Here is a 57,333-nt window from a genome sequence, read left to right on the forward strand (position 1 = left end):
CGTCCCGCCGACCTGGCCTACTGGCTGGGCGGCGACCTGGAAAAGCGCGTGGTGCGCCACGGCGTCGAAGTGACTGTGTAGGAGAAGGCTTGTGGAAAAGGTTCTGAGCTTCAAACAAGGTCGGGTGCCACTGTTGATCAGCATGCCCCATGCCGGTACGCGCCTGACCCCGGCGGTGGCCGCCGGGCTGGTACCCCAGGCGCAGAGCCTGCCGGACACCGACTGGCATATCCCGCGGTTGTACGAGTTCGCCCAGGAGTTGGGGGCCAGCGTCCTGGCGGCCGAGTACTCGCGTTTTGTCATCGACCTGAACCGGCCGTCCGACGACAAGCCGCTGTATGTCGGCGCCACCACGGGCCTGTACCCGGCGACCCTGTTCGACGGCGAGCCGCTGTTCGTCGAAGGCCAGGCTCCATCGAGGGCGGAGCGCGATGAGTACCTGGAGCAGATCTGGGGGTCATACCATCGGACCCTGCAAGACGAGCTGGCGCGGCTCAAGGCCGAATTCGGCTATGCCATGCTGTTCGATGCCCACTCGATCCGGTCGCTGATCCCGCACCTGTTCGAGGGCAAGCTGCCGGACTTCAACCTCGGGACCTTCAACGGCGCCAGCTGCGATCCGCAACTGGCCGGGCGCCTGGAGGGCATCTGCGCTGGCCATGGCGACTACACCCATGTGCTCAACGGGCGCTTCAAAGGCGGGCACATCACCCGTCACTACGGCGATCCGGCGGAGCATGTGCATGCGGTACAGCTGGAGCTGGCGCAAAGCACCTATATGGAAGAGTTCGAACCCTTCCGTTACCGCGAGGACCTGGCGGCGCCGGCCCAGGTGGTGCTCAAGGAACTGCTGCAAGGCCTGCTGGCCTGGGGCCGCGAGCGCTACGGTCGCTGAGCTGCCAGGGCAGAAGCGAGCCCGGCCAAGCGCCGGGCTCGAGCTGTGGATGAGGCCAACAACCCCATTTTTCTCAAGGACATGCTCATTGCGTAATTCGGGTTTATGATGCCGGACGGCAGCATGAATGAAGTCCCTTCAGGGATGACCCCGACCTCCACGGAGCGCGTAATGAAGACTTTGTACCCACAGATCAAACCCTATGCCCGGCACGATCTGGCCGTCGACGAACCCCATGTGCTGTATGTCGACGAAAGCGGTTCGCCGGAAGGCTTGCCGGTGGTGTTCCTTCATGGTGGCCCGGGGGCCGGCTGCGACGGCGCGAGCCGCTGCTACTTCGATCCGACCCTGTATCGCATCGTCACCTTCGACCAGCGCGGCTGCGGACGCTCCAGTCCCCATGCCAGCCTGGAGAACAACACCACCTGGGACCTGGTGGCCGACCTGGAGCGCATCCGCGAGCACCTGGGCATCGACAAGTGGGTACTGTTCGGTGGCTCATGGGGCTCGACCCTGGCCCTGGCCTATGCCCAGACCCATCCCGATCGGGTGCTTGGCCTGGTCGTGCGGGGGATCTTCCTGGCTCGTCCCCAGGAGATCCAGTGGTACTACCAGTGCGGTGCCAGCCGCCTGTTCCCCGACTACTGGCAAGACTACGTGGCGCCAATTCCCCTGGAGGAGCGGCACGACCTGGTCAGCGCCTTCCACAAGCGCCTGACCGGCAACGACCAGATCGCCCAGATGCACGCGGCCAAGGCCTGGTCCGGCTGGGAAGGGCGCACCGCGACCCTGCGTCCCAACCCGCTGGTGGTGGATCGCTTCTCCGAACCGCAGCGCGCCTTGTCGATTGCCCGGATCGAGTGCCACTACTTCATCAACAACGCCTTCCTCGAACCTGACCAGCTGATCCGCGACATGGGCAAGATCGCCCATCTGCCGGGGATCATCATCCATGGGCGCTACGATGTGATCTGCCCGCTGGACAACGCCTGGGAACTGCACCAGGCCTGGCCCAACAGCGAGCTGCAGGTGATTCGCGATGCCGGCCATGCCGCTTCCGAGCCGGGTATCACCGACGCCCTGGTGCGGGCCACCGACCAGCTGGCCCGGCGCCTGCTCGACCTGCCGCCCGAAGAAGCATGAAGGGGCTGTTGCAGCGCGTGGCCGGCGCGCGCGTGGAAGTGGCCGGTGAAATCGTCGGTGCGGTAGACCAGGGCCTGCTGGTGCTGGTGGCGGTAGAGCCTGGGGATACCCGGGCCAACGCCGACAAACTCCTGCATAAGCTGCTTAACTATCGGGTGTTCAGTGATGCCGAGGGCAAGATGAACCTGTCCTTGGCCGATGTGCAGGGCGGCCTGCTGCTGGTCTCGCAGTTCACCCTGGCGGCGGACACCAAGAGTGGGTTGCGCCCGAGCTTTTCCACGGCGGCGCCTCCGGCCCTTGGCGAGGAGCTTTTCGACTACTTGTTAGTGAAGGCGCAACAGTTGCATGGCAAAGTGGCATCAGGACGCTTTGGTGCGGATATGCAGGTACATCTGGTCAACGATGGGCCAGTGACCTTTCTGTTACACACCTGAAGGTGTCCGAAACATCTTTTTCTACCGTTTTCGGCCGGAAACTGCTGTTTTTCACGATAAATACTTTGTTACCCCTGATGCGTTGTAACGCGGCCTACTAGATAATCGCGCGCTACGGGGATCAGCGTTCGTTGGTCCATTTTGACTTAAGTAGAGACTTGTCCACGGCCGTTTGGGGAATCATTTAGCCCCATCGGAGTCGGAACAATGCTCGCCAACCTGGCATGTAGATAGCTGGCCGTTGGTTTTTTGATCTGTTTTCGGCGAGGGTTGCTCGTGATTGTTAGTCCCTGTAATGCACCAAACTTGTTTGCCAAAAGGTTACGAAACGTACTGGTGACGGGCTCTGCGCTGGTCTGCCTGCTTGGCGCCGGTCCACTCATGGCATTCAACCTGGATGACGTATCGACCAAAGCCAAGGACCTGGCCGGGCAGAAGTACGAGGCTCCGCGCAGTAACCTGCCAGCCGAGTTCCGCGACATGAAGTTCGCGGACTACCAGAAAATCCGCTTCCTCACCGAAAAAGCCGAATGGGCCGACCAGAAGACCCCGTTCAAGCTTTCGTTCTACCACCAGGGCATGCACTTCGACACGCCGGTGAAGATCAACGAGATCAGCGCCAACAGCGTTTCCGAGATCAAGTACGATCCCAGCCGTTTCGACTTCGGTGACGTGACGTTCGATCCAAAAGCCACCGAGAAGCTGGGTTATGCCGGTTTCCGCGTGCTGTACCCGATCAACAAGGCCGACAAGCAAGACGAGATCATGACCATGCTGGGCGCGAGCTATTTCCGCGTCGTCGGCAAGGGCCACGTCTATGGCCTGTCCGCCCGTGGCCTGGCGATCGATACCGCCTTGCCGTCCGGTGAAGAATTCCCGCGCTTCAGCGAGTTCTGGATCCAGCAACCCAAGCCTACCGACAAGCACCTGGTGATCTACGCCCTGCTGGATTCGCCACGGGCTACCGGCGCTTATCGCCTGACCCTGCGGCCGGGCGCCGACACCATCGTCGACGTCAAGGCCCGGGTGTTCCTGCGTGACAAGGTGGGCAAGCTGGGCCTGGCTCCGCTGACCAGCATGTACCTGTTCGGCGCCAACCAGCCGTCGAAGGTCCTCAACTATCGTCGCGAGCTGCACGACTCCAGCGGCCTGTCGATCCATGCCGGCAACGGCGAGTGGATCTGGCGTCCGCTGAACAACCCGAAGCACCTGGCCGTGAGCAACTTCTCGGTTGAGAACCCGCGCGGTTTCGGCCTGCTGCAGCGTGGCCGCGACTTCAGCCACTACGAAGACCTCGACGACCGCTACGACAAGCGCCCAAGCGCCTGGATCGAGCCGAAGGGCGACTGGGGCAAGGGCACCGTCGACTTGGTGGAAATTCCGACTGCGGACGAAACCAACGACAACATCGTGGCGTTCTGGAACCCGGAGAAGCAGCCAGAGCCTGGCCAGCCTCTGGATTTCGCCTACCGCCTGCACTGGACCATGGACGAAGCGTCCCTGCATTCTCCTGACAGCGCCTGGGTCGAGCAGACCCTGCGTTCCACTGGTGACGTCAAGCAGTCCAACCTGATTCGCCAGCCCGATGGCAGCGTTGCCTACCTGGTGGATTTCGAAGGTCCGTCCCTGGCGGCCCTGCCTGGGAGCGCCGAAGTGCGTAGCCAGGTCAGCGTCGGCGACAACGCCGAGCTGGTGGAAAACAACGTTCGCTACAACCCGGAAACCAAAGGCTGGCGCCTGACCCTGCGCTTGAAGGTCAAGGACCCGAGCAAGGCCACCGAGCTGCGTGCCGCCCTGGTGCGCGACATCCCGGCAGCCGAGCCGGCCAAGGCCTCGACTCCGAACTCCAGCTCCTCCGTGGCCAAGGCCGACAAGGTCGCCGCCAAGCAACAGGAGAAGAAAGAGAAGGAAGCCGCTGCCGCGGCGGCCAAACAAGCTGAAGCCAAGCAGCCTGAAGCCAAGCCGGCCAAGGACGCCAAGCATGCCAAGGACAAGGACGCCAAGGACAAGGATCCTAAAGACGCCAAGCAGCCTGCTGCTGCCGAAGCGGCCCCTGCCACACCGGAACCGGCCAAGACCGAGCAAGTCCTGACCGAGACCTGGAGCTACCAGTTGCCTGCCGATGAGTAACTCTCAACTACAGCCAGAGTCGCTTGCCGAGTACCTGGCCCACCTGCCCATGTCGGACCAGCAGCGCGCGGAACTCGCGAGCTGCCAGTCCTTCAGCGAGCTGCACCAGCGCCTGTCGTCCAAGGCCTTCGATGAGTCCGCCGATGCCGCCCAGGCCTCGGTGGGCGAGCGCCTGACCCTCAGCACCGCGGCCGAGCTGAACGATGCCGAAATGCTCGCCGTCGACGCCGAGGGGCGTATCTGCCTCAAGGCCGCGCCGCCGATCCGCCGCACCCGGGTAGTGCCCGAGCCATGGCGCACCAATATCCTGGTGCGTGGCTGGCGGCGCCTGACCGGGCGCACCAACCCACCGGCACCGCCGAAGGACGAGCGAGTGCTGCCGGCTGCCCGCTGGCGCACCGTCGGTTCGATCCGCCGCTACATCCTGCTGGTGCTGATGCTTGGCCAGACCATCGTCGCCGGCTGGTACATGAAAGGCATCATGCCGTACCAGGGCTGGGCCTTCGTCGACCTGGAAGAAGTGGCGCACCAGCCGCTGATGCAGACCGCGCAGCAGGTCCTGCCCTACGCACTGCAGACCAGCATCCTGATTCTGTTCGGCATCCTGTTCTGCTGGGTCTCGGCAGGTTTCTGGACCGCGCTGATGGGCTTCCTGGAACTGCTGACCGGTCGCGACAAGTACCGGATCTCCGGCGCCAGCGCCGGCAACGAGCCGATCGCCGAGAATGCGCGCACCGCACTGGTGATGCCGATCTGCAACGAAGACGTGCCCCGGGTATTCGCCGGCCTGCGCGCCACCTTCGAGTCGGTGGCGGCCACCGGTGACCTGGATCGTTTCGACTTCTTCGTCCTCAGCGACAGCAACGACAGCGATATCTGCGTGGCCGAGCAACAAGCCTGGCTGGATGTCTGCCGCGAGACCAAGGGTTTCGGCAAGATCTTCTACCGTCGCCGTCGCCGCCGAGTGAAGCGCAAGAGCGGCAACCTCGACGACTTCTGCCGTCGCTGGGGCGGCGACTACAAGTACATGGTGGTACTGGACGCCGACAGCGTGATGAGCGGCGAATGCCTGACCAGCCTGGTACGCCTGATGGAAGCCACGCCGGACGCGGGGATCATCCAGACCGCGCCCAAGGCCTCGGGGATGGACACCCTGTATGCGCGCATGCAGCAGTTCGCCACCCGCGTCTATGGTCCGCTGTTCACCGCCGGCCTGCACTTCTGGCAGTTGGGTGAGTCCCACTACTGGGGCCATAACGCGATCATCCGCATGAAGCCGTTCATCGAGCACTGCGCCCTGGCGCCGTTGCCGGGCAAGGGCGCGTTCGCCGGTGCGATCCTCTCCCACGACTTCGTCGAAGCCGCGTTGATGCGCCGTGCCGGCTGGGGCGTGTGGATCGCCTACGACCTGCCGGGCAGCTATGAAGAGCTGCCGCCGAACCTGTTGGATGAGCTCAAGCGCGACCGCCGCTGGTGCCACGGCAACCTGATGAACTTCCGCCTGTTCCTGGTCAAGGGCATGCACCCGGTGCACCGCGCGGTGTTCCTCACCGGGGTGATGTCCTACCTGTCGGCGCCGTTGTGGTTCTTCTTCCTGGTGCTGTCCACGGCCCTACTGGCGGTCAACACGCTGATGGAGCCGCAGTACTTCCTCGAGCCGCGGCAGCTGTATCCGCTGTGGCCGCAGTGGCATCCGGACAAGGCCATCGCGCTGTTCTCCACCACCATCGTGCTGTTGTTCCTGCCCAAGCTGCTCAGCATCATTTTGATCTGGGCCAAGGGCGCCAAGGAGTTCGGTGGCAAGTTCAAGGTGACCCTGTCGATGCTCCTGGAGATGCTGTTCTCCATGCTGCTGGCGCCGGTGCGGATGATCTTCCACACCCGCTTCGTGCTGGCCGCGTTCCTCGGCTGGGCGGCGACCTGGAACTCGCCACAGCGTGACGACGACTCCACCCCCTGGAGCGAGGCGGTGCGCCGCCATGGCCCGCAGACCCTGCTGGGCTTCTGCTGGGCGCTGCTGGTGATCTGGCTGAACCCCAGCTTCCTCTGGTGGCTGGTGCCGATCGTCGGTTCGCTGATGCTGTCGATCCCGGTGTCGGTGATCTCCAGCCGCGTCGGCCTGGGCCTGAAGTCCCGTGACGAGAACCTGTTCCTGATCCCCGAGGAATATGCACCGCCCCAGGCGTTGCTGGCCACGGACCAGTACACCCACGAGAACCGCTGGCACGCGCTCAACGACGGCTTCATCCGGGCCGTGGTGGATCCGCAGCAGAACGCCCTGGCTTGTGCCCTGGCCACTTCCCGCCATGCCCAGGCCGAGCCGATCGAGTGGCTGCGCCAGGAGCGCGTACGCCATGCCCTCAAGGTCGGTCCTGCGGCCCTGAACAACAGCGAGCGCCTGGCGCTGTTGAGCGATCCGGTGGCCCTGGGTCGCCTGCACCAGCTGGTCTGGAGCGAAGGCCACAGCCAATGGCTGGGTGCCTGGCGCGAGTCGGTGAGCGCCGATCCCCATGCTCCGCTGTTGCCGTTGCAGCCGCTAGCCGCGACGCCACAACCGGCGTGATGCCAACGCCCCCGGGTTCATGCCCGGGGGCGTTTTGCTTTCTGCACCCCCGCTCATCCCCGGCGCTTTCGTCCGACAATAAAAACCTTGTGCAAATACCCGAGTGCGTTAGCATCGCACCCGCAAATTTCTGTGCGTGATCGACCACGACCTGGTATCCGAAGGTTCGCCAACAATGGACTGCGACGCGCAGACACCACAATAAAATGGCTTTCAGGGGACTTGAGATGAAGAAGTATTTTTCGCTGCTGCTGGCGGGGGCCGCAGCCATGCTGGCGGTCAGCACGGCCCAGGCCGGCGCCATCGACGACGCGGTCAAGCGTGGATCGCTGAAGGTGGGCATGGACCCGACCTACATGCCGTTCCAGATGACCAACAAGCGCGGCGAGATCATCGGTTTCGAAGTCGATCTGCTCAAGGCCATGGCCAAGTCCATGGGGGTCAAGCTGGAGATGGTCTCCACCGGCTATGACGGCATCATCCCGGCCCTGCTCACCGACAAGTTCGACATGATCGGCAGCGGCATGACCCTGACCCAGGAGCGCAACCTGCGCCTGAACTTCAGTGAGCCCTTCATCGTGGTCGGCCAGACCCTACTGATCCGCAAGGACCTGGAAGGCACCATCAAGTCCTACAAGGACCTGAACAGCGCCGACTACCGCATCACCTCCAAGCTGGGCACCACCGGGGAAATGGTCGCCAAGAAGCTGATCGCCAAGGCCAAGTACCACGGTTACGACAACGAGCAGGAGGCGGTGCTGGACGTGGTCAATGGCAAGGCCGACGCCTTCATCTATGACGCCCCGTACAACGTGGTGGCGGTGAACAAGGTCGGCAACGGCAAGCTGGTATTCCTCGACAAGCCGTTCACCTACGAGCCGCTGGCCTTCGGCCTGAAGAAGGGTGACTACGACAGCATCAACTTCATCAACAACTTCCTGCACCAGATCCACGAAGACGGGACCTACGATCGGATCCACGACAAGTGGTTCAAGAGTTCCGAGTGGCTCAAGGACATGGAATAACACTCGCTCACCCAGACCGGGCTGCCCCGCTTGCGGGCAAGCCTCGTTTCTACAGGTTTGCGCAATCCATGTAGGAGCGAGGCTTGCCGGCGAAGGCGGTGTCCCTGGCGACCCAGCATTCGGAATCCGCAAACCCAATGAAACAGAACAAAGCCCAATGGCCCTGGCACGTGTTGACCGTGCTGGTGCTGGTCGGCCTGGCTGGCGCCCTGTACTACGCCACCTCGCTGATGTCCTATGAATGGCGCTGGAACCGCGTCCCGCAGTACTTCGCCTACCAGGCCGAGGAGTCCCAGCGCGCGGCCGAGATCTCCACCGTCGCCGAGGTGGTGCGCAAGGGCGGCAAGGCTGAGGTCACCCTCAAGGGCGACTCTGGCAATGAGCAGCACCTGAGCGTCGACGAGAGCAGCCTGCAGGTGGCCAGCGGCGACGACGTGGCCGAGGGCGATGTGGTCGGGGTGACCCGGCATTGGGCGGCGGGGCCGTTGTTGTGGGGCTTGTGGACCACTCTGTGGCTGTCGGTGGTGTCCGGCGTGCTGGGCTTGATGATCGGCCTGGCCACCGGCCTGTGCCGGCTGTCCAGCAACCCGACCCTGCGTGACCTGTCGACCCTCTATGTCGAGCTGGTGCGCGGCACGCCGCTGCTGGTACAGATATTCATCTTCTATTTCTTCATCGGTACGGTGCTCAACCTGTCCCGGGAGTTCGCCGGGATCGCCGCGCTGTCACTGTTCACCGGGGCCTATGTGGCGGAAATCGTCCGTGCCGGGGTGCAGTCCATTGCCCGTGGGCAGAACGAGGCGGCTCGCTCCCTGGGCCTGAGCGCTGGCCAGTCGATGCGCCATGTGGTGCTGCCCCAAGCCTTCAAGCGAGTGTTACCGCCGCTGGCCGGGCAGTTCATCAGCCTGGTCAAGGACACTTCGCTGGTGTCGGTGATCGCCATCACCGAGTTGCTCAAGAGCGGCCGGGAAGTCATCACCACTTCGTTTTCGCCGTTCGAGATCCTGTTCTGCGTGGCGGCCCTGTACCTGTTGATCAACCTGCCGCTGTCGAAGATGGCCAGCCGGCTTGAGCGGAGGCTCGCGCAAAGTGATTGAAGTCCGCGATCTGGTAAAAGTCTTCGATACCCGTGGCCAAGTGGTGCGCGCGGTGGATAACGTCACCACCCAGGTGGCCAAGGGTGAAGTGCTGGTGGTGATCGGGCCGTCCGGCTCCGGCAAGTCGACCTTCCTGCGTTGTCTCAATGGCCTGGAGACCTTCGACTCCGGTTCGGTGAGCATCGATGGTCTGCAACTGGCCGATCCCAAGACCGATGTGAACGCCTACCGCCGCGAGGTGGGCATGGTGTTCCAGCACTTCAACCTGTTCCCGCACATGACCGTGCTGGACAACCTCTGCCTGGCGCAGAAGGTGGTGCGCAAGCGCGGCAAGCAGGAACGCGAGGCCAAGGCCCTGGCCTTGCTGGAGAAGGTCGGCATTGCGCAGAAGGCCCACGAGTTCCCCTCGCGATTGTCCGGCGGCCAGCAACAGCGGGTGGCGATCGCCCGGGCCCTGGCCATGGAGCCCAAGGTGATGCTGTTCGACGAGCCGACCTCGGCCCTGGACCCGGAGATGGTCGGCGAGGTGCTGGATGTAATGAAGACCCTGGCCGTGGAAGGCATGACCATGGTCTGCGTGACCCATGAAATGGGCTTTGCCCGGGAAGTGGCGGATCGGGTGCTGTTCTTCGATCACGGCAAGCTGCTGGAGGATGCCGCGCCCGAGGTGTTCTTCAGCGCCCCCCGGGACCCCCGGGCCCAGGCCTTCCTGCGCCAGGTCCTGTAGCCGGCCTTGTAATCGCTGGAAGGCCCATAGGGCCTTCCAACGGACGATCCGCCCCGCAGGCTCCTTAACAGCTTGCGGCAGCCACGCGGGTCAGACCTTGAAGCGTCCCACCAGGCTTTGCAGGTGAATCCCCAGGCGCGCCAGTTCGGCGCTCGAAGAGGCGGTCTCCTCGCTGGCCGACGACGTCTGCTCGGACACGTCGCGCACATTCAAGACGCTGCGATTGATCTCTTCGGCCACCGCGCTCTGTTGCTCTGCCGCTGCGGCGATCTGCTGGTTCATCGCCTGGATCGCCGAGACGGTGCGGGTGATGTTGTCCAGCGAGCCGCCAGCCCGGCGCGTCAGCTCGACGCTGCTGTCGGTGAGATTGCGGCTGGTGTCCAGGGTGCTGGCCACCTGCTGCGTGCCGTTCTGCAGGCTGACGATCAGCTCGGCGATCTCCTCGGTCGATTGCTGGGTACGCTGGGCCAGGCTACGCACTTCGTCGGCCACCACGGCGAAGCCCCGTCCTGCCTCGCCGGCCCGGGCGGCCTCGATGGCGGCGTTGAGGGCCAGCAGGTTGGTCTGTTGGGCCACTGACTTGATCACGTCCAGGACACTGCCGATCTTGTCGCTCTCTTGCTTGAGCTGGCCCATGGCTTCGGTGGAGTGACTCACCTCACTGGCCAGGCGCTCGATCTGGGCGATAGCCTCGTTGACCACCCGGTCGCCCTCGCGGGCCTGCTGGTCGGCGGCCACGGCCGCTTCGGAGGCTTCCTCGGCGTTGCGCGCCACCTCTTGCACGGTGGCGGCCATCTCGTTCATGGCCGTGGCCACCTGGTCGGTCTCGACCTTCTGGCTGTTGACCCCGGCGCTGGTCTGTTCGGTAACCGCCGATAGCTGTTCGGCGGCGCTGGCGATCTGGGTCACGCCGTCGCTGATGCCGCCGATCAACTCCCGCAGGCCCTGGGTCATGCGCTGCATGGCCTTCTGCAACTGGCCCAGCTCGTCGCGCCGGTCCACTGCCAGGTTCTGGCTCAGGTCGCCAGCGGCCACGCGCTCGGCGGCTTTGAGGGTCTGTTGCAAAGGCAGGTTGATCTGCCGGGTGATGGCCCAGGCAGCGATCAGGCCGAAGACCAGGGCCAGCACCGTGGCGATCAACAGCGTGCTGCGGGCCTGGCTGGCATCGGCGTCACGCTTGTGGGTCTGTTCGACGGTCAGTTGCTTGCTCAGGTCCATCAGGCGATCGCCCTGGGCGGCCATGCGCTTGAGGGCATCGGCACTGGCCTGCTCGGCGTCGCTGAAGGCGCTGACGGCGGCACGATAGGCCTTGAGCGAGTCGCTGGCCTGCTGCAGGTTGGCGATGTGCTGCTCCGGCAGCCGGGCCGGCAGGCTGGCCAGGTTGCCGAGGGCATTGTCGATGGCATCCAGGGCGGGTTGCCGGGCGTCGGCCTTGCCGCTGTAGGTGTAGCCACGCACCTGGAAGCGTGCCTGCTGGATCAGCTTGGACAGGTCGATGACGCTATTGAACTGGGCCACGCTATCGCCTTGCAGCAGCGATTTCTCGACCTCGGCCACCCGGGCCACGGCGTTGTCAGCCGTGGCGCCGAGCTGGGAGCGGGCGGTCTCGCGGCTGGCGGTGGCGCGGGTCATGTCGGTGAAGGCCTTCTGGTACTCGGCCACGGCATCCACCTGCTGGTCCACCAGGGCGATGCTTCCAGGTTGCTGCAGCTTGCCGCGGACCGCGCGCAGGCCTTCGTCGAGTTGCTTGAGCATGTCGCTGACCGCGGCGGGACCTTGCTCGCCATGGTTCATCTCGTAGCTGAGGCGGGCGATGCGCAGGTCCTTGGTCATGGCATTGAGCAAGGAGATATTGCCTAGCTTGTCGCCGCGATCGATCACCCGGGACAGGCCGTTCCAGCCGGTGGCGGTGATCAGCAGGGTCAGCAACAGCACCAGGCCGAAGCCGATGCCAAGCTTGCGGCTGACACTCACATTCCCCAAGTTTCTGGCTAGCCAACGGTACATGCTGCGAACTCCCTCTTTAGCGGTTTGGGCTTAACCATAGGCTATCGGCGGGAGCAGGGTTTTACTACAGCTGACTGGCGGGTTGCCACTACGACCGCAAAGTCCGGCTGGCCGGACCCTGGCGGTTCAGAACAGGCGGGACAACAGTGCGGTGACGGCCGTCTCGACCCGCAGGATGCGTTCGCCCAGCTGCACCGGTTGCAGGCTGGCCTTGCCCAACAGGTCGATCTCGTAGGGGATCCAGCCGCCTTCCGGGCCGATGGCCAGGGTCACTGGCTGGTCCAGGTTGCGCGGGCAGGGCGGATACGGGCCGGGGTGGCCTACCAGGCCCAGGGTGCCTTCGCTCAGGGCCGGCAGGCGGTCTTCGACGAAGGGCTTGAAGCGCTTCTCGATGACTACCTCGGGCAGGATGCTGTCGCGGGCCTGCTCCAGCCCCAGCACCAGCTGTTCGCGGATGGCCTCGGGGTCGAGGAAGGGCGTTTGCCAGAAGCTTTTTTCCACCCGGTAGCTGTTGACCAGCACCAGCCGGGGCACGCCCATGGCGGCCACGGTCTGCAGTACCCGGCGCAGCATCTTCGGCCGCGGCAGGGCCAGGACCAGGGTCAGCGGCAGCTTGGCCGGCGGCGCTTGCTCCAGGGTCACTTGCAGCTCGGCTTCGGCGGCTTCCAGGCGCAGCACCCGGGCGCTGCCCATCAAGCCGCCGATACGGCCCACCCGCAGGCTGTCGCCCACTGCCACACGGTGCACCTCCTGCATGTGGACCAGGCGCCGGTCGCGCAGCACAACACGGTCGGCCGCGATGAAGTCGGCCTCCTCGAGCAGCAGCAGGTTCACGCTTGGGTCGCTGGCGGCTGGTCGTTGTGGTCGTCGGCCGGGGTGTCGTCCGGATGCTCGCCGCGCTTGCTGATCAGCCCGCCGAACAGGACGCCGATTTCGAACAGCAGCCACATGGGCACGGCCAGCAAGGTCTGGGAGAAGATGTCCGGCGGGGTGAGGATCATGCCCACCACGAAGCAACCGATGATCACGTAGGGACGGATCTTCTTCAGGTACTCCACGTTGACCACGCCGATCCACACCAGCAGCACCACGGCCACCGGGATCTCGAAGGCCACGCCGAAGGCGAAGAACAGGGTCATGACGAAGTCGAGGTAGCTGGTGATGTCGGTCATCATTTCCACGCCGGCCGGGGTGGCGGCGGCGAAGAACTTGAAGATCAGCGGGAACACCAGGAAATAGGCGAACGCCATGCCCACGTAGAACAGCAGGATGCTCGACACCAGCAGCGGCACGGCGATGCGCTTCTCATGCTTGTACAGGCCCGGGGCGATGAACCCCCAGATCTGGTGCAGGATTACCGGGATCGCCAGGAACAGCGAGACCATCATGGTCAGCTTCAATGGCGTGAGGAACGGCGAGGCGACGTCGGTGGCGATCATCGTCGCGCCGGCCGGCAGGTACTGGCGCAGCGGCGTGGAGACGATGGTGTAGATCTGCTGGGTGAAGGCGAACAACCCGGCGAAGATGATGAAGATCGCCGCTACGCAGCGCAGCAGGCGGGTCCGCAGCTCGGTGAGGTGCGATACCAGCGGCATGTGTTGGTCGTTCTCTGGAATATCGCTCATGGTGCTCGCGGCGGCAAAGTAGGGTCTTGGGGAGCCTCGGGTGCGGCCGTTGCCGCTGGGGTTGCAGGCTCTGCGGTCGGCGTCGCAGGTGCTTCGGCCGGCGCAGCGGCTTCACCTGCAGTGGTGGCAGGCGTCGCTGCGACCTGTTCGGCTACCGGCTCCACGGGCGCAGGCTGTTGCTGGGTCGGGGCGAGGATTTTCCGCGCTTCCTGTTCCAGCGACAGGATGTGCTCGTTGTGCAGCTGCCGACGGATCTCGTCGGCGCCGATCTCACGTTCAACTTCCTGTTTTATCGCGTTGAAGCTGCGCTTGAGGCGCCCGACCCAGAGGCCGGCGGTGCGCGCAGCGCCGGGCAGGCGCTCGGGGCCGAGCACCAGCAGGGCCACCAGGCCCACCAGCAGCAGTTCAGAGAAGCTGATACCAAACATTAGTCAGTGCTCACGAGTCTTTGCGGGTCGGCTCTTCGACTTTCTGCGCCTGCACATCGATGGTGTGCGGCTGGTTCAGCGGCGCGCCCTGTTGTGGCTGGGCCGGCTGGGCAGCTTGTGCGGTAGGAGGTACCACGGGTTCGGCTGGCTTCTCGTCGTCGTTCATGGCCTTGCGAAAGCCCTTGATCGATTCGCCGACATCGGTGCCCAGGTTCTTGAGCTTCTTGGTGCCGAATACCAGTACCACGACCACCAGGATGACGATCCAGTGTTTCCAGTCAAAAATGCCCATGCTGCGTTTCCTCTTAGAAAATTGTTCAGGCGGACGGACGCGAGGCTTTCTCGGCGTGTCCGGACAGGCCGAAACGGCGGTCCAGCTCATCGAGCACGGCCTGGGGATGCTGCCCCAGCTGCGCGAGCATGACCAGGGTATGGAACCACAGGTCCGCGGTTTCGTAGATCACATCGCTGCAGTCGCCGCTGGCGGCGGCGTCCTTGGCGGCGATGATGGTTTCCACCGATTCTTCGCCGACTTTCTCCAGGATCTTGTTCAGGCCCTTGTGATACAGGCTGGCCACGTAGGAACTGTCGGCAGCGGCGTTCTTGCGCTCCTCCAGCACTTGGGCCAGGCGGGTGAGGGTATCGCTCATGTCAGTGTCCTGCAGAATAAATCGCGTGCGGGTCCTTGAGGACCGGTTCGACGGTTTTCCACTCGCCATCTTCATAGACGCGGTAGAAACAGCTGTGGCGGCCGGTATGGCAGGCAATGTCGCCGATCTGCTCGACCATCAGGATGATCACGTCGGCGTCGCAGTCCAGGCGCATTTCATGGAGCTTCTGCACATGCCCGGACTCTTCGCCCTTGCGCCATAGCTTGCCACGCGAACGTGACCAGTAGATGGCACGCTGCTCGGCGGCGGTCAGGCTCAGTGCTTCGCGGTTCATCCAGGCCATCATCAGTACGCGCCCGGTCTTGTGATCCTGGGCGATGGCCGGCACCAGGCCGTGCTCATCCCATTTGATCTGGTCCAGCCAATCTTTCATTTTCGACTCCGACAACCGGGCTCGACCCGCTGGTGACGCCTCGGCGATTTCGACAGTTTGCCAGCAGGCCGCGCCACTGGCTATCGGCGCACGATCAGATACAGACCCACCGCGATCATGATGCCGGCGGGCCAGTGCCCCAGTTCCTGCAGCGGGCCGCCGGCGGCCAGGATTGCGCCGCCGCCCAGGTGGGCGGTGCCCAGCAGGCGCAGGAACCAGTCGTCCTTGCGCCGCTGCCAGGGGGCCGGAGGGTCGGCGGCATGGGGTTGCGACATGCGCTCGAGCAGGTCACGGGTCATGTTGGCCAGGTGCGGCAACTGTTCGATCTGGCTGTGGATGTTGCCCAGCACTGCCTTGGGGCTGACCCGCTCGCGCATCCAGCGTTCGAGGAAGGGTTGCGCGGTGTTCCACAGGTCCAGCTCCGGATACAGCTGGCGCCCCAGGCCCTCGATGTTGAGCAGGGTTTTCTGCAGCAGTACCAGTTGCGGCTGGACTTCCATGTTGAAGCGCCGGGCGGTCTGGAACAGGCGCATCAGTACTTGGCCGAAGGAAATGTCCTTCAACGGTTTTTCGAAGATCGGTTCGCAGACCGTACGAATCGCCGCTTCGAACTCATTGAGCTTGGTTTCCGCCGGGACCCAGCCCGAGTCGATGTGCAGTTGGGCTACACGGCGATAGTCACGCTTGAAGAAGGCGAACAGGTTGCGCGCCAGGTAGTCCTGGTCTTGCGGGGTGAGGCTGCCGACGATGCCGCAGTCGATGGCGATGTACTGCGGGCTCCAGGGCTGTACGGTGCTGACGAAGATGTTGCCCGGATGCATGTCGGCGTGGAAGAAACTGTCGCGGAACACCTGGGTGAAGAAGATCTCCACACCCCGTTCGGCGAGCATCTTCATGTCGGTGCGCTGGTCGGCCAGGGTCGCGAGGTCAGTGACCTGGATCCCGTAGATGCGCTCCATCACCAGCACCTTCGGCCGGCACCAGTCCCAGTAGACCTGGGGCACGTAGAGCAGCGGCGAGCCTTCGAAGTTGCGCTTGAGCTGGCTGGCGTTGGCCGCCTCGCGCAGCAGGTCGAGCTCGTCGTAGATGGTCTTCTCGTAGTCGCTGACCACATCCACCGGGTGCAGCAGGCGAGCGTCGGCGGAGACCTTCTCCGCAGCGCGGGCGAGGATGAACAGCCAGGCCAGGTCCTGGGCGATGACCGGCTTGAGCCCCGGGCGGATCACCTTGACCACCACTTCCTCGCCGGTCTTGAGCTTGGCGGCATGCACCTGGGCCACCGAGGCCGAGGCCAGGGGCTCGATGTCGAAGCGGCTGAACACATCGCTGATCTTCTTGCCCAGCTGCTCTTCGATCAGGGCCACGGACTTTTTCGAGTCGAACGGCGGCACCCGGTCCTGCAGCAGCATCAGTTCGTCGGCGATGTCTTCCGGCAGCAGGTCACGGCGGGTGGACAATATCTGCCCGAACTTGATGAAGATCGGTCCCAGGTCCTGCAACGCCAGGCGCAGGCGTGCGCCACGGCTCAGGTCCAGCGGCTTGCGCGGAAACCAGCGCCAGGGCAGGGCGAAGCGCAAGGCCAGGAGAAACCAGGGCAAGGGCAGGGCGAACAGCAGGTCATCGAGGCGGTAGCGGATCACGACGCGCTGGATGCGCAACAGACGGCGGACGGCAAGCAGCTTCATGCGTTATCGCTTGGGTCAGGGGATCGGGAAAGGCGCTCGACACGCGCCTCTAGACGTTCCAGGTCGAGTTTGGCCTGGTCCAGTTCGCGAAAGCGCGCCTCGGCTTCATGCTGGCCCACCAGGGCCCGCGATTCTTCGGCGAGGAATTCGGCCAGGCTCTGGTTGAGGCTGGCGAATCCCTGCTGGTACCAGCGTGCGCGGCTGCGTACGTGGCCGCTGAACAACTGGGTGGCCACCGGGCCGAGCCAGCGCGAGAGTTCGTACTCCCAGTCCAGCTCCAGGTCCTGGAGGACCGCCGCCAGGTCCAGCAGTACGCCGCTGTCGCCTTCGAGTTCCACTTGCGGGCCATGCAGGACGCCGGTCTTGTCCTTGCTCAGGGCCAGGCGCACCAGGCTCGCTGCCGGTGCGCGCAGGGTACAGTCAGGATCGGCGGCCCACTGGGAGGCCAGCATCAGGCCTTCGTCGCTGGGCAGGATGAACAGCCGCAGCGCCGGAGCCTGGCAGTCCACGGCAATCACCTTGCCGCTCAGGTGCTGCAGGCGCGGCAACGCCGTGCTGTCCAGGCGCAGCACCCGATTGATGCCGGTCTCGACGCTGGCGAGCAGGCCGCTGAGCAACATCAGGGCTTGATGCCGCGGTGCAGGGCAACGATGCCTGCGGTCATGTTGTGGTAGGTCACCCGGTCGAAGCCGGCCTCGACCATCATCGACTTCAGGGTTTCCTGGTTCGGGTGCATGCGGATCGACTCGGCCAGGTAGCGATAGCTTTCCGAGTCGTTGGTGATCAGCTTGCCGGCCAGGGGCATGAAGGCGAACGAATAGGCGTCGTAGACCTTGGACATCAGCGTGTTGGTCGGCTTGGAGAACTCCAGCACCAGCAGCCGGCCACCGGGCTTGAGTACCCGCAGCATCGAGCGCAGGGCGTCTTCCTTGTGGGTCACGTTGCGCAGGCCGAAGGCGATGGTCACGCAGTCGAAATGGTTGTCCGGGAAGGGCAGCTTTTCCGCGTCGGCCTGGACGAACTCGACATTGCCGGCCACACCCAGGTCCAGCAGGCGGTCACGGCCGACCTTGAGCATGGATTCGTTGATGTCCGCCAGGACGACTTGGCCGGTAGGGCCCACCAGGTGGGAAAACCGCTTGGTCAGGTCGCCAGTGCCGCCAGCGATGTCCAGTACGCGGTTGCCTGGACGCACGCCGGACAACTCGATCGTGAAGCGCTTCCACAGGCGGTGCATGCCGCCGGACAGCACGTCGTTCATCAGGTCGTACTTGGCCGCTACCGAGTGGAACACCTCAGCGACTTTTTCCGCTTTCTGGCTCTCGGGAACGTTCTTGAAGCCGAAGTGAGTGGTGGGTTCGGCATCGCTGCCTTTGCGCTGGTCAGTCATATCGCTGTCACCAAAAGAGAATGCGGGACATTCTAATGCCGGTGACCGTCTTTGTCTTGGCAAGGCTGAATGTAAGATAGCGATCCGCCGGGACGATTTGACGCACTCAGGGTCAAGGCGTTTCTGGCGAGTCCCGAAATAGCAGGAGTCCTTCAATGGCCCGTATTAGTGTTGAACGTGCCCATGGCCTGGGTAAGCAGGCAGCCCGTGAAAAGGCCGACAAACTGGCGCAGAAACTCGCCGATCAATATGGCCTCGAGCCACGCTGGGCGGGGGATACCCTGAATCTCAAGCGCTCCGGGGTCAAAGGCGCGGTGCATGTGGGCGAGTCGTCGATCCGCATCGACGTGGAGCTGGGCATGCTGATGTCGGCCATGAGCGGCACTATCAAGGCCGAGATCGAGAAGGCTCTGGACAAGGCCCTGGCCTGATCCCGGACGGCACGCCGCCTGGCGTGCTTTGCCGGTGAGTCGCGGGGCACTGCAAGGGTGCTCGAGAGCGATCACCGGCAAGCCGGCCCATAACTGGGCGATCATTGTTTTATTGCATTCGTTAGGGTGCCGATTCTAATTTTTCTCTCTAGGTTGTGCCTCAAGTCCTCTTTCCGAGGACAGTTCCTCAAACCTTCTGCGCATGAGGTGCACCATGGCCAAAGTAATCCTGAAGAAAAAAGTTGATGCTCAATCGACTGCTCTGAGCGAAGTCAAATCCTATGCTCGCAAGATCTGGTTAGCTGGCCTGGGCGCCTATGCCAAAGTCGGCCAGGAAGGTAGCGACTACTTCCAGGAGTTGATCAAGGCTGGTCAATCCGTTGAAAAGAAAGGCAAAAAAGTTGTGACTGAACAACTTGAGGCGGCCAACAGTCAGATCGATAGCGTCAAGGGGGATGTCACTACTCTTAAAGGTCGGGTCGAAGTGCAACTGGATAAAGTCGAGAAGGCTTTTGATACGCGCGTCGCCAGTGCCTTGAATCGTATCGGCATTCCGTCTAAACATGACGTTGAGACACTCTCTGCTAAGCTCGATGAGCTGACCGCACTGCTCGAACGTGTCGCGCGTAAACATTAAGGAGAACGGGATGGCTGGTAAAAAGAATACTGAAAAAGAAGGCAGCTCGTGGATCGGGAAAGTCGAAGAGTACTCCCGTAAAATTTGGCTTGCTGGTTTAGGCGTGTACTCGAAAATCGACTCTGACGGCAGCAAGCTTTTCGAATCCTTGGTCAAGGATGGCGAAAAAGCCGAGAAGCTGACCAAGAATGTGGTCGGTAAGAAAGTCGACGCAGCCAAAGACTCCGCGAACTCGGCCAAGTCGCGCATCAGCGACGTCAAGGACCGCGCGCTGGGCAAGTGGGATGAGCTGGAAGGGGCTTTCGACAAGCGCCTGAACAGCGCCATTTCGCGCCTGGGCGTACCGAGCCGCAATGAAGTGAAGGCGCTGCACGACAAGGTCGATACCCTGACCAAGCAGATCGAGAAACTCACTGGTGCCAAGGTTGCGCCGGTCGCGGCCAAGACCGCTGCCGCCAAGCCTGCGGCCAAGCCCCTGGCCAAGCCGGCAGCCAAGGCCGCTGCGAAACCGGCCGCCAAGCCCGCTGCCAAGACCGCAGCTGCCAAGCCAGCGGCCAAACCGGCAGCCAAGCCAGTCGCGGCCAAACCCGCGGCCAAGCCGGCCGCCAAGCCTGCAGCGAAAACCGCAGCGGCCAAGCCAGCCGCCAAGCCTGCAGCGAAGCCGGCCGTGGCGAAGAAGCCAGCAGCCAAGAAGCCCGCGGCCAAGCCGGCAGCCAAACCTGCCGTCGCGGCCAAGCCTGCAACCGCAGCCCCGGCAGCCTCGGCCAGCTCTGCGAACTCCGTCGCAGCGCCGGCCCCGGCTTCCAGCCCGGCCGCTACCTCGACCCCGGCGGCGCCAAGCAGCCAGTCCTGATTCCATCAGGCAGACGAAAACGCCCGGCCTGTGAAGACCGGGCGTTTTTCATGGGCGCCCGGCAGCCCTGCTACGGATGTTCGTCCAGGTAGCGCAGGGCCATTTGTTCGGTGGCCAGCTTGGCGGGCGGCAGCAAGTGCGGTGCCACCAGCATCATGATCTGGTAGACCACCAGGCGCACTTCCCCTTCACGATCGAGAATCCGCTGGTAATCCAGGGAGAACAGCAAGGTCATGGTGATCTGTTCCACCAATTGCCCCAGGGCCTGGGTGCCGCTGACCAGTTGCCCCATGGTCTTGAGTCGCGCCAGCAGCGCCGCGAGCGTGCGCTTGAGGGCATTGAGCAGGTTGCGAATGCCCTTGGCCAGCTTCGGCAGGCGGCCGGCCAGGTTGGACAGGTCCTGGAACAGGAAGCGGTAGTGGGCCAGGCGCTCGACGATCAAGTGCAGGAACAGCCAATAGTCTTCCGGTGCCAGCTGGGCATCGGAGGGCGGGTCCAAAAGCGGCGTCAATTCGTTCTGGAAACGCTCGAAAAGACCGAGGACCAACGGCTCCTTGCCATGGAAATGGTAATAGAGGTTGCCGGGGCTGATCCCCATTTCATTGGCCACCTCCATGGTGGAGACATTGGGCTCGCCCTTCTGGTTGAACAACTGCAGGGCACATTCGAGTATCCGGTCGCGGGTCTTCATCCTGACTTCTTGTCGGTCCATTGAGGGCGCGGCGATGAGCGCCGCGGGGCAAGGGGTATTCAGCGCACGCGCACATAGGTGCCTGGCGCGGCCTCCATCGTTGGATAGTTCTGGCTGCCGAGGGCGGCCAGGGTGTCCCGTTGCGCTCCCGAGCGTTCCTGGATCCAGGCCAGCCACTGGCTCCACCAACTGCCATCGACATGCTTGGCATCGTAGTACCAGGCCCGGGGGTCGCTGCTGAGCTTGGGGTTCTCCACGTAGTTCGCCTTGGGGTTGCCTGGCGGGTTGAGGATGCTCTGGACATGCCCGCTGTTGGACAACACGAAGCGGCGCTCGCCACCCAGCAGCAGGGTCGAGCGGTACACCGCGTCCCACGGGGTGATGTGGTCGTTGATCCCGGCCACGCTGAAGCTGTCCACCGTGACCTTCTGCAGGTCGATTGGCGTGCCGCATATCTCCAGGCCACCGACGTGGCTCATGGGGTTGTGCTTGAAGAAGTCCAGCAGGTCGCCGTGCAGGGCCGCCGGTAGCCGGGTGCTGTCGTTGTTCCAGTAGAGAATGTCGAAGACCGGCGGCTCCTTGCCCAGCAGATAGTTGTTGACCCAGTAGTTCCAGATCAGGTCGTTGGGCCGCATCCAGGCGAACACCCTGGCCATGTCACGACCATCCAGCACGCCTTGCTGGTAGGAACGGCGCTTGGCCGCTTCCAGGGTCTTTTCGTCGGCGAACAGGGTGGCCGGGCTATCCAGTTGGCTATCCAGCAGGCTCACCAGGTAGGTGGCGCTGGAGACCCGGCGCAGTTGTCGCTTGGCTTGCAGATGGCCCTGCAGGGCGGCGATGGTCAGGCCGCCAGCGCAGGCGCCCATCAGGTTCACATCACGACTGCCGGTGATGGAGCGAGTGACGTTCATGGCCTCTTCGACGGCCTCGACATAGCTCGACAAACCCCATTCGCGATGGCGCACATCCGGATTGCGCCAGCTGACCATGAACACCTGGAGGCCGTTCTTCAGGCAGTACTGGACGAAGCTGTTGGCCGGGCTGAGGTCGAAGATGTAGTACTTGTTGACCTGGGGCGGCACGATCAGCAGGGGCTTGGCGTACTGCTTCTCGCTCATGGGGCTGTACTGGATCAGCTCCAGCTGCTCGTTGCGAAACACCACCGAGCCCGGGGTGACGGCCAGGTTCCGGCCGACCTCGAAGGCATGCTTGGTGACCTGGCTGGGCAGGCCGTTGTTGTGCAGCAGGTCGTCCACCAGGTTGCCGATGCCACGCACCACACTGTTGCCGCCGGTGTTGAAGAGCTCCTTGACCGCCAGCGGATTGAGCAGGGTGTTGGACGGCGACACCGCGTCGTTGAGCAGGGAGAAGGCGAAGTGCGCGCGGGCCCGGTCGTCGTCCTCCATGCCGCTGTCGTCGATCCAGTCCCGCACCTGCTTCTGCCAGCTCAGGTAGGCCTGCAGGCCTCGCTTGTAGAAGGGATTGAGGCTCCAGGCCGGGTCGGCGAAGCGGTTGTCCTTGGGGTTGGGCTTGTGCAGTGTCTCGCCCAGCAGCACCCGGCCCAACTGGTTGCCCAGGGCCAGGGTGTGGCGAACGCTGTGCAGCGGGTTGCGCAGGCTGTGGGCGGCCAGGCTGCGCAGGGTGGAGAGCAAGTCCCGCCCCCGCAGGCCAGTGATCGCGCTCTGCGCTGTGATGTAGGTCGCAGGGGCGGGCAGCGAGCCCTGCGCAGGCTTGTCTTGCATGAGTCAACACTCCTTCGTCAAACCACTAACAAGCAGACCAATTCAAGACAGATACCTTAGTCGGTCCTGGCCCTTCTTGCGCGCGACGGTCCTGTCGACGGGGATGTTTTACTTGGTGGGCTGCGCGGGTAGCGGATGCGGGTGCATCACGGCGCGTTGCCGCTCCTCCTGGAGGAACTTCATGATGATCGGGGCGACGGCTTCGGCCCGGGTGATGAGGAACAGGTGGCCGTCATCGATGATGTGCAGCTGGGCGTTGGGGATGCGCCAGGCCAGCATGCGCATGTTGATCAGGGGGATCAGCGGGTCGTCGTCGCCGGCCAGGACCAGGGTCGGCTGGTGGATCTTGTGCAGCCAGTGGATGCTGGTCCAGCCCACTCCGGCGAACAACTGCCAGTAGTAGCCCAGCTTGCCCGCCGAGCGCACTTTCGCCGCGTGCTCGGCCGCCAGGTTCGGGTCGCGGCGAAAGGCGCCGCCGTAGATCAGCGGGGCGATCCGCATGACGTGGGACGGCTGCACGTAGCGCCGAGGGCTGGCCATCATCCATAACACCTTGGGCTTGCCGGGGACCATGAAGGCGCCGGCAGCCGTGGCGGCCAGCACCAGCTTCTTGCAGCGCTCGGGATAGTCGTAGGCGAACTGCTGGGCCAGGGCCCCGCCCCAGGACACGCCCACGGCGTTGACCTGGCCATAGTCGAGGTAGTCGAGCATCCGCGCGGTGAGCTTGGCCAGCCCCGGAAAGCGGTAGGGCCGGCTCGGGGTCGATGAGCCGCCCACGCCCGGGACATCGAAGGCGATGACCTCCAAATCCGGGTCCAGGGCCTGGACGAAGGGGAACACCAGCTCCAGGTTGGCGCCGATGCCGTTGAAGATCAGCAGCGGCGTCAAGTGCGGCTTGCCGGGGCGAACCGCGGTGCGGATGGTCTGGCCATCCAGGTCGACGGTGCGGAAAATGAAGGAATGTGGCATGCCGTAGCCCTGTGTGTTGAACCTTTGGAGGCGCCGGTCCGGCCACCTCCGGATTTCCTGAGGCCAGGCCTCGTATCAAGAATAGGGCGTGGCGGCACCTTGGGTAGCCGCCGTTGATGCCTGTTTAGCGTTCGTGCACATAGGTGCCCGGCGAGGCCTCGCCGGCCACGTATTTCTTGCTGCCCAGCCCGCTTGGCGCCGGCTTCAGTTCCCCCGAGCGCTCTGCTTGCCAGGCCTGCCAGTACAGCCACCAGGAATCGGTGTGCTTGACCGAGTTCTCCTGCCACTGGTCGGGACACTCCGGGATCTCGGAGCTGGTCATGTAGCGCGCCTTGGGGTTGCCCGGCGGGTTGAGGATGCTCTGGATATGGCCGCTGCTGGACAGCACGAACTCCACATGGCCGCCGAACAGTTGCGCCGACTTGTAGCAGGACTTCCAGGGCGTGATGTGGTCGTTGGTGCCGGCGAGGGAGAAGATGTCGGCGGTCACCTGCTTCAAGTCGATCGGCGTGCCGCACACTTCCAGGGCATTGGCCCGGGTCAGTGGGTTGTTCTTGAACATTTCGATCAGGTCGCCATGGAAGGCGGCGGGCAGGCGCGTGGTGTCGTTGTTCCAGAACAGGATGTCGAATACCGGTGGTTCGTTGCCAAGCAGGTAGTTGTTGACCCAGTAGTTCCAGATCAGGTCGTTGGGGCGCATCCAGGCGAAGACCTTGGCCATGTCCCGGCCTTCGAGGACACCGGCCTGGTAGGAGTGGCGCTTGGCCGCCTCCAGGGTCTGCTCGTCGACGAACAGCGCCACCTGGGTATCCACGGTGGTATCGAGCACGCTGACCAGCAGGGTCAGGGCGTTGACCTTCTTCTGCCCCAAGGCCGCGTAGTGCCCCAGCAGCGCGGTGCAGGTAATGCCGCCGGAACAGGCGCCGAGCATGTTCACGTCGTCGCTGCCGGTGATGGCGGTGACCACGTCGACCGCTTCCTTCAAGGCCTCGATGTAGGTGGACAGGCCCCATTCGCGCTGGGCCTTGGTGGGGTTGCGCCAGCTGACGATGAAGGTCTGCACGTTGTTGCGCAGGCAGAAGCGCGCCAGGCTCTTGTCCGGGCTGAGGTCGAAGACGTAGAACTTGTTGATCTGCGGCGGTACCACCAGCAGTGGTCGCTCATGCACCTGCTCGGTGATCGGGCGGTACTGGATCAGCTCCAGCACATCGTTGCGAAACACCACGGCACCTTCGCTGGTGCCCAGGTTCTTGCCCACTTCGAAGGCATCCATGTTGACCTGGCTGGGCATGCCGCCGTTGTGCACCAGGTCCTTGGCCAAGTGTGACAGGCCGTCCAGCAGGCTCTTGCCGCCGGTCTCGAAGAAGCGCTTGACCGCAGCGGGGTTGGCCGCGCTGTTGGTCGGGGCCATGGCCTCGGTCAGGAGGTTGATCACGAAATGCCCGCGGCTGATGTCCTGTTCGGACAGGCTGCTGCTGCCGATCCAGTCGTGGAGTTCCTTGCGCCACGCCAGGTAGGTTTGCAGGTAGCGCCGGTAGAGCGGGTTCTGGCTCCAGGCCGGGTCGATGAAGCGACGGTCGTCGCCGTCGGGCTGCAAGGGCGACTTGCCGAGCAGCACGTTCTTCAGTTCGAGGCCGAAGTGCGCGACGTGCTTGACGCTGTGGATGGGTTGTTTGATGGCCTGGGCGAGCACCATTCGAGCAGAGGTAAGCAGATCCTTTCTACGCAAGCCGATGACTGGATTGAGCCCCAGGGTGTTCTCCGAGGCTTGGCGTTTCAGGTCATCGTTGTTCTTGTTACTCATCTACGACGCTCCATTGTCCTGAGACGAGTACCGGACCTGCTGTGTAGTTACACAGCACGAGGCCAGGCACTACTACTCGGGTGACCGTTGATTGCCACTGCTGCGGTTACTTTGCAGAACTCTGCAGGGAACTTGCCAGATCCATTGGTTACCCGAGTTTATTTTTTTTCGCAAGCAGGCCATTCATTGGCCATGCAGCCCTGCATTCAAACAGATGAAATTAGAAAATGCCCTCTAAACAGCCGGAGCCTTGAGCTAGAGCATCAGCTTGACCACGGACTCGCTCGGATCGCGGGATTTGCCGGCGGCCTCGAGTTGCTGCAGATAGTCGCTCCACAACTCTTCCTGGCGCAGCGCCAACTGGTACAGGTAGTCCCAGGTGAACAAGCCGCTGTCATGGCCGTCGTCGAAGGTCAATTTCAGTGCGTACTGGCCGGCGGGCTCGATCTTGTCCAGGCCGACGCCGAGCTTGCCGAACTGCAGGATGGGGTTGCCGTGGCCCTGGACCTCGGCGGAGGGGGAGTGGACCCGCAGGAACTCCGCAGGCAGGTGGTAGACCTCGTCCGGCCCGTAGGTCAGGGTCAGGGTCTTGGAGGCTTTGTGCAGGTTGATGCCGGTGGGCAGGCGGGCCATGGACGTTCTCTCTTGAGCTTCAAGCCATAAGCTTCAAGCTACAAGAAGGGAGATTCAAGCCATCGCGGATAAAACAGCAGGGAAGGGTTGCTGCAAGCGACGCGAATCGGTCTGTCGCTTGCAGCTCGCAGCCTGGCGCTTACAGGATGTAGCGCGACAGGTCTTCGTTCTGCGCCAGTTCGCCCAGGTGGCTGTTGACGTAGGCCGCGTCGATGCGGATCGGCTCTTCGCTGTGGGCGCTGGCCAGGTCGCCGGCGCTGAACGACACCTCTTCGAGCAGGCGCTCGAGCAGGGTGTGCAGGCGGCGGGCACCGATGTTCTCGGTCTTCTCGTTGACCTGGTAGGCGATCTCGGCCAGGCGCTTGATGCCCTCGTCGGCGAACTCTATGCCCAGGCCTTCGGTCTTGAGCAGTGCGCAGTACTGTTCGGTCAGCGAGGCATGGGGCTCCTTGAGGATGCGCTCGAAGTCTTCCGGGGTCAGGGCCTTGAGTTCGACCCGGATCGGCAGCCGGCCTTGCAGCTCGGGCACCAGGTCGCTTGGCTTGCTCAGGTGGAACGCGCCGGAAGCGATGAACAGGATATGGTCGGTCTTGACCATGCCCAGCTTGGTGTTGACGGTGCAGCCTTCGATCAGCGGCAGCAGGTCGCGCTGCACGCCCTCGCGGGAGACATCGGCACCGCCGACGTTGCCACGTTTGGCCACCTTGTCGATCTCGTCGATGAACACGATGCCGTGCTGCTCTACCGCTTCCAGGGCCTTGGCCTTGAGCTCTTCCTCGTTGACCAGGCGGCTCGCTTCTTCATCGCGAACCATCTTCAGCGCTTCCTTGACCTTGAGCTTGCGGGTCTTGCGCTTGCCCTTGCCCATGTTGGCGAACAGGCTTTGCAGCTGGTTGGTCATCTCTTCCATGCCGGGTGGCGCGGCGATCTCGACGCCCATGTTCTCGGCGACTTCGATCTCGATTTCCTTGTCGTCCAGCTGGCCTTCGCGCAGGCGCTTGCGGAACAGCTGGCGAGTGTTGGAGTCGCTGCTGGTCTGCGCGGCTTCCTCGGCGAAGCTGCTGACCCGGGCCTGGGGCAGCAGGGCGTCGAGGATGCGGTCCTCGGCGGCGTCTTCGGCACGGTGGCGCACACGGACGATCTCCTGCTCGCGGAGCATCTTCAGCGCCGCATCGGCCAGGTCGCGGATGATCGACTCGACGTCGCGGCCGACATAACCGACTTCGGTGAACTTGGTCGCTTCAACCTTGATGAAGGGGGCGTTGGCCAGCTTGGCCAGGCGCCGGGCGATCTCGGTCTTGCCCACGCCGGTCGGGCCGATCATCAGGATGTTCTTGGGCGTGACCTCGGCACGCAGCTCGGCCGGCAGCTGCATGCGCCGCCAGCGGTTGCGCAGGGCGATGGCCACGGCGCGCTTGGCGTCGTCCTGGCCGATGATATGGCGATTGAGTTCGTGGACGATTTCGCGGGGGGTCATGGACATAGTAATTGGCGGTTCTCAAGCAGGAATGAATGCCGTGGCAGGGGGCCTGCCGCCTGGCGGCAGGTCCGGGCCGGAACAGGCTTATTCCGCGAGATCCTGCTCCTCGATGGTTTGAGTGTGGTTGGTGAATACACAGATATCGCCGGCGATGCCCAGGGCGGTCTCGACGATCTCGCGAGCCGACAGGTCGGTCTTCTTCAGCAATGCGCTGGCCGCGGCCTGGGCGTAGGCGCCACCGGAACCCATGGCGATCAGGCCGTCCTCGGGTTCGACCACGTCGCCGTTGCCGGTGATGATCAGCGAGGCATCCTTGTTGGCCACGGCCAGCATGGCCTCCAGGCGGCTCAGGGAACGATCGGTACGCCACTCCTTGGCCAGCTCGACGGCGGCACGGATCAGGTGGCCCTGGTGTTTTTCCAGCTGGCCTTCGAAGCGTTCGAACAGGGTGAAGGCGTCGGCAGTGGCCCCGGCGAAGCCGGCAATGACCTGGCCGTGGTACAGGCGGCGAACTTTTTTCGCATTGCCTTTCATCACGGTGTTGCCAAGGGAAACCTGGCCGTCGCCGCCCATGACGACTTTGCCGTGGCGGCGGACTGAAACGATGGTGGTCAAGGGAAAGTCTCCACGCAGCGGGGCGAAAGTGCCCAGATGGAAACTCATATGGGGGTGGCGAGAGCTTTTTCAACTGCCGGGATGGCAGAGAGACGAGTGGCTTGGTGACGGCGGGAGAGAGGGCGCGCCCTCTTTTGGCGCGATAAGCGCACAAAAGAGGGCAGGATTGCCCGGACAGGGCGAGGGCGTCAGCGGTTCTGGCGTTGTTGCAACAGCAGGTTGCTGAAGCCGGCGCCAGCCAGCTGTTTCTGAGCCACGGTCAGTTGCTCGCGATTGCTGAACGGGCCGACCAGTACCCGGTACCAGGTCTCGTCCTTCACCGTGCCGGATTCGACCGACACCGACTGGCCCAGCAGGATGATCTGCGCACGGACCTTGTCGGCATCGGCTTCCTTGCGGAACGATCCGGCCTGGAGGAAGAACTTGGTCACCGGCGCGGCCTTGGCCACCGGTGGCGCAGGTGGCGGGGTGATGCCGGCCAGGGCCGCCTGGGCCCGGGCGGTGTCGATCTTCGCAGCTTCCGCTGGTGTCACCGGAGTGGTCGGCACCGGCGGTACCTGTGGCGTCGGCAGGGTTTTTTCCGGCACGGCTTCCGGCGGCACAATGACCTCCGATTCCGGCAGCAGGGTGTAGAAGTCGTACTTGGGCTTCACCGGCTGCTGCGGGCTGGGTGGGGTCTTGTTGGCCTCGGCGATCTTGCTGGCCTTCTGCTGCTCGATCTTCTCGCGCTTGACGCTGTCGCCGCCCTTGCCTGGCTCGAGCTTCATCAGGAACACGATGAAGGCGCCGATGGTCAGGCCGATGGCCAGCCACAACCAGCCCGGGATCGGCTTCTTGGCCGGGGGCTGGTAACGACTGGCGCCACGCTTGGGTGCAGGTTTTTTCTTGGCAGCCAACTTACATTTGCTCCAGGACTTCGAGGCCCAGCAGTTCCAGACCTTGCTTGAGGGTACGCCGGGTCAGCTCGGTCAGGCGCAGGCGGCTATTCATCTGCTCGGGAGTCTCGGCTGCCAGGATCGGGCAGTTTTCGTAGAAGCTGGAGAACAGCCCGGCCACATCGTACAGGTAGCTGCACAGCACGTGTGGGGTGCCTTTTTCGGCAACGTTGTTGAGGATCTCGCCAAACTGCGCCAGGCGCGCTGCCAGCTCCAGCTCCTGGGCGGCGTGCAGTTCGATCTTGCCCTGGACCTGGCTGAAGTCCTTGCCCAGCTTGCGGAACACGCCGGCAGCGCGGGTGTAGGCGTACAGCAGGTAGGGCGCAGTATTGCCTTCGAAGTTGAGCATCAGGTCGAAGTTGAAGCTGTAGTCGCTGGTGCGGTGCTTGGACAGGTCGGCGTACTTCACCGAGTCGATGCCTACCACCTTGGCGATGCGCCGCAGGTCGGCTTCCGGCAGTTGCGGGTTCTTTTCCTTCACCAGGGCGTAGGCCCGCTCCTCGGCTTCGGTCAGCAGGTCGATCAGCTTCACGGTGCCGCCGTCACGGGTCTTGAACGGACGGCCGTCGGCGCCGTTCATGGTGCCGAAGCCCATGTGCTCCATGTCCATCGGATGGGTGACGAAGCCGGCCTTGTGGGCCACCGCGAACACTTGCTGGAAGTGCAGGGCCTGGCGCTGGTCGACGAAGTACAGGGCGCGGTCGGCCTTGAGCTTGCCGCTGCGGTAGCGCACGGCGGCCAGGTCGGTGGTGGCGTACAGGTAGCCGCCGCCGGCCTTGACGATGATCACTGGCAGCGGCTCGCCCTCGGCGTTCTTGAACTCGTCGAGGAACACGCACTGGGCGCCATTGCTCTCCACCAGCATGCCCTGGGCCTTGAGGTCGTTGACCACGTTGATCAGGTCATCGTTGTAGGCGCTCTCGCCCATCACGTCGGCCATGGTCAGCTTGACGTTGAGCAGCTCGTAGATCTTCTGGCAGTGGGACAGGGAGATGTCCTTGAACTTGGTCCACAGGGCCAGGCAGTCCGGGTCGCCGGCCTGCAGCTTGACCACCAGGCTCCGGGCGCGGTCGGCGAAGGCTTCGGACTCGTCGAAGCGTTGCTTGGCGGCGCGGTAGAAATTCTCCAGGTCCGACAGCTCGTCGCTGGTGATGGGGTTCTCTTCCAGGTAGGCCATCAGCATGCCGAACTGGGTACCCCAGTCGCCCACGTGGTTCTGGCGGATCACGGTGTCGCCGAGGAACTCCAGGACCCGCGCCACGCCGTCGCCGATGATGGTGGAGCGCAGGTGGCCAACGTGCATTTCCTTGGCCAGGTTGGGCGCCGACATGTCGATCACGGTGCGTTGCGCCGGGCCGGCCTTGCGCACGTTCAGGTGGGCGTCGTCGAGCGCGACGTCCAGGCGCGCGGCCAGGGCCTGGGTGTTCTGGAAGAAGTTGATGAAGCCCGGGCCGGCGATTTCCGCCTTGCTCAGGTTTTCGTCGGCCGGCAGGGCGGCGATGATCTTTTCCGCCAGGTCGCGCGGTTTCATGCCGGCCGGCTTGGCCAGCATCATGGCGATGTTGCTGGCGAAGTCGCCATGGGTCTTGTCGCGGGTGTTCTCGACCTGGATCGCCGGCGCCAGGCCTTCTGGCAACACACCTTCGGCGACGAGTTGGGTGATGGCTTGCTGGATGAGCTGGCGAATGGTGTCTTTCATGGTCTTCTCTTTCGACCGCTGGCGCGGCGGCGCTTCGGTGCGCAGGTGGAAAAACTGGGCATTATCCGTTGCCGGGGGCAGGTTGCCAACCTTTGGGGGGTGAGCGGCAAGCGAGCCGGTCGCAGGCTGCTTATTACAGCTTGGAGCAACTGGGGCGGCGGCTCAGTACAGGTCGACCGGGTCCACATCCAGTGACCAGCGAACCTGCCGGCCGCCGGGCATCTGCTCCAGCACCAGCAGCCAGCTGCTGAGCAGGCGGTGCAGCGGTGCCCGGGCATTGGCCTGCAGCAGCAATTGCGCTCGATAGCGTCCGGCCCGGCGCTCCATGGGCGCGGGCACCGGTCCGAGCAATTCGATCCCTGCCGACTGCTGTTCGGCCAGCAGGCGCTCGGCCTCGCTGCAAGCTTCGTCGAGGAAGGCCTCGGCCTGGCCCGGCTTGTGGGCTTCGGCCCGTAGCAGCGCCAAGTGGGCGAAGGGCGGCAGGCCGGCGGCGCGGCGTTCGCTCAGGGCTTGCTCGGCGAAGGCGAAGTAGCCTTGCTCGGTCAGCTGCACCAGCAGCGGGTGATCGGCCAAGTGCGTCTGGATGATCACCTTGCCCGGTTCCTCGGCGCGGCCTGCGCGGCCGGCCACCTGGACGATCAATTGCGCCATGCGTTCGCTGGCGCGAAAGTCCCCGGAAAACAGGCCGCCGTCGGCATCCAGGATCGCCACCAGGGTCACCCTGGGGAAGTGATGCCCCTTGGCGAGCATCTGCGTGCCCACCAGGATGCACGGCTGGCCCTTCTGGATGGTGGCGAACAGCTGGTTCATCGCGTCCTTGCGCGAGGTGCTGTCGCGGTCCACCCGCAGGACCGGGTAGTCGGGGAACAGGATGCCCAGGCGTTCTTCCGCCCGTTCGGTGCCGGCGCCCACCGGCCGCAGATCGACCTTGCCGCACTGCGGGCAATGCCGCGGCACTCGCTCCACATGGCCGCAATGGTGGCAACGCAGCTCGCCCGAGCGTTGGTGTACCGTCATGCGGGCGTCGCAGCGCTCGCATTCGGACATCCAGCCGCAGTCATGGCACAGCAGGGTCGGGGCGAAGCCGCGGCGATTGAGGAACACCAGGACCTGTTGCCCGGCGGCCAGGGTCTGGCCGATAGCCTGCTGCATGGGGCCGGAGATGCCGCTGTCCAGCGGCCGGCTCTTGACGTCCAGGCGCAGGAAACGCGGCGGCTTGGCGCCGCCGGCCCGTTCGTTCATGCGCAGCAGGCCATAGCGGCCGGTGTAGGCGTTGTGCAGGCTTTCCAGGGAAGGGGTGGCCGAACCCAGGACGATCGGGATGTCTTCCTGGCGGGCGCGGACCAGGGCCAGGTCCCGGGCGTGGTAGCGCAGGCCCTCCTGCTGTTTATAGGAACCGTCGTGCTCCTCGTCGATGATGATCAGGCCGGGATTCTTCATCGGCGTGAACAGCGCGGAACGGGTGCCGATGATGATGTCGGCCTCGCCGTCCCGGGCGGCCAGCCAGGCGTCCAGGCGTTCGCGGTCGTTGACCGCCGAGTGCAGCAGGGCGATGCGCGCATTGAAACGCTGTTCGAAGCGCGCCAGGGTCTGGGGGCCGAGGTTGATCTCCGGAATCAGCACCAGGGCCTGCTTGCCAGCTTCGAGGGTTTCGCGGATCAGTTGCAGGTAGACCTCGGTCTTGCCGCTGCCGGTGACCCCTGCCAGGAGAAAGGCATGGTAGCTGTCGAATCCGGCGCGGATGGCCTCGTAGGCGGCACGTTGTTCGCTGTTGAGTGGCAGTTCCGGCTGGGCCAGCCAGTGTTCGTGGCGGGCCCCGGGGGCATGCCTGCGCACTTCCACCTGGACCAGCTCCTTGGCCAGCAGCAGGTCCAGGCTGTCCTTGCTCAACATCAACTTGCTCAGCAACCCGTGGGGGACGCCGTGAGGGTGCTGGGCCAGGGTCGTCAGGGCGTCGCGCTGGCGTGGGGCACGGGCGATGCGCGGATCGTCAAGGCGGGCGCCGGGGGCTATCGACCAGAAGCGCTCCTGGCGGGCCTCGGCCGGTTCGCCCTGGCGCAGCAGCACCGGCAGCGCCCAGCTCAGGGTATCCCCCAGGCTGTGCTGGTAGTACTGGGCGGTCCACAGGCACAGCTTGAACAAGGCCGCCGGCAGCGGCGGCGTGGGGTCGAGCAGGGCCAGGGCCGGCTTGAGCTTGTCCGCCGGCACCTCACTGTGATCGGCCACCTGGACCAGGATGCCGATCATCTCGCGACGGCCGAACGGCACCCGCAGGCGCATGCCCGGCTGCAGTTGCGCGCGCAGCACGCCGGCCGGGGCACGATAGTCGAACAGGCGGCGCAGGGGTGAGGGCAGGGCGAGGCGCAGGATGGCGTCGGGCACGCGGGGGAGTCTCACAGGACAGGCGATGGATAGGGGCCGGAGCCTAACAGACGAGCGGTGGAGTGTCCTGCACAAGCGTATGGGCGGGCCGTGGAGGGCCAGCCAGGGCGAGGGCTGGCCTGTCAAGCTCACGAGGATTTTTTCTGATGGGGGGTTATGCGGATCCCTTGCGCGATTGCTTGGGTCTGGTAGAATCCGCGCCCTAATTCGTGCGGTATTCAACAATAGTGTTGGGTGGCGGCACGCTAGCCTGAGGAATTCATCATGAAAGCCGATATCCATCCAGTATACGAAGCCATTACCGCTACTTGCAGCTGCGGTAACGTCATCGAAACTCGCTCCACCCTGGCCAAGCCTCTGAGCCTGGACGTGTGCAACGAGTGCCACCCGTTCTACACCGGTAAGCAGAAGACTCTGGACGTTGGCGGTCGTGTCGACAAGTTCAAGTCGCGCTTCGGTGCTTTCGGCGCAACGAAAAAGGCCTGAGGCTGATCGTTCTGGAAAGCCGATACCGACTTTCCTCGCTGATGAAAAAGGCGTCCCTGGTGGGCGCCTTTTTTGTGCCTGCGATTTGGCTGACAGCTGCCCAGGCATTCTGCCCGGCACCCGTGCCGGCGACCGTGGTTCCTGCGAGCGTGCTGCGGGTGGTGGATGGCGACACCTTGCGCCTCAAGGACGGCCGCAGCGTACGCATGATCGGTCTCAACGCGCCGGAACTGGCCAGGGGCGGACGCAAGGCCGAGCCGCTGGCGATAGCGGCGCGCCGGCGACTGGAGCAACTGGTGGCGCAGAGCGGTGGTCGGGTCGGCCTGGTCCTCGGGCGCGAGCGGCATGATCGCTATGGCCGGACCCTGGCTCACGTCTATGGAGCCAGCGGCCTCAATTTCGAGTCCCGGTTGATCGCCGAGGGGCTCGCCTATCGCATTGCCCTGGCGCCGAATGTCGCACTGGTCGCCTGCCAGCAGGCCGCCGAAGACCACGCGCGCCGGGCCCGGCTTGGGTTATGGCGGCAATCACCTGTACTGAAAGCGGAGCAGATCCGTGCCCCGGGGTTTGCCTTGCTCTCTGGGCGGGTGAGCAAGGTCGAGCACAATCGCAGTGGGGTTTGGATCACATTGCACGGCTCGGTTGTATTGCGCATTGCCCCCAATATCAGGGACGGCTTCGCCCCTGGGCGGCTCAAGCGCCTTGCAGGACGGCGGGTCGAGGCTCGTGGCTGGGTGGTGGAGCGGCGCCGCCAGGGCGCTTCCCGGTCTGTCGGCGCGCGCTGGATGATCTCGCTGAAGGACCCTTCGATGCTCAGGATTCCCTGAAACTGAAAGAATTGTAGACATTTTTCAATTAAATTGTGAACAGTCGAAAGCCTTATGGGCTGTGGTTCTTGGCCCAAAGTCGTAGGCTACGGGCCTTGACAGGGGTGACTGGGCAGTCTTGTGGGGACTATGCGACACGGGTATCCTCGGCGGTCCGTCTGTCCAACAGTAAAAGCGGAATGCCCACATGTCTGATTTGAAAACTGCCGCTCTCGAATATCATGCCAATCCTCGCCCAGGGAAGCTGAGTGTCGAGCTCACCAAGGCCACTGCTACCGCTCGCGACCTGGCGCTGGCCTACAGCCCTGGCGTAGCCGAACCGGTACGTGAGATCGCTCGCGATCCGGAACTGGCCTACAAGTACACCGGCAAAGGCAACCTGGTTGCCGTCATTTCCGATGGCACCGCTATTCTCGGCCTGGGCAACCTCGGCCCGCTGGCCTCCAAGCCGGTGATGGAAGGCAAGGGCGTGCTGTTCAAGCGTTTCGCCGGCATCGACGTGTTCGACATCGAAGTCGATGCCGAAAGCCCGCAAGCCTTCATCGACACCGTCAAGCGCATCTCCATCACCTTCGGCGGTATCAATCTGGAAGACATCAAGGCGCCGGAGTGCTTCGAGATCGAGCGCGCCCTGATCGAACAGTGCGATATCCCGGTATTCCATGATGACCAGCACGGTACCGCCATCGTGACCGCGGCCGGCATGATCAATGCCCTGGAAATCGCCGGCAAGACCCTGGCCGAAGCCAAGATCGTCTGCCTGGGCGCCGGCGCTGCCGCCATCTCCTGCATGAAGCTGCTGGTAAGCATGGGCGCGCAGATCGAGAACATCTTCATGGTCGACCGTACCGGTGTGATCCACTCCGGCCGTGACGACCTGAACCAGTACAAGGCGGTGTTCGCCCACGCTACCGACAAGCGCACCCTGACTGACGCCCTGCAAGGTGCCGACGTGTTCGTGGGCCTGTCCGGCCCGAACCTGCTGAGCCCTGAAGGCCTGAAGTCCATGGCGCCGAACCCGATCGTGTTCGCCTGCTCCAACCCTGATCCAGAGATCGCCCCGGAACTGGCCCATGCCACCCGTGACGACGTGATCATGGCTACCGGCCGTTCGGACTACCCGAACCAGGTGAACAACGTACTGGGCTTCCCGTTCATCTTCCGTGGCGCCCTGGACGTTCGCGCCAAGCGCATCAACGAAGAGATGAAGATCGCCGCCGCCAACGCCCTGCGCGAACTGGCCAAGTTGCCGGTGCCACAGGAAGTCTGCGACGCCTACGGCGGCATCAAGCTGGAGTACGGCCGTGAATACATCATTCCGAAGCCTATGGATGCCCGCCTGATCACCGTGATCTCCGATGCCGTGGCCAAGGCCGCCATCGAGACTGGCGTAGCTACCCTGCCATATCCGAAGAACTACCCGCTGAAAAGCGTGAACGACGTGTTCAACGGCTAATTGCAGCCCATAAAAAACCCGGCCATCGAGCCGGGTTTTTTTATGGGGAAGTTTCAAGCCTCAAGCTGCAAGGGTTCCTTGTCGCTTGAGGCTCGTAGCTTGCGCTGCTGTTCTAGAACAGGTCGATCGGTGCCGCCTCGTCCGCAGGCAACGGACTGCCAGGAGCGACGCCATTGCCCAGTTCGTTGACCGAGGGCGGGGTGTCCTCGCTCTTGAACAGCTCGAAGTAGGCGTTCGGCGTGCCCGGAGCGGCTGCACGGCCGCTGACCGGGTCGACCCGCAGGCTGAGGATGCCTTCCGGCTCGGCCAGGGTATGCGGCGGCTTGCCCTTGAGGGCCGCGCCCATGAAGTTCATCCAGATCGGCAGGGCCACGGTGCCGCCGTACTCGCGACGTCCCAGGCTCTCGGGTTGATCGAAGCCGGTCCAGACGGTGGTCACGTAGTCGGCGTTGTAGCCGGAGAACCAGGCATCCTTGGATTCGTTGGTGGTACCGGTCTTGCCGGCCAGGTCCGAACGGCCCAGGGCCAGGGCGCGGCGGCCGGTGCCCAGTTTGATCACGTCCTCGAGCATGCTGTTGAGGATGTAGGCGGTGCGTCCGTCGATTACCCGTTCGGCCACGGCCGGGGCTTGCACTGCCGGTTGCTGTGGATTCTCGCCGGCCACGGTATTGATCGTGAAGTTGTGCTCCGGCGCGGCGATGCCGCTGCTGGTGGAGTCGCCATTGGGGACGCTGGGCGGGTTGGCGCTGAACAGCAACTCGCCGTTGCGGCTTTCGATCTTGTCGATGATATAGGGCGCGATCTTGTAGCCGCCGTTGGCAAAGGTGCTCCAGCCGGTAGCGATCTCCATCGGCGTCAGGGTCGCGGTGCCCAGGGCCAGGGACAGGTTGCGCGGCAGGTCCTGCTTGTTGAAGCCGAACTTGCTGATGTAGTCGATGGTGCGGTCCACGCCCATGCTTTGCAGCAGGCGGATCGACACCAGGTTGCGCGACTTGTACAGCGCCTCACGCATGCGGATCGGGCCGAGGAAGGTATTGGTGTCGTTCTTCGGCCGCCAGACCTTGTCCAGGTACTCGTCGACGAACACGATCGGTGCGTCGTTCACCAGGCTGGCGGGGGTGTAGCCATTGTCCAGGGCAGCGCTGTAGATGAAAGGCTTGAAGCTGGAGCCGGGCTGGCGCTTGGCCTGCATCGCACGGTTGTAGTTGCTCTGCTCGAAGGCGAAGCCGCCGACCAGGGCGCGAATCGCCCCGTTCTGCGGGTCCAGGGTCACCAGGGCGCCCTGGGCGACCGGGATCTGGCTGAACTTCAGCGAGTCGTCCGCCTGGCGCTGTACCCGTACCAGGTCGCCGACCTGGGCTACGTCCGCCGGCTGGCGCGGAACGGCGCCCATGCTATTGGTGTTGAGGAACGGCCGGGCCCATTTCATGGTGTCCCAAGCCACATGTTCCTGGCCGTTGCGCGTCAGCACCTGGATGCCGTTCTTCTCGACCTGGGTAACGATCGCCGGCTCCAGGCCGCTGATGGTCCGCTGCTTGGTCAGCTCGTTGGCCCAGGCGGCCTGGGTCTTGCCGGGCAGGCGCGATTCCGGTCCGCGGTAGCCGTGGCGCTGGTCGTAGGTCATCAACCCTTCATGAACGGCGGTGTTGGCCATTTCCTGCAGGTCGCTGGGCACCGTGGTGGTGACCCGGAAACCCTCGGTATAGGCGTCGCTGCCATAGCGTCCGACCATTTCGGCCCGGGCCATTTCCGCGATGTAGGGGGCGTTAACCTCCGGAGTCGGAACGTGATAGCTAGCGTTGAGCGGTTCGTTGACCGCCTCGGTGTAGTCCGCTTCGCTGATCTTGCCCAGCTTGTACATGCGCCCCAGGATCCAGTCGCGGCGCTCCTTGCTGCGCGCCGGGTTGGCCAGGGGGTTGAAGCGTGAAGGCGCCTTGGGCAGGCCGGCGATCATCGCCATCTGCGCCAGGCTCACTTCCCGGATGGATTTGCCGTAGTACACCTGGGCTGCCGCCTCGATGCCGTAGGCGCGGTTGCCCAGGTAGATCTTGTTGACGTAGAGCTCGAGGATCTCGTCCTTGGTCAACTGTCGCTCGATCTGCAAGGCCAGGAGGATTTCCGTGGTCTTGCGCGAGAAGCTGCGTTCGCTGGTGAGGAAGAAGTTCTTCGCTACCTGCATGGTGATGGTGCTGCCGCCGGACTGGATATGTCCGCTCTTGACCAATTGGGTCGCGGCCCGCATCAGGCTGCTGGGATCAACTCCGTAATGGTTAGCGAAGTTGTCGTCTTCAGCACTTAGTAACGCATTGATGAAGTTGGGTGGAATTTCGGCGAAACGGATAGGAGTACGGCGCATCTCGCCGAATTCCGCGATCAACTTGCCGTCGCTGCTGTACACCCGCAGGGGAATCTGCAACTGGATGCTTCTCAGGGCCTCTACCGAAGGCAAGCCAGGACTAAGATAGAGAAACGCACCGGAGAGGGCGAGGAGCAGCCCGCAGAATACCGCTACGATGGACCACCCGAAAAACTTCAGCAGACGAATCAAGGCTTTTGGATTTCCAGAGAAAGGAATGAATTAGGCGTCGGGGTATCTACGGTCATCAGGACCGACCCACGCAGCGGGTAACCGCGGAAAAAAACGCGGGCATTATAAGCATTTTCCGCCCAGAGCGTCATTTGACCGTCTGTCAAGATGCGACGATCGAGCGCACTGCGGCCCAAGGAATCCGTAAGTTACGGATAGTCATAAGGAATTGGTCGTGCTTGGACTATTCAGCAGAAAGCCGGGTTCCCTGGTGGGAATCGATATCCAGTCGACGGCGGTGACGCTCCTGGCCTTGAGTCGCCAGGGCCCGGGCTACCGGGTCGAGGCCTATGCCTGGGAACCCCTGCCGCCTGGGGTGGTGCAGGAACCCTTGATCGTCGACCCCGAGGCCCTGGCCGAGACCCTGTCCCGTGTTTGGCTAAAAAGTGCGACCGACCTGCGCAACGTCGCGGTGGCGCTACCTGGTGAAGTGGTGATCACCAAGCTGATCGAGATGCCGGCCGGGCTATCGGAGCAGGAGCTGGAAAGCCAGGTCGCCCTGGAGGCCGAGCAGTACATCCCCTACCCGCTGGAAGACGTAGCCATCGATTTCGAGGTGCAAGGGCCTGTGCCTGGCAACTCACCGCGCAACCAGGTGCTGCTGGTGGCATGCCACAACGAGCATGTCGAATCCCTGGTCTCGGCACTGGCCCTGGCTGATCTCAGGGTCCAGGTGGTGGAAACCCAGCCCCTGGCCCTGGAACGTTGCCTGGCGCTGCTGGGAAGCAGCCAACCCCTTGCACCCCAAGCGACCCTGGCCCTGTTCGATATCGGCCTGGATCGCAGCACCTTCAAGGTGATGCAAGGGCAACGAGTCATCCATGGCCACGAGCAGCCGTTCGGTAGCCGACAACTGTTGGATGACCTGCAAGGGCATGGGTTGACGCTGGACGAGGCATTGCTGGCCCAACGCCAGGAGCGTTTGTCCCAAGACTGCATTGGCGAGGTGCTGCGTGCATTCGAGGGGGAGCTTGTGCAGCAGGCGACCCGTTCGTTACAACAGTTCGCCGGTTCACCCCAGCGACGCCAGGTGGACCTGTTGCTGCTGGCGGGGAGCGCCAGTCGCCTCCATGGCCTGGCGCTTTGCGTGGAGCAGTCCCTGGCTGTGGCTACCTGTATCGCCAATCCTTTTCGTGACATGTCCAGCGGTGCCAGGGTGGATGCCCGGGCGCTCGCCGACCAGGCGCCGAGCTTGCTGCTCGCCTGCGGCCTGGCCTTGAGAGGAGTGCACTGATGTCCCGGATCAACCTGCTGCCCTGGCGTGAAGCTTCGCGGGAACTGCGTCGTCGGCGGTTCTTCCAGGTGCTGGCGGCGATGGTGGTATTGGGGAGCGCGGTGATCCTGCTGGCGGACGCCTATATTTCCCGGGTGGTCGAGCGGCTGCATCTGCGCAACCAGTATCTGCAACAGGTGGTGGCAAGTCAGGACGATCGGATCGCCAGCCTTCACGAACTCAAGTCGCAGCGCCAGGAGCTTCTCGAGCGCATGAAGAACATCGAGGAGTTGCAGGGCAACCGTTCGTCCGGAGTGCAGATCTTCGAGCAACTGGCCCGTAGCTTGCCTGATGGCGTTTATCTCACCGATGTCGAGCAACGGGGGCGGAGCCTGGATATCAGCGGCGCCGCCGAATCCAACGAGCGGGTTTCCGAATTGCTGCGCAACCTGCAGTTCGCCGAAGGTTTTACTGTCCCTGAACTGGGTGAGGTCCGGCATGCCGCGGATGGGGAGCTGGGCTTGTCCAACCGGTTTCGGCTCAAGGTGCAGCAAGTACCGGTGTCATCGCTGGATTCGGGGCCGTGAGTCGTTGGCCATGGTGGGATCGTATGCGCTATACCGATCTGCGGGCGCTGGCGTCCGATAGCCCCGGCGATTGGCCGGGGGCGCTCAGGGCGTTGCTGGCGATTCTGCTTCTCTTGGCGGTGTTGCTGGTGGGCCGCGGCTTTTATCTGGCAGCAGGGTTGGAACGGGTGGAGCAGTTGCGGCACAAGGAAGCCCGGCTCAAGGAGCAGGTCGCGGGCAAAGTCCGCGAGGGGGCTGGCCTGGAGGCTTATCGCCAGCAGCTGTTGCTCATGCAGGGTGAGTTTCAGCGTTGGCTGCAACTGTTTCCCGCTAGCGCAGAGGCTCCGGGCTTGCTGGAAGACATCAGTCGAGTGGGGCTGGATGTCGGCCTGGATTTCGAGGAGATCCGGCCGCAGCCGGAGCAACCCTGGCAGTTCCTGGTGCAGTTGCCGATTCAGCTCACGGTTACCGGTGCTTATCACGACCTGGCAATTTTCGTCAGCGGCCTTGCGGCCCTGCCGCGGGTCCTCACTGTGCACGATATCCGGATCGGGCCGCTGGATGCCGCCGACCCGGTGCGCTTGAGAATGCGGCTGGAGGCGCGGGCCTACAAATATTCAGGCCCGCAGGCGAGTTCGTGAGGGGCACTCGCTGGCTGCTGCCTGGTGTGATCTGGGTGAGCCTGCCGGGATGTGGGCCCGAGGCTGGATTTCCCGATCTGGATGCCTACCTGGAAACCCTGCGGGAGCAGGCAGCGATCCGGATCGAACCGGTCTCCACCATTCGCGCCTTCCCGACGCTTGGCTACGGTGCCGGTGCGCTGCGCAGTCCCTTCCAGGCGCCGTTGGCCACCTCGCTTGCCGGCCGGGGTGCGGCAGGCGGTTGGTCCGATCCGGGGCGGGTTCGCGGGCCGCTCGAGGCTTTCGATCTCGAGCAACTGCAGATGGTCGGGACCTTGTCCGGTAACGCCGGGAGCTTCGTCCTGCTGCGCGCAGGCGATGCGGTACATCGGCTGCGGATAGGCGACTACCTGGGGCGCGATCAGGGACGGATCGTGGCCATCGACGAATCATGGGTGAAGGTGCTGGAAATCGTGCCCGACGGCTCGGGAGGCTGGTTGGACCGACCACGGACCCTGGCGCTGAAGCCCCATTCTTGAATGGAGTCAGGATGATGAACAGGGCTGTGCCTGCCTATGGTGTAGTGCTGTGGATAACGTTGCTGGCGCCATGGGTGAGTGCAGGTGAGCCAAGGCCTGCCGATGGACGCCAGGTGGTCGGTGCCAGGCCTGCGACCGGGAGTCCGGCCTACGGCGGCGACAAGCTGTCGTTGAATTTCCAGGATATCGAGGTGCGATCGGTGCTGCAGTTGATCGCCGATTTCACGGGGCTCAACCTGGTGGCCAGCGATACGGTGCAGGGCAGTATCACCCTGCGCCTGAAGGGCGTGCCCTGGGACCAGGCCCTGGACCTGGTGCTCAAGACCAAGGGCCTGGATCAGCGCCGGGTCGGCAACGTGTTGTTGGTGGCTCCGGCTGAAGAGATCGCCGCCCGTGAGTTGCAGGAGCTGGAATCGCAAAAGCAGCTGGAGGACCTGGCGCCCTTGCGCCGGGAGCTGTTGCAGGTCAACTACGCCAGGGCCGCCGACATCGCCAGGCTGTTCCAGTCGGTGACCGGCAGCGAGGAGCGGATTGGCGAGCGTGGGTCTATCAGTGTCGATGAGCGCACCAATAACATCATTGCCTACCAGAACCAGGAGCGTCTCGACGAGTTGCGGCGCATCGTCACCCAACTGGACGTTCCGGTACGCCAGGTGATGATCGAGGCGCGCATCGTCGAGGCCAACGTCGACTATGACAAGGGCCTGGGTACGCGTTGGGGCGGTTCGTTGCAGAGCCGTGGGAACTGGAAGCTGTCCGGTGCCGGTGGCTCCCCGACCAGCGGTCTTGGCGGTGGCAGCGACTCGCCGTTCGTCGACCTGGGTGTCGTCGGCCGGACTTCCGGCATGGGCATCGCCTATATCTCCGACAACCTGCTGCTGGATCTGGAACTGACGGCCATGGAGAAGAGCGGCAACGGCGAAATCATCTCCCAGCCCAAAGTGGTCACTTCCGACAAAGAGACCGCCAGGATCCTCAAGGGCACCGAGATTCCCTACCAGGAGGCCAGTTCCAGCGGTGCGACTTCGGTTTCGTTCAAGGAGGCTTCGCTGTCCCTGGAGGTTACGCCGCAGATCACCCCGGACGACCGGGTGGTCATGGAGGTCAAGGTCACCAAGGATGAGCCGGACTACTTGAACAAGGTCCAGGACGTTCCGCCTATCCGCAAGAATGAAGTCAATGCCAAGGTTCTGGTGCGTGACGGGCAAACCATTGTCATCGGCGGCGTTTTTTCCAATACGCAGAGCAAGGTTGTAGATAAAGTGCCATTTCTGGGCGATGTGCCGTATCTTGGCCGCCTTTTCCGGCGAGACGTGGTGTCAGAGAAGAAATCCGAGCTGCTGGTGTTTCTCACTCCGCGTATCATGAACAACCAGGCGATTGCTGCGAGTCATTGATTCTGTGCGAAATTTGATTCTTGTTGGGCCAATGGGGGCTGGAAAAAGCACCATCGGCCGCTTGCTGGCCAAAGAGTTGCGCCTGCCATTCAAAGATTCCGATAAGGAAATTGAACTGCGCACAGGCGCGAATATCCCATGGATCTTCGACAAGGAAGGCGAGCCGGGTTTTCGCGACCGTGAGCAGGCGATGATCGCCGAGTTGTGTAGCACTGATGGCGTAGTGCTGGCCACTGGTGGTGGTGCTGTGATGCGCGATGCCAATCGTCGGGCGTTGCATGCCGGCGGACGAGTGGTCTACCTGCATGCTTCGGTGGAGCAACAGGTCGGGCGGACCGCCCGGGATCGCAATCGCCCCTTGTTGCGTACCGCCGATCCGGCCAAGACGCTGCGCGACCTGCTGGAGATCCGCGATCCGCTTTATCGGGAAATCGCCGACTTGGTGGTAGAAACCGATGAGCGGCCACCGCGATTGGTGGTGCTGGACATCCTCGAGCGCCTGCAGCAGCTGCCTCCCCGTTAATACGCCGGATGAAATGCGCTATTCTCGGCGTCGCGCCAGACCGCCAAGGTGTGGCGCAGAGCTATCGGGCCGCGTCAGATGACCAGGCGAGGCCCATCGTCAATGCAAGGCACAATGCCTGCTTCCATCTTCTCTGTGGGGACACATGCAGACACTTAAGGTCGATCTAGGCGAGCGCAGCTACCCGATCCACATCGGTGAAGGATTGTTGGACCGGCCCGAGCTGCTGGTGCCGCACATCGCCGGGCGGCAAGTGGCGATCATTTCCAATGAAACCGTCGCGCCGCTGTACCTTGAGCGTCTGACCCGTACCCTGGCGCAGTTTTCGGTGATCTCGGTGGTCTTGCCCGATGGCGAGGCCTACAAGAACTGGGAAACTCTGCAGTTGATCTTCGATGGCCTGCTGACTGCACGCCACGACCGCCGTACCACCGTCATCGCCCTCGGTGGCGGAGTGATCGGTGACATGGCCGGGTTTGCCGCAGCCTGCTACCAGCGTGGTGTCGACTTCATCCAGATCCCTACCACCTTGCTGTCCCAGGTCGACTCCTCGGTGGGTGGCAAGACTGGCATCAACCACCCGCTGGGCAAGAACATGGTCGGCGCCTTCTACCAGCCGAACGTGGTGCTGATCGATACCACCAGCCTCAAGACCCTGCCGAGCCGCGAGCTGTCGGCGGGCCTGGCGGAGGTGATCAAGTACGGCCTGATCTGCGACGAGCCGTTCCTCACCTGGCTGGAAGAAAATATCGATCGCCTGCGGGCCCTGGATCCGCAGGCACTGACCTACGCCATCGAACGCTCCTGCGCGGCCAAGGCCGCAGTGGTGGGTGCCGATGAGCGCGAGTCGGGGGTGCGCGCCACCCTCAATCTCGGCCATACCTTCGGCCATGCCATCGAGACCCACATGGGCTATGGCGTGTGGCTGCACGGCGAGGCCGTGGCGGCTGGCACCGTGATGGCCCTGGAGATGTCGTCGCGCCTGGGCTGGATCAGCGCGCAGGAGCGTGATCGCGGCATCGCCCTGTTCCAGCGCGCCGGCCTGCCGGTCATCCCACCCGAGGAGATGACCGAGGCCGATTTTCTCGAACACATGGCAATAGACAAGAAAGTGATCGATGGTCGTTTGCGCCTGGTACTGCTGCGCCGCATGGGCGAAGCCGTAGTGACCGACGACTATCCGAAAGAGGTTCTACAGGCCACGCTGGGAGCGGACTACCGCGCCCTGGCTCAGCTTAAAGGTTGATAGATTCCGATGACTAGTTTGCACGCGGACGAGGCATTCCTCGGCCATTACCAGTTGAGTCACGACCCCTTCGCTCCTCGGGTCCCCGGCTTCAAGTTCTTCCCTGCCCAGCGCAAGCCCGTGCTGGGGCAACTGCACCATCTGGCCCGCTACAGCCAGCTGCTGCTGGTGGTCACCGGCCCCCAGGGCAGCGGCAAGACCCTGTTGCGCCAGGCGCTGGTCGCCAGCACCAACAAGCAATCGGTGCAGAGCGTGGTGGTTTCCGCCCGTGGCGCCGGCGATGCCGCCGGTGTACTGCGCCAGGTGGCCCAGGCGCTGAATGTGGCCCAGGCCGAGATCGGCGCGATCCTGGCCCAGGTGGTGCAACTGGCCCTGACCGGCCAGGAGGTCTACCTGCTGGTGGACGATGCCGAGCAGCTCGACGAGTCCGCGCTCGAGGCGCTGCTGGCGCTGGCGGCGGGCGCCCCGGAAGGTCGTCCCCATGTCTTCCTGTTCGGCGAGTCGTCGCTGATCGCGGCGCTGGACCAGTTCAGCACCGACCAGGAGCGTTTCCACGTCATCGAACTGCAGCCCTACACCGAGGAGGAAACCCGGGAATACCTGGCCCAGCGTCTCGAGGGTGCAGGGCAGGGCATCGAACTTTTCTCCGCAGATCAGATCAGTGATATTCACGAAAGCTCCGATGGCTGGCCGGGCAACATCAACCAGGTCGCCAGGGATGCGATGATCGAAGCAATGATCGCCAGCCGCTCTGCGGTAAAGCGTCCAAGTATGGGGTTCAACATGCCTAAGAAACACGTATTGGCCATTTCCGCCGTAGTGGTCGTGGCCGTTGCCGCGGCCTGGCTGATGCCGGGTCGCGGCAAGGCGCCCGCCACCGGGACGCCGGCCAACGAACAGGCGCAGTTGCCGCTGGGCCAGGCACCGAATGCCAATGGCAGCCCGGCGGTGGAGTTCGCCGGCTCGTCACAACCGATGCCTCTGCCGTTGGTCGGTCAGTCGCAGCCGGTGATGCGTGGTCCGCTGGCCGAGGCTGCGGGCGGAATCACCGAGGGTGACGATGGGGTGCCGGTAGCGGGCTCCAGCGCCGTTCCGCCAACCGTGACCACCATTGCGCCACCTGCTGGTGTTCCAGCTGGCCCGGCAGCGACCCCGACCCCGCGTCCGACTCCGGCCCCGACCCAGGTCGCCACCGCCAAGCCCGCTCCTGCGCCAAAGCCGGCGCCGGTGGAAAAACCAGTAGCTGCCAAGCCTGCTCCTGCCGCCAAGCCGGCCGAGAAACCGCTCACCGTGGCCAAGGCTGCGGCCGGTGGCAGCTGGTACGCCGGCCAGGCGCCTGGCAACTACGTGGTGCAGATCCTGGGTACCAGCTCGGAAGCCACCGCGCAGAACTTCGTCAAGGAGCAGGGCGGCGAGTACCGCTACTTCAAGAAAGTCCTCAACGGCAAGCCGCTGTATGTGATCACCTACGGCAACTTCGCAAGCCGCGATGCAGCGGTCAGCGCTATCAAATCCTTGCCAGCGAAGGTTCAGGCTGGTAAACCTTGGCCTCGCACTGTCGCCAGCGTTCAACAAGAACTCGCAACAGCCCGCTGAAGATTCGGCGGCCTTACCCAGGCCGCCTCTCCAGGCAACCTCAAATTTCCGCATCAGCATGCTGCCCTACAGGCCGCGTGCTTTGTGGTGTCTGCGTCACAGTAGTTTTTGAGTCGCTGTAGTCAAAGATAAAACTTTTTGACTAGCACAGCGTATCGCTTTAAAACGTTCATAAATGCGACACGAATTTGCGACAGATCGTCGTTAAATTTGTGGGGTTATGTGTCGGTGTGTACAATGACCTCCCTTTTGCCCCTGCAAAGTCGGCGTACGTTCGACGTGGAAGGTAACAGGTTGAATTGAAAAGAAATTTGTCTCGAAAAGAGGCAGCCTGGTGAGAAAGTGTCTATGAAAGCAGGTCTGTACCAACCCGATGAATTTAAGGATAACTGTGGTTTCGGCCTGATCGCCCATATGCAGGGCGAACCCAGTCATACCCTGTTGAAAACGGCCATCGAGGCCCTGACCTGTATGACCCACCGCGGTGGGATCAACGCGGACGGCAAGACCGGCGACGGTTGCGGTCTGCTGATACAAAAACCCGACCTGTTCCTGCGCGCTGTCGCCAAGGAGCACTTCGGGACCGACCTGCCCAAGCAGTACGCCGTGGGCATGGTGTTCTTCAACCAGGATCCGGCCAAGGCCGAAGCCGCGCGGGAAAACATGAACCGCGAGATCCTGGCCGCCGGCCTGCAGTTGCTGGGCTGGCGCAAGGTGCCGATCGACACCAGTGTGCTCGGGCGCCTGGCCCTTGAGCGCCTGCCGCAGATCGAGCAAGTGTTCATCGGCGGTGAAGGCCTGAGCGACCAGGACTTCGCCATCAAGCTGTTCAGCTCCCGGCGTCGCTCCTCGGTGGCCAACGCCGCCGACACCGACCACTACATCTGCAGCTTTTCCCACAAGACCATCATCTATAAAGGCCTGATGATGCCGGCGGACCTCGCCGCCTTCTATCCAGACCTGGGCGACGAGCGCCTGCAGACCGCGATTTGCGTGTTCCACCAGCGCTTCTCCACCAACACCCTGCCGAAGTGGCCGCTGGCCCAGCCCTTCCGCTTCCTCGCCCACAACGGCGAGATCAACACCATCACCGGCAACCGTAACTGGGCGGTGGCGCGGCGTACCAAGTTCGCCAACGACCTGATCCCCGACCTGGAAGACCTGGGGCCGCTGGTCAACCGCGTGGGTTCCGACTCCTCGAGCATGGACAACATGCTGGAGCTGATGGTCACCGGCGGTATCGACCTGTTCCGCGGCGTGCGCATGATCATTCCGCCGGCCTGGCAGAACGTCGAGACCATGGACGCCGACCTGCGCGCCTTCTACGAATACAACTCCATGCACATGGAGCCCTGGGACGGCCCGGCCGGCGTGGTCATGACCGATGGTCGCCATGCCGTCTGCCTGCTGGACCGCAACGGCCTGCGCCCGGCGCGCTGGGTCACCACCAGGAACGGCTTCATCACCCTGGCCTCGGAAATCGGCGTCTGGAACTACCAGCCCGAGGACGTGATCGCCAAGGGCCGGGTCGGTCCGGGGCAGATCTTCGCCGTGGACACCGAGACCGGGCAGATCCTCGACACCGACGCCATCGACAACCGTCTCAAGTCCCGTCATCCGTACAAGCAATGGCTGCGCAAGAATGCCCTGCGCATCCAGGCCACCATGGAAGACAACGACCACGGCTCGGCCTTCTACGACGTCGACCAGCTCAAGCAGTACATGAAGATGTACCAGGTCACCTTCGAAGAGCGTGACCAGGTGCTGCGGCCGTTGGGCGAGCAGGGCTACGAGGCGGTGGGCTCCATGGGCGACGACACGCCGATGGCCGTGCTGTCCCAGCGCGTGCGCACCCCATACGACTACTTCCGCCAGCAGTTCGCCCAGGTCACCAACCCGCCGATCGACCCGCTGCGCGAAGCCATCGTCATGTCCCTGGAGATCTGCCTCGGTGCCGAGCGCAACATCTTCCAGGAATCCCCCGAGCATGCCTCGCGGGTAATCCTCAGCTCGCCGGTGATCTCCCCGGCCAAGTGGCGTTCGCTGATGAACCTGGAGCGCCCGGGTTTCGAGCGCCAGATCATCGACCTCAACTACGACGAGAGCGTCGGCCTGGAAGCGGCGATCCGCAATGTCGCCGACCAGGCTGAGGAAGCCGCCCGGGCCGGCCGCACCCAGATCGTCCTGAGCGACCGCCATATTGCCCCGGGCAAGCTGCCGATCCATGCGTCCCTGGCCACCGGCGCGGTGCATCACCGCCTGACCGAGAAGGGCCTGCGCTGCGACTCCAACATCCTGGTGGAAACCGCCACTGCCCGCGATCCGCATCACTTCGCGGTGCTGATCGGCTTTGGCGCCTCGGCGGTCTATCCGTTCCTGGCCTACGAAGTGCTGGGCGACCTGATCCGTACCGGCGAGGTGCTGGGCGACCTCTACGAGGTGTTCAAGAACTACCGCAAGGGCATCACCAAGGGCCTGCTGAAGATCCTGTCGAAGATGGGCATCTCCACCATCACGTCCTACCGTGGTGCGCAGTTGTTCGAAGCCATCGGCCTGTCCGAAGAAGTCTGCGACCTGAGCTTCCGTGGGGTACCGAGCCGGATCAAGGGTGCGCGTTTCGTCGATATCGAGGCCGAGCAGAAGGCCCTGGCCGCCGAAGCCTGGAGCCCGCGCAAGCCGATCCAGCAAGGCGGCCTCTTGAAGTTCGTCCATGGCGGCGAATACCACGCCTACAACCCGGATGTGGTCAACACCCTGCAAGCCGCGGTGCAACAGGGCGACTACGCCAAGTTCAAGGAATACACCGCGCTGGTGGACAATCGCCCAGTGTCGATGATTCGCGACCTGTTCCAGGTCAAGACCCTGGAGCAGCCGCTGGACCTCGGCGAAGTCGAGCCCCTGGAAGCGATCCTCAAGCGTTTCGACTCCGCCGGCATCTCCCTCGGTGCGCTGTCGCCGGAGGCCCACGAGGCCCTGGCCGAGGCGATGAACCGCCTGGGCGCGCGCTCCAACTCCGGTGAGGGCGGTGAAGATCCGGCCCGCTACGGCACCATCAAGAGCTCGAAGATCAAGCAAGTGGCCACTGGCCGTTTCGGCGTGACCCCGGAATACCTGGTCAACGCCGAAGTGCTGCAGATCAAGGTGGCCCAGGGCGCCAAGCCCGGCGAGGGCGGCCAGTTGCCCGGCGGCAAGGTCAACGGCTTGATCGCCAAGCTGCGCTACGCGGTTCCGGGCGTTACCCTGATCTCGCCGCCACCGCACCACGACATCTACTCGATCGAAGACTTGTCGCAGCTGATTTTCGACCTCAAGCAGGTCAACCCCCAGGCACTGGTTTCGGTGAAGCTGGTGGCCGAGGCCGGGGTCGGCACCATCGCCGCCGGCGTGGCCAAGGCCTATGCCGACCTGATCACCATCTCCGGCTACGACGGTGGCACCGGCGCCTCGCCGCTGACCTCGATCAAGTACGCCGGCGCCCCATGGGAACTGGGCCTGGCCGAAACCCACCAGACCCTGCGCGGCAACGACCTGCGCGGCAAGGTCCGGGTGCAGACCGACGGCGGCCTCAAGACCGGCCTGGACGTGATCAAGGCGGCTATCCTCGGCGCCGAGAGCTTCGGCTTCGGCACTGCGCCGATGATCGCCCTGGGCTGCAAGTACCTGCGCATCTGCCATCTGAACAACTGCGCCACCGGCGTCGCGACCCAGAACGACAAGCTGCGCAAGGACCACTACATCGGCACCGTCGACATGGTGGTGAACTTCTTCACCTACGTGGCCGAGGAAACCCGCGAGTGGCTGGCCAGGCTGGGCGTGCGTTCGCTGCAAGAGCTGATCGGCCGTACCGACCTGCTCCAGGTGCTCGAAGGCCAGACCGCCAAGCAGCACCACCTGGACCTGACCCCGTTGCTGGGCAGCGACCACGTACCGGCGGACAAGCCGCAGTTCTGCCAGGTGGACCGCAACCCGCCGTTCGACCAGGGCCTGCTGGCCGAGAAGATGGTCGAGATGGCGCGCGCAGCCATCAACGACAAGAGCGGTGCCGAGTTCGAACTGGATATCTGCAACTGCGACCGGTCCATCGGCGCGCGGATTTCCGGCGAGATCGCCAAGGTCCACGGCAACCAGGGCATGGCCCAGGCGCCGATTACTTTCCGCTTCAAGGGCACTGCGGGCCAGAGCTTCGGCGTGTGGAACGCCGGCGGCCTGAACCTCTACCTGGAAGGCGACGCCAACGACTACGTGGGCAAGGGCATGACCGGCGGCAAGCTGGTGATCGTCCCGCCCAAGGGCAGCGCCTACAAGACCCAGGATAGTGCCATTGTCGGCAACACCTGCCTGTACGGCGCCACGGGCGGCAAGCTGTTCGCCGCCGGCACTGCGGGCGAGCGTTTCGCCGTACGCAACTCCGGTGCCCATACCGTGGTGGAAGGCACCGGCGATCACTGCTGCGAATACATGACCGGTGGTTTTGTCTGCGTCCTGGGCAAGACCGGCTACAACTTCGGCTCAGGCATGACGGGCGGCTTCGCCTACGTGCTGGACATGGACAACAGCTTCGTCGACAAGCTGAACCATGAACTGGTGGAGATCCAGCGGATCACCGGCGAGGCGATGGAGGCTTATCGCAGCCATCTGCAGCGCGTGCTGGGCGAGTACGTCGAGGAAACCGGTAGTGAATGGGGCCGTGAGCTCTGGGAAAACCTGGACGACTACGTGCGTCGCTTCTGGCTGGTCAAGCCGAAGGCGGCGAACCTGAAGAACCTGCTCTCCAGTACCCGGGCCAACCCGCAATAAAGCAGCTGCAAGTGGCGAGCCTCAAGCTGCAAGCGACGCAGTACGAGGTTTGCCGGGCATTAGTGATCGACTTGCGGCTTGCAGCTTATAGCTTGCAGCTGCTGTATAGAGGTTTTGAAAAATGGCTGAACGTCTGAATAACGACTTCCAGTTCATCGATGTCGGGCGCAAGGATCCGAAGAAGAAACTGTTGCGTCAGCGCAAGAAAGAGTTCGTGGAAATCTACGAGCCCTTCAAACCCCAGCAATCGGTCGAACAGGCCCATCGCTGCCTGGGTTGTGGCAACCCCTACTGCGAATGGAAGTGCCCGGTGCACAACTTCATTCCCAACTGGCTCAAGCTGGTGGCCGAGGGCAACATCCTGGCGGCCGCCGAGCTGTCGCACCAGACCAACACCCTGCCGGAAGTCTGCGGCCGCGTATGCCCGCAGGACCGCCTGTGCGAGGGCGCCTGCACCCTCAACGACGGTTTCGGCGCAGTGACCATCGGCTCGGTGGAGAAGTACATCACCGACACCGCCTTCGCCATGGGCTGGCGCCCGGACATGTCCAAGGTCAAGCCCACCGGCAAGCGCGTGGCGATCATCGGTGCCGGCCCGGCGGGCCTGGGCTGTGCCGACGTGCTGGTACGTGGTGGCGTGACGCCGGTGGTATTCGACAGGAACCCGGAGATCGGTGGCCTGCTGACCTTCGGCATCCCCGAGTTCAAGCTGGAAAAGACCGTGCTGAGCAATCGCCGGGAAGTCTTCAGCGGCATGGGCATCGAGTTCCGCCTCAACACCGAGGTGGGCAAGGACGTGACCATGGAGCAACTGCTCGCCGAGTTCGATGCGGTGTTCATGGGCATGGGCACCTACACCTACATGAAGGGCGGTTTTGCCGGCGAGGACCTGCCGGGCGTGTACGACGCGCTGGACTTCCTGGTGGCCAACGTCAACCGCAACCTGGGTTTCGAGAAGTCGCCGGAAGATTTCGTCGACATGAATGGCAAGAAGGTCGTGGTGCTCGGCGGTGGCGACACTGCGATGGACTGCAACCGCACGTCCATCCGCCAGGGCGCCAAGTCGGTGACCTGTGCCTATCGCCGCGACGAGGCCAACATGCCCGGCTCGCGCAAAGAGGTGAAGAACGCCAAGGAAGAGGGCGTGAAGTTCCTCTACAACCGCCAGCCCATCGCCATCGTCGGCGAAGACAAGGTCGAAGGCGTGAAGGTGGTCGAGACCCGTCTTGGCGAGCCGGACGCCCGTGGCCGGCGCAGCCCCGAGCCGATCCCGGGTTCCGAGGAGATCATCCCGGCCGATGCCGTGGTCATCGCCTTCGGCTTCCGTCCGAGCCCGGCGCCTTGGTTCGAGCAGTTCCAGATCCAGACCGACAGCCAGGGCCGCGTGGTGGCGCCGGAGCAGGGCCAGTACAAGCACCAGACCAGCAACCCGAAGATCTTCGCCGGTGGCGACATGGTGCGCGGTTCCGACCTGGTGGTGACGGCGATCTTCGAAGGGCGCAACGCCGCCGAAGGCATCCTCGACTACCTGGGCGTCTGACGGCGCCAGCAGCAAGCTTCAAGTTATCGGCTGCAAGCTCAAGGCCACGGCGCTTACGGCTTGCAGCTTGAAACTTGACGCTGCTTGTGTGTGACAAATTGACCCGATACATAAAAGGCACGGCTCTTGCCGTGCCTTTTATGTCGCGCTCTGAGAAAATGCCCCCACTTTTTTTCCGGATGCCGACATGACTGCCCTGAAGAACGACCGTTTCCTCCGTGCCCTGCTCAAGCAACCCGTAGACGTCACCCCGGTGTGGATGATGCGTCAGGCCGGGCGCTACCTGCCTGAATACCGCGCCAGCCGCGCCAACGCCGGTGACTTCATGAGCCTGTGCATGAATCCTGCGTTCGCCTGCGAAGTCACCCTGCAGCCCCTGGACCGTTATCCACAGCTGGATGCGGCGATCCTCTTCTCCGACATCCTGACCATCCCCGATGCCATGGGCCAAGGCCTGTACTTCGAGACCGGCGAAGGCCCGCGCTTCAAGAAAGTGGTCAGCACCCTGGCCGACATCGAGGCCTTGCCGATCCCCGATCCGCACAAGGACCTGGGCTACGTGATGGACGCGGTCAGCACCATCCGCCGCGAACTCAACGGCCGTGTGCCGCTGATCGGCTTCTCCGGCAGCCCCTGGACCCTGGCGACCTACATGGTCGAGGGCGGTTCGTCCAAGGACTTCCGCAAGTCCAAGGCCATGCTCTACGACAACCCACAAGCCATGCATCTGCTGCTGGACAAGCTGGCGCAGTCGGTCACCGCCTACCTGAACGGGCAGATCCGTGCGGGCGCCCAGGCGGTGCAGATCTTCGACAGCTGGGGTGGCAGCCTCTCGGCGGCGGCCTACCAGGAGTTCTCCCTGGCCTACATGCGCAAGATCGTCAGCGGCCTGATCCGCGAGCATGAAGGGCGCAAGGTGCCGGTGATCCTGTTCACCAAGGGCGGCGGCCTGTGGCTGGAAAGCATTGCCGATGCCGGTGCCGACAGCCTGGGCCTGGATTGGACCTGCGATATCGGCGAAGCCCGGCGCCGGGTCGGTGCCAAGGTGTCGCTGCAAGGCAACATGGACCCCACCGTGCTCTACGCCAACCCGGAGGCGATCCGCGCTGAAGTCGCGCGCATCCTCGCCAGCTACGGCAAGGGCAGCGGCCACGTGTTCAACCTGGGCCATGGCATCACCCCGGAAGTGAACCCGGAACACGCCGGCGCCTTCCTGCAGGCGGTGCACGAGCTGTCGGCGCAGTACCACGAGTAACCGCACCTGCTGCGATCGAGCCCGGCCTTGGCCGGGCTTTTTCTTGCGGGTGAAAAGGCCAGGGCGCCGATTAAGTTTCAATTCAGCCTGGGTGGTTAACCTTGTCGGCATCGAAACCTGGATTGGACCACTGCCATGAAAAACCGTTACCTCGTCCTCTTGCTCGCCCCGCTGTTCAGCACCGCTGCCCTGGCTACCGGCTATACCGGCCCCGGGGCCCAGGCGGTCACTACTGTTGCCGCCGCCAAGGATGCCTCGGACGACACCCCGGTGGTGCTCCAGGGTTATGTCACCAAGAAGCTGGATAACGACGACAAGTACGAATTCAAGGATTCCAGCGGCACCATCACCGTCGAGATCGACGACGAGAACCTGCCACCGGTGGCCTTCAACGAGAAGACCCTGGTCAAGCTCACCGGCGAGGTGGAGAAGGGCTTGATGAAGCGCGAGATCGACGTCGACCTGGTGGAAATCCTCAAGTAAGCCGCTCGCTCGTTCCACGCGACACCGATGCCAGCGCCCGACCTTGCAGATGCTCTGCAGGAACCGGGCGCCGGCATGCTCGTCTTGGGCTCAGGGCGCTGCCAGGGGTTGCAGCTTGGCCAGCTTCAAGGCCGCCAGCAACGCCACCAGCAGCAGGGCGCCGATGAACAGGCCGATGCCGTTCCAGCCCGCCAGGTGCCAGAACACCCCGCCCGCGGTGCCGGCGATGCTCGAGCCGGCGTAGTAGCTGAACAGGTACAGCGATGAGGCCTGGCCCTTGGCCTTGGTGGCGCGGCGGCCGATCCAGCTGCTGGCCACCGAATGCGCGCCGAAGAAACCGAAGGTGAACACCAGCATGCCGATGATCACCACCGGCAGCGACTCCAGCAGGGTCAGGGCCAGGCCGGCGAGCATCAGCACGATGGTGGCCCAGAGCATCTTGCGCCGCCCCAGGCGATCGGCCAGGGCGCCGACTTTCGCCGAGCTGTAGATCCCCGACAGGTACACCACCGACAGCAGGCCGACGAACGCCTGGTCCATGTGGTACGGCGCGGCCAGCAGGCGATAGCCGATGTAGTTGAACAGGGTCACGAAGGCCCCCATCAGCATGAAGGCCTCGAGGAACAGCAGCGGCAGGCCGGCATCGCGAAAGTGCATGGTGAAGCCGTCCAGCAGGCTGCGTGGGTGCAGCGAGCGTGGGCGGAAGTTGCGCGACTCGGGCAGGATGCGCCAGAACACCGCTGCGGCGATCAGCGCCAGAGCGCCGATCACCAGCATCGCCGTGTGCCAGCTGACGAAATCGATCAGCACCCCGGTGATCAATCGCCCACTCATGCCGCCGATGGCGTTGCCGCCGATGTACAGGCCCATGGCCAGGCCGATGTGCTGGGGGTGGATCTCTTCGCTGAGGTAGGTCATGGCCACCGCCGCCAGCCCGCTCAGGGACAACCCCACCAGCGCGCGCATCACCAGCACGCCATGCCAGCTGGGCATCAGGGCGCTGGCGATGGTGCACAGGGCCGCGGCCAAGAGGGCCGCCACCATCACCGGCTTGCGCCCGATCCGATCGGAAATCGGCCCGGTGACCAGCAGGCCCACGGCCAGCAAGGCAGTGGAGACCGACAGCACCAGACTGCTCTGGGCGGCGTTGATGGAGAACTCCAGGGACAGCAGCGGCATCATCGGTTGTACGCAGTACAGCAGGGCGAAGGTGGCGAAGCCGCCGGAGAACAGGGCCAGCACCGTGCGCATGAACAGCGGCGTGCCTTTCTCGATATAGGCGTCGTTGAGTTGGGCGACTACCTCGTCCAGGGGCGTAGAGGGAATTTCGTGGGCAAGCGGGGCGACAGCGGTTTTCACGGGGACCTCGGGGGGAACGCAGCCAGGCAGGCAATGAAAAAAGCATATAGCCGGCTAATAATTCATTCCAATATATTGTTCGACCTGTTTGATAGGTTCTACGACTCAATGGGGTTTCCATGGAATTGCGTCACCTGCGTTACTTCATCGCCGTGGCCGAGGAGCTGCACTTTGGTCGCGCGGCCCAGGCCCTGGGAATTTCCCAGCCGCCTCTGAGCCAGCAGATCCAGGCCCTGGAGCAAGAGATCGGCGCGCGTTTGTTCGAACGGACCAATCGTCGGGTCGAACTCAGCGAAGCTGGCCGGCTGTTCCTCGAAGAGGCTCGCCTGGCACTGGCCCAGGTGGACAAGGCCGCCGATGTGGCCCGTCGCGCGCAATTGGGCGAACTGGGTGAGTTGAAGATCGGCTTCACCTCGTCGGCGCCCTTCAACTCGACGATTCCCCAGGCGATCTTCGCCTTTCGCCAACGCTTTGCCGCCGTGCACCTCAAGCTCAAGGAAATGAGCAGCACCCAGGTGGCCGAGGCGCTGGTGGACCAGGCCATCCAGGTCGGCATCATGCGGCCCTTGCCGCTGCCGGATTCGCTGTCGGTGGTGGAGCTGTTGCGCGAGCCACTGGTGGCGGTGCTCAGCTCCAAGCACCCGCTGGCCGAAGGTCGCGAAGAAGGCCTGTACCTGTCCGAGCTGGCCCACGAGCCCTTCGTGTTCTTTCCCCGCAGCTATGGCAGCGGCTTGTACGCCCAGTTGCTGAACCTGTCGCGGGATGCCGGGTTCACCCCGCATTTCGCCCAGGAGGCCTCGGAGGCCATGACCATCATCGGCCTGGTGGCCGCGGGCCTTGGGGTCTCGGTGTTGCCGGCGTCCTACCAGCGCATGCGTATCGACGGCGTGGTCTATCGCCGGCTGCTGGACCCGCAAGCCATGACGGCGGTGTGGCTGGTGCAGCGCAAGGACCAGTGCTCGCCCATGGCCAAGGCCTTCGTCGAGCTACTGACGCGCAAGACCGGGGCCGCGTGCTGAAGGGCTATTGGGGCGGGGCGGCGTTTGCAGGAACACCAGGTCGCCGCGCAACGCCACGCCGGCCATCAACACCCCGGCGCGGCACTCGTAGGTGTTGAGGTCCTTGCGCACGCGATGCTTGTAGTAGCTGACGATGTTGGTCACGGCGTTGGCGCCGACCCGCTTGGCTGCGGCCTGCAGGGTGATCAGGGCCGATTGCAGGGCCCATTCGCAGGCGGCGATATCGCTCTTGTTGAAGGCGTTGGTCTTCTTGTTGGTGGCCAGCTCGGTGACCTTGACCTGAAGTACCGCCGGGTGCGGGTTGCCCGCCAGGTAGAACTTCACGCTGCCGTCCAGGCGTCCGGCGCGCAGGGCATCGGACACCACGCTCTCGAAGGGCATGTACATCAGGTTGGTGGCCCGGCTGTCAGGGCTGAAGACGGACAGCAGGGCCAGGGCAATCAGCGCTTTCACTTGCATGGTCGGCTCCTTGACGGATGTGAAAGGCAAGCCGTCATGGCGCGTCGGCCCGCTGTTGCGAGTGTAGACGCTGATCGATCTTGTAGCCGTTGCCGAGCCGGCGAGGTGGCGTCAACGCCGCGGGGCCGTCAGGGGCGGCACCCGCGTTGCGCGGGTGCGCAGCCTCACCGGCGTTCGCCTGCGGCCACAGGGGTCATTGGGCTGCGGGAAAGGCCTTGGCCGAGTCCGACAACTGCTGCGCGGTGCGCTGGTTCTGGCCGTCGCGCAGGTCACGCAGGATGCCCTTGTCCAGCAGGCGTAC

Annotated in this window: 51 protein-coding genes and 1 pseudogene (2 of these 52 cut by a window edge); 28 read left to right on the forward strand and 24 right to left on the reverse strand. The window is 63.8% G+C overall.

The window, feature by feature from the left end:
• The 9 genes from hutI to C4K40_RS02110 form a co-directional block, all read left to right on the forward strand.
• Positions 1-81: the final stretch of an imidazolonepropionase gene (gene hutI, locus C4K40_RS02070; protein ID WP_053132508.1), read on the forward strand. Its footprint begins 1,125 nt before the window's first position; only the last 81 of its 1,206 coding nucleotides appear in the window; the start codon falls outside the window, past its left edge; the stop codon is at positions 79-81.
• Positions 82-91: 10 nt separating this feature from the next.
• Positions 92-895, forward strand: a complete 804-nt coding sequence (gene hutG, locus C4K40_RS02075; protein WP_053132506.1) for an N-formylglutamate deformylase — start codon at positions 92-94, stop codon at positions 893-895.
• Positions 896-1,066: 171 nt separating this feature from the next.
• The gene (pip, locus tag C4K40_RS02080; protein ID WP_022639538.1) at positions 1,067-2,038 is read left to right on the forward strand and encodes a prolyl aminopeptidase; all 972 of its coding nucleotides are present in this window, start codon (positions 1,067-1,069) and stop codon (positions 2,036-2,038) included.
• Entirely contained in the window at positions 2,035-2,472 is a 438-nt protein-coding gene (gene dtd, locus C4K40_RS02085; RefSeq protein WP_022639539.1) for a D-aminoacyl-tRNA deacylase, read from the forward strand. Before pip ends, dtd begins: the two co-directional genes overlap by 4 nt.
• Positions 2,473-2,748: 276 nt before the next feature.
• Complete coding sequence (locus tag C4K40_RS02090; protein ID WP_031320099.1) at positions 2,749-4,602, forward strand: glucan biosynthesis protein G; 1,854 nt, start codon at positions 2,749-2,751, stop codon at positions 4,600-4,602.
• On the forward strand, positions 4,595-7,165 hold the full coding sequence (gene mdoH / locus C4K40_RS02095) for a glucans biosynthesis glucosyltransferase MdoH (protein WP_031320101.1): 2,571 nt from the start codon (positions 4,595-4,597) through the stop codon (positions 7,163-7,165). The genes C4K40_RS02090 and mdoH overlap by 8 nt, the downstream gene beginning before the upstream one ends.
• A gap of 227 nt (positions 7,166-7,392) precedes the next feature.
• Complete coding sequence (locus C4K40_RS02100; protein ID WP_022639542.1) at positions 7,393-8,190, forward strand: transporter substrate-binding domain-containing protein; 798 nt, start codon at positions 7,393-7,395, stop codon at positions 8,188-8,190.
• 137 nt (positions 8,191-8,327) lie between these two features.
• Positions 8,328-9,287, forward strand: coding sequence for an amino acid ABC transporter permease (locus C4K40_RS02105; protein WP_053132947.1), 960 nt, complete (start codon positions 8,328-8,330; stop codon positions 9,285-9,287).
• Complete coding sequence (locus C4K40_RS02110) at positions 9,280-10,014, forward strand: amino acid ABC transporter ATP-binding protein (protein WP_053132503.1); 735 nt, start codon at positions 9,280-9,282, stop codon at positions 10,012-10,014. The genes C4K40_RS02105 and C4K40_RS02110 overlap by 8 nt, the downstream gene beginning before the upstream one ends.
• A 90-nt stretch (positions 10,015-10,104) precedes the next feature.
• Here the strand turns inward: C4K40_RS02110 and C4K40_RS02115 are convergent, their stop codons facing one another.
• From C4K40_RS02115 to ubiE, 10 genes are all read right to left on the reverse strand, one after another.
• A complete protein-coding gene (locus C4K40_RS02115; protein ID WP_053132500.1) occupies positions 10,105-12,021 on the reverse strand; it encodes a methyl-accepting chemotaxis protein in 1,917 nt (638 codons plus the stop codon).
• A gap of 126 nt (positions 12,022-12,147) precedes the next feature.
• The gene (locus C4K40_RS02120; RefSeq protein WP_053132497.1) at positions 12,148-12,855 is read right to left on the reverse strand and encodes a 16S rRNA (uracil(1498)-N(3))-methyltransferase; all 708 of its coding nucleotides are present in this window, start codon (positions 12,853-12,855) and stop codon (positions 12,148-12,150) included.
• Positions 12,852-13,646 carry a twin-arginine translocase subunit TatC gene (gene tatC, locus C4K40_RS02125; RefSeq protein ID WP_022639546.1) on the reverse strand — a complete coding sequence of 265 codons (795 nt, stop codon included), beginning with the start codon at positions 13,644-13,646 and terminating at the stop codon, positions 12,852-12,854. The genes C4K40_RS02120 and tatC overlap by 4 nt, the downstream gene beginning before the upstream one ends.
• Positions 13,643-14,074, reverse strand: coding sequence for a Sec-independent protein translocase protein TatB (gene tatB, locus C4K40_RS02130; protein WP_053132495.1), 432 nt, complete (start codon positions 14,072-14,074; stop codon positions 13,643-13,645). Before tatB ends, tatC begins: the two co-directional genes overlap by 4 nt.
• A 10-nt stretch (positions 14,075-14,084) precedes the next feature.
• A complete protein-coding gene (locus C4K40_RS02135; protein WP_022639548.1) occupies positions 14,085-14,366 on the reverse strand; it encodes a twin-arginine translocase TatA/TatE family subunit in 282 nt (93 codons plus the stop codon).
• A 25-nt stretch (positions 14,367-14,391) separates the two neighbouring features.
• Positions 14,392-14,724, reverse strand: coding sequence for a phosphoribosyl-ATP diphosphatase (locus C4K40_RS02140; RefSeq protein ID WP_022639549.1), 333 nt, complete (start codon positions 14,722-14,724; stop codon positions 14,392-14,394).
• Position 14,725: 1 nt separating this feature from the next.
• Complete coding sequence (hisI, locus tag C4K40_RS02145) at positions 14,726-15,118, reverse strand: phosphoribosyl-AMP cyclohydrolase (RefSeq protein ID WP_022639550.1); 393 nt, start codon at positions 15,116-15,118, stop codon at positions 14,726-14,728.
• Positions 15,119-15,198: 80 nt separating this feature from the next.
• The gene (ubiB, locus tag C4K40_RS02150; protein ID WP_053132493.1) at positions 15,199-16,803 is read right to left on the reverse strand and encodes a ubiquinone biosynthesis regulatory protein kinase UbiB; all 1,605 of its coding nucleotides are present in this window, start codon (positions 16,801-16,803) and stop codon (positions 15,199-15,201) included.
• Positions 16,800-17,423 carry an SCP2 domain-containing protein gene (locus C4K40_RS02155; protein WP_022639551.1) on the reverse strand — a complete coding sequence of 208 codons (624 nt, stop codon included), beginning with the start codon at positions 17,421-17,423 and terminating at the stop codon, positions 16,800-16,802. Before C4K40_RS02155 ends, ubiB begins: the two co-directional genes overlap by 4 nt.
• Positions 17,423-18,193 carry a bifunctional demethylmenaquinone methyltransferase/2-methoxy-6-polyprenyl-1,4-benzoquinol methylase UbiE gene (gene ubiE, locus C4K40_RS02160; protein WP_022639552.1) on the reverse strand — a complete coding sequence of 257 codons (771 nt, stop codon included), beginning with the start codon at positions 18,191-18,193 and terminating at the stop codon, positions 17,423-17,425. The genes C4K40_RS02155 and ubiE overlap by 1 nt, the downstream gene beginning before the upstream one ends.
• 155 nt (positions 18,194-18,348) lie before the next feature.
• Here ubiE and C4K40_RS02165 point away from each other — a divergent pair, with 155 nt between their 5' ends.
• From C4K40_RS02165 to C4K40_RS02175, 3 genes are all read left to right on the forward strand, one after another.
• Positions 18,349-18,624 carry a polyhydroxyalkanoic acid system family protein gene (locus tag C4K40_RS02165; RefSeq protein ID WP_022639553.1) on the forward strand — a complete coding sequence of 92 codons (276 nt, stop codon included), beginning with the start codon at positions 18,349-18,351 and terminating at the stop codon, positions 18,622-18,624.
• A 214-nt stretch (positions 18,625-18,838) separates the two neighbouring features.
• Complete coding sequence (locus tag C4K40_RS02170; RefSeq protein WP_083456918.1) at positions 18,839-19,261, forward strand: phasin family protein; 423 nt, start codon at positions 18,839-18,841, stop codon at positions 19,259-19,261.
• 10 nt (positions 19,262-19,271) lie between these two features.
• Positions 19,272-20,114, forward strand: coding sequence for a phasin family protein (locus C4K40_RS02175; protein WP_053132489.1), 843 nt, complete (start codon positions 19,272-19,274; stop codon positions 20,112-20,114).
• Between the two features lie 70 nt (positions 20,115-20,184).
• Here C4K40_RS02175 and C4K40_RS02180 read toward each other — a convergent pair whose 3' ends face one another.
• From C4K40_RS02180 to C4K40_RS02225, 10 genes are all read right to left on the reverse strand, one after another.
• Positions 20,185-20,805 (reverse strand): TetR/AcrR family transcriptional regulator, encoded by a 621-nt coding sequence (locus tag C4K40_RS02180; RefSeq protein WP_022639720.1) that lies wholly within the window; start codon positions 20,803-20,805, stop codon positions 20,185-20,187.
• Positions 20,806-20,864: 59 nt separating this feature from the next.
• Entirely contained in the window at positions 20,865-22,547 is a 1,683-nt protein-coding gene (phaC, locus tag C4K40_RS02185) for a class II poly(R)-hydroxyalkanoic acid synthase (RefSeq protein WP_053132487.1), read from the reverse strand.
• 108 nt (positions 22,548-22,655) lie between these two features.
• Positions 22,656-23,516, reverse strand: coding sequence for a poly(3-hydroxyalkanoate) depolymerase (phaZ, locus tag C4K40_RS02190; RefSeq protein WP_022639722.1), 861 nt, complete (start codon positions 23,514-23,516; stop codon positions 22,656-22,658).
• 124 nt (positions 23,517-23,640) lie between these two features.
• Complete coding sequence (gene phaC / locus C4K40_RS02195; protein WP_022639723.1) at positions 23,641-25,320, reverse strand: class II poly(R)-hydroxyalkanoic acid synthase; 1,680 nt, start codon at positions 25,318-25,320, stop codon at positions 23,641-23,643.
• A gap of 255 nt (positions 25,321-25,575) precedes the next feature.
• Complete coding sequence (locus C4K40_RS02200; protein WP_053132484.1) at positions 25,576-25,953, reverse strand: gamma-butyrobetaine hydroxylase-like domain-containing protein; 378 nt, start codon at positions 25,951-25,953, stop codon at positions 25,576-25,578.
• A gap of 139 nt (positions 25,954-26,092) precedes the next feature.
• The gene (gene hslU, locus C4K40_RS02205) at positions 26,093-27,436 is read right to left on the reverse strand and encodes an ATP-dependent protease ATPase subunit HslU (protein ID WP_022639725.1); all 1,344 of its coding nucleotides are present in this window, start codon (positions 27,434-27,436) and stop codon (positions 26,093-26,095) included.
• Between the two features lie 81 nt (positions 27,437-27,517).
• Positions 27,518-28,048 (reverse strand): ATP-dependent protease subunit HslV, encoded by a 531-nt coding sequence (hslV, locus tag C4K40_RS02210; protein ID WP_007968352.1) that lies wholly within the window; start codon positions 28,046-28,048, stop codon positions 27,518-27,520.
• Positions 28,049-28,236: 188 nt separating this feature from the next.
• Positions 28,237-28,944 carry an SPOR domain-containing protein gene (locus C4K40_RS02215; protein WP_022639727.1) on the reverse strand — a complete coding sequence of 236 codons (708 nt, stop codon included), beginning with the start codon at positions 28,942-28,944 and terminating at the stop codon, positions 28,237-28,239.
• A gap of 1 nt (position 28,945) precedes the next feature.
• Entirely contained in the window at positions 28,946-30,682 is a 1,737-nt protein-coding gene (gene argS, locus C4K40_RS02220; RefSeq protein WP_053132482.1) for an arginine--tRNA ligase, read from the reverse strand.
• Positions 30,683-30,844: 162 nt separating this feature from the next.
• Positions 30,845-33,064, reverse strand: coding sequence for a primosomal protein N' (locus C4K40_RS02225; protein ID WP_053132480.1), 2,220 nt, complete (start codon positions 33,062-33,064; stop codon positions 30,845-30,847).
• Positions 33,065-33,328: 264 nt separating this feature from the next.
• On the opposite strand from C4K40_RS02225, the gene rpmE reads away from it, so the two are divergent.
• The 3 genes from rpmE (at position 33,329) to C4K40_RS02240 (ending at position 35,833) form a co-directional block, all read left to right on the forward strand.
• Entirely contained in the window at positions 33,329-33,550 is a 222-nt protein-coding gene (gene rpmE / locus C4K40_RS02230; protein ID WP_011058815.1) for a 50S ribosomal protein L31, read from the forward strand.
• A 41-nt stretch (positions 33,551-33,591) separates the two neighbouring features.
• Positions 33,592-34,377, forward strand: coding sequence for a thermonuclease family protein (locus C4K40_RS02235; protein WP_022639731.1), 786 nt, complete (start codon positions 33,592-33,594; stop codon positions 34,375-34,377).
• Between the two features lie 187 nt (positions 34,378-34,564).
• Positions 34,565-35,833, forward strand: coding sequence for a malic enzyme-like NAD(P)-binding protein (locus C4K40_RS02240; protein WP_022639732.1), 1,269 nt, complete (start codon positions 34,565-34,567; stop codon positions 35,831-35,833).
• 112 nt (positions 35,834-35,945) lie between these two features.
• Here the strand turns inward: C4K40_RS02240 and C4K40_RS02245 are convergent, their stop codons facing one another.
• Positions 35,946-38,378: a penicillin-binding protein 1A gene (locus C4K40_RS02245; RefSeq protein ID WP_371263449.1), complete on the reverse strand. Its 2,433-nt coding sequence runs from the start codon at positions 38,376-38,378 to the stop codon at positions 35,946-35,948.
• Positions 38,379-38,595: 217 nt separating this feature from the next.
• Here C4K40_RS02245 and pilM point away from each other — a divergent pair, with 217 nt between their 5' ends.
• From pilM to C4K40_RS02310, 12 genes and pseudogenes are all read left to right on the forward strand, one after another.
• Positions 38,596-39,654, forward strand: a complete 1,059-nt coding sequence (gene pilM / locus C4K40_RS02250; protein ID WP_053132476.1) for a type IV pilus assembly protein PilM — start codon at positions 38,596-38,598, stop codon at positions 39,652-39,654.
• Positions 39,654-40,220 carry a PilN domain-containing protein gene (locus C4K40_RS02255; protein ID WP_022639914.1) on the forward strand — a complete coding sequence of 189 codons (567 nt, stop codon included), beginning with the start codon at positions 39,654-39,656 and terminating at the stop codon, positions 40,218-40,220. Before pilM ends, C4K40_RS02255 begins: the two co-directional genes overlap by 1 nt.
• A gap of 23 nt (positions 40,221-40,243) precedes the next feature.
• The gene (locus tag C4K40_RS02260; protein WP_053132475.1) at positions 40,244-40,840 is read left to right on the forward strand and encodes a type 4a pilus biogenesis protein PilO; all 597 of its coding nucleotides are present in this window, start codon (positions 40,244-40,246) and stop codon (positions 40,838-40,840) included.
• Entirely contained in the window at positions 40,837-41,358 is a 522-nt protein-coding gene (locus C4K40_RS02265) for a pilus assembly protein PilP (protein ID WP_022639916.1), read from the forward strand. The genes C4K40_RS02260 and C4K40_RS02265 overlap by 4 nt, the downstream gene beginning before the upstream one ends.
• Before the next feature lie 101 nt (positions 41,359-41,459).
• Positions 41,460-42,755: pseudogene (locus tag C4K40_RS02270) on the forward strand (type IV pilus secretin PilQ); the annotation flags it as partial.
• A 4-nt stretch (positions 42,756-42,759) separates the two neighbouring features.
• On the forward strand, positions 42,760-43,278 hold the full coding sequence (gene aroK / locus C4K40_RS02275) for a shikimate kinase AroK (RefSeq protein ID WP_053132472.1): 519 nt from the start codon (positions 42,760-42,762) through the stop codon (positions 43,276-43,278).
• 145 nt (positions 43,279-43,423) lie between these two features.
• Positions 43,424-44,524, forward strand: coding sequence for a 3-dehydroquinate synthase (gene aroB / locus C4K40_RS02280; protein WP_053132469.1), 1,101 nt, complete (start codon positions 43,424-43,426; stop codon positions 44,522-44,524).
• A 9-nt stretch (positions 44,525-44,533) separates the two neighbouring features.
• Positions 44,534-46,120 carry an AAA family ATPase gene (locus tag C4K40_RS02285; protein ID WP_053132466.1) on the forward strand — a complete coding sequence of 529 codons (1,587 nt, stop codon included), beginning with the start codon at positions 44,534-44,536 and terminating at the stop codon, positions 46,118-46,120.
• A gap of 348 nt (positions 46,121-46,468) precedes the next feature.
• Complete coding sequence (gltB, locus tag C4K40_RS02295) at positions 46,469-50,917, forward strand: glutamate synthase large subunit (protein ID WP_022639921.1); 4,449 nt, start codon at positions 46,469-46,471, stop codon at positions 50,915-50,917.
• Between the two features lie 121 nt (positions 50,918-51,038).
• Positions 51,039-52,457, forward strand: coding sequence for an FAD-dependent oxidoreductase (locus C4K40_RS02300; protein ID WP_022639922.1), 1,419 nt, complete (start codon positions 51,039-51,041; stop codon positions 52,455-52,457).
• A 187-nt stretch (positions 52,458-52,644) separates the two neighbouring features.
• Positions 52,645-53,712 carry a uroporphyrinogen decarboxylase gene (gene hemE, locus C4K40_RS02305; RefSeq protein WP_022639923.1) on the forward strand — a complete coding sequence of 356 codons (1,068 nt, stop codon included), beginning with the start codon at positions 52,645-52,647 and terminating at the stop codon, positions 53,710-53,712.
• Positions 53,713-53,847: 135 nt separating this feature from the next.
• The gene (locus C4K40_RS02310; RefSeq protein WP_053132464.1) at positions 53,848-54,195 is read left to right on the forward strand and encodes a YgiW/YdeI family stress tolerance OB fold protein; all 348 of its coding nucleotides are present in this window, start codon (positions 53,848-53,850) and stop codon (positions 54,193-54,195) included.
• Positions 54,196-54,285: 90 nt separating this feature from the next.
• Here C4K40_RS02310 and C4K40_RS02315 read toward each other — a convergent pair whose 3' ends face one another.
• On the reverse strand, positions 54,286-55,521 hold the full coding sequence (locus tag C4K40_RS02315; RefSeq protein ID WP_371263448.1) for an MFS transporter: 1,236 nt from the start codon (positions 55,519-55,521) through the stop codon (positions 54,286-54,288).
• Between the two features lie 152 nt (positions 55,522-55,673).
• Here C4K40_RS02315 and C4K40_RS02320 point away from each other — a divergent pair, with 152 nt between their 5' ends.
• Positions 55,674-56,573: a LysR family transcriptional regulator gene (locus C4K40_RS02320; RefSeq protein WP_053132459.1), complete on the forward strand. Its 900-nt coding sequence runs from the start codon at positions 55,674-55,676 to the stop codon at positions 56,571-56,573.
• On the opposite strand, the gene C4K40_RS02325 is transcribed toward C4K40_RS02320, so the two are convergent.
• Together C4K40_RS02325 and C4K40_RS02330 are read right to left on the reverse strand one after the other, a co-directional pair.
• Positions 56,541-57,032 (reverse strand): hypothetical protein, encoded by a 492-nt coding sequence (locus C4K40_RS02325; RefSeq protein ID WP_022639927.1) that lies wholly within the window; start codon positions 57,030-57,032, stop codon positions 56,541-56,543. The genes C4K40_RS02320 and C4K40_RS02325 overlap by 33 nt on opposite strands.
• Before the next feature lie 193 nt (positions 57,033-57,225).
• Positions 57,226-57,333: the 3' end of a hypothetical protein gene (locus C4K40_RS02330; RefSeq protein ID WP_053132457.1), read on the reverse strand. 339 nt of this gene lie beyond the right edge of the window; 108 of the gene's 447 nt are visible here — the last part of the coding sequence; its start codon lies off the right edge, out of view — the gene reads right to left on this strand; it ends in the stop codon at positions 57,226-57,228.

This window comes from Pseudomonas sp. CMR5c (assembly GCF_003850545.1).
In the GTDB taxonomy this organism is placed as follows: Bacteria; Pseudomonadota; Gammaproteobacteria; order Pseudomonadales; family Pseudomonadaceae; genus Aquipseudomonas; species Aquipseudomonas piscis.

Excerpts from the sequence above, each read along its gene's own strand:
- pip (WP_022639538.1), top strand. The coding sequence starts at position 1,067 with ATGAAGACTTTGTACCCACAGATCAAACCCTATGCCCGGCACGATCTG.
- dtd (WP_022639539.1), top strand. The coding sequence starts at position 2,035 with ATGAAGGGGCTGTTGCAGCGCGTGGCCGGCGCGCGCGTGGAAGTGGCC.
- mdoH (WP_031320101.1), top strand. The coding sequence starts at position 4,595 with ATGAGTAACTCTCAACTACAGCCAGAGTCGCTTGCCGAGTACCTGGCC.
- C4K40_RS02100 (WP_022639542.1), top strand. The coding sequence starts at position 7,393 with ATGAAGAAGTATTTTTCGCTGCTGCTGGCGGGGGCCGCAGCCATGCTG.
- C4K40_RS02105 (WP_053132947.1), top strand. The coding sequence starts at position 8,328 with ATGAAACAGAACAAAGCCCAATGGCCCTGGCACGTGTTGACCGTGCTG.
- C4K40_RS02115 (WP_053132500.1), bottom strand. The coding sequence starts at position 12,021 with ATGTACCGTTGGCTAGCCAGAAACTTGGGGAATGTGAGTGTCAGCCGC.
- tatC (WP_022639546.1), bottom strand. The coding sequence starts at position 13,646 with ATGAGCGATATTCCAGAGAACGACCAACACATGCCGCTGGTATCGCAC.
- tatB (WP_053132495.1), bottom strand. The coding sequence starts at position 14,074 with ATGTTTGGTATCAGCTTCTCTGAACTGCTGCTGGTGGGCCTGGTGGCC.
- C4K40_RS02135 (WP_022639548.1), bottom strand. The coding sequence starts at position 14,366 with ATGGGCATTTTTGACTGGAAACACTGGATCGTCATCCTGGTGGTCGTG.
- C4K40_RS02140 (WP_022639549.1), bottom strand. The coding sequence starts at position 14,724 with ATGAGCGATACCCTCACCCGCCTGGCCCAAGTGCTGGAGGAGCGCAAG.
- hisI (WP_022639550.1), bottom strand. The coding sequence starts at position 15,118 with ATGAAAGATTGGCTGGACCAGATCAAATGGGATGAGCACGGCCTGGTG.
- ubiB (WP_053132493.1), bottom strand. The coding sequence starts at position 16,803 with ATGAAGCTGCTTGCCGTCCGCCGTCTGTTGCGCATCCAGCGCGTCGTG.
- C4K40_RS02155 (WP_022639551.1), bottom strand. The coding sequence starts at position 17,423 with ATGTTGCTCAGCGGCCTGCTCGCCAGCGTCGAGACCGGCATCAATCGG.
- ubiE (WP_022639552.1), bottom strand. The coding sequence starts at position 18,193 with ATGACTGACCAGCGCAAAGGCAGCGATGCCGAACCCACCACTCACTTC.
- C4K40_RS02165 (WP_022639553.1), top strand. The coding sequence starts at position 18,349 with ATGGCCCGTATTAGTGTTGAACGTGCCCATGGCCTGGGTAAGCAGGCA.
- C4K40_RS02170 (WP_083456918.1), top strand. The coding sequence starts at position 18,839 with ATGGCCAAAGTAATCCTGAAGAAAAAAGTTGATGCTCAATCGACTGCT.
- C4K40_RS02175 (WP_053132489.1), top strand. The coding sequence starts at position 19,272 with ATGGCTGGTAAAAAGAATACTGAAAAAGAAGGCAGCTCGTGGATCGGG.
- C4K40_RS02180 (WP_022639720.1), bottom strand. The coding sequence starts at position 20,805 with ATGAAGACCCGCGACCGGATACTCGAATGTGCCCTGCAGTTGTTCAAC.
- phaC (WP_053132487.1), bottom strand. The coding sequence starts at position 22,547 with ATGCAAGACAAGCCTGCGCAGGGCTCGCTGCCCGCCCCTGCGACCTAC.
- phaZ (WP_022639722.1), bottom strand. The coding sequence starts at position 23,516 with ATGCCACATTCCTTCATTTTCCGCACCGTCGACCTGGATGGCCAGACC.
- phaC (WP_022639723.1), bottom strand. The coding sequence starts at position 25,320 with ATGAGTAACAAGAACAACGATGACCTGAAACGCCAAGCCTCGGAGAAC.
- C4K40_RS02200 (WP_053132484.1), bottom strand. The coding sequence starts at position 25,953 with ATGGCCCGCCTGCCCACCGGCATCAACCTGCACAAAGCCTCCAAGACC.
- hslU (WP_022639725.1), bottom strand. The coding sequence starts at position 27,436 with ATGTCCATGACCCCCCGCGAAATCGTCCACGAACTCAATCGCCATATC.
- argS (WP_053132482.1), bottom strand. The coding sequence starts at position 30,682 with ATGAAAGACACCATTCGCCAGCTCATCCAGCAAGCCATCACCCAACTC.
- rpmE (WP_011058815.1), top strand. The coding sequence starts at position 33,329 with ATGAAAGCCGATATCCATCCAGTATACGAAGCCATTACCGCTACTTGC.
- C4K40_RS02235 (WP_022639731.1), top strand. The coding sequence starts at position 33,592 with ATGAAAAAGGCGTCCCTGGTGGGCGCCTTTTTTGTGCCTGCGATTTGG.
- C4K40_RS02240 (WP_022639732.1), top strand. The coding sequence starts at position 34,565 with ATGTCTGATTTGAAAACTGCCGCTCTCGAATATCATGCCAATCCTCGC.
- C4K40_RS02255 (WP_022639914.1), top strand. The coding sequence starts at position 39,654 with ATGTCCCGGATCAACCTGCTGCCCTGGCGTGAAGCTTCGCGGGAACTG.
- C4K40_RS02260 (WP_053132475.1), top strand. The coding sequence starts at position 40,244 with ATGCGCTATACCGATCTGCGGGCGCTGGCGTCCGATAGCCCCGGCGAT.
- aroB (WP_053132469.1), top strand. The coding sequence starts at position 43,424 with ATGCAGACACTTAAGGTCGATCTAGGCGAGCGCAGCTACCCGATCCAC.
- C4K40_RS02285 (WP_053132466.1), top strand. The coding sequence starts at position 44,534 with ATGACTAGTTTGCACGCGGACGAGGCATTCCTCGGCCATTACCAGTTG.
- gltB (WP_022639921.1), top strand. The coding sequence starts at position 46,469 with ATGAAAGCAGGTCTGTACCAACCCGATGAATTTAAGGATAACTGTGGT.
- C4K40_RS02300 (WP_022639922.1), top strand. The coding sequence starts at position 51,039 with ATGGCTGAACGTCTGAATAACGACTTCCAGTTCATCGATGTCGGGCGC.
- hemE (WP_022639923.1), top strand. The coding sequence starts at position 52,645 with ATGACTGCCCTGAAGAACGACCGTTTCCTCCGTGCCCTGCTCAAGCAA.
- C4K40_RS02310 (WP_053132464.1), top strand. The coding sequence starts at position 53,848 with ATGAAAAACCGTTACCTCGTCCTCTTGCTCGCCCCGCTGTTCAGCACC.
- C4K40_RS02320 (WP_053132459.1), top strand. The coding sequence starts at position 55,674 with ATGGAATTGCGTCACCTGCGTTACTTCATCGCCGTGGCCGAGGAGCTG.
- C4K40_RS02325 (WP_022639927.1), bottom strand. The coding sequence starts at position 57,032 with ATGCAAGTGAAAGCGCTGATTGCCCTGGCCCTGCTGTCCGTCTTCAGC.